This is a genomic window from Methylobacterium oryzae (assembly GCF_036441375.1).
Classification (GTDB): Bacteria; Pseudomonadota; Alphaproteobacteria; order Rhizobiales; family Beijerinckiaceae; genus Methylobacterium; species Methylobacterium oryzae_A.
Window position 1 is genome coordinate 407916 of record NZ_MLCA01000001.1, and the last position, 55088, is coordinate 463003.

The 55088-nt window shown below is 72.7% G+C and carries 51 protein-coding genes and 1 pseudogene (1 of these 52 only partly in view); 23 read left to right on the top strand and 29 right to left on the bottom strand.

Going from position 1 to position 55088, the window contains the following annotated elements; translation table 11 throughout:
* The first annotated feature begins 289 nt into the window (after positions 1-289).
* The 9 genes from MOTC310_RS01825 (at position 290) to MOTC310_RS01865 (ending at position 11048) form a co-directional block, all read left to right on the top strand.
* Positions 290-1549, top strand: a complete 1260-nt coding sequence (locus MOTC310_RS01825; protein WP_331300595.1) for an ABC transporter substrate-binding protein — start codon at positions 290-292, stop codon at positions 1547-1549.
* Between the two features lie 18 nt (positions 1550-1567).
* Positions 1568-2443, top strand: coding sequence for a branched-chain amino acid ABC transporter permease (locus MOTC310_RS01830; RefSeq protein WP_043386828.1), 876 nt, complete (start codon positions 1568-1570; stop codon positions 2441-2443).
* Between the two features lie 205 nt (positions 2444-2648).
* The gene (locus MOTC310_RS01835) at positions 2649-3569 is read left to right on the top strand and encodes a branched-chain amino acid ABC transporter permease (RefSeq protein WP_331300596.1); all 921 of its coding nucleotides are present in this window, start codon (positions 2649-2651) and stop codon (positions 3567-3569) included.
* On the top strand, positions 3566-5083 hold the full coding sequence (locus tag MOTC310_RS01840; RefSeq protein WP_331300597.1) for an ATP-binding cassette domain-containing protein: 1518 nt from the start codon (positions 3566-3568) through the stop codon (positions 5081-5083). The genes MOTC310_RS01835 and MOTC310_RS01840 overlap by 4 nt, the downstream gene beginning before the upstream one ends.
* 174 nt (positions 5084-5257) lie before the next feature.
* On the top strand, positions 5258-6511 hold the full coding sequence (locus tag MOTC310_RS01845) for an acyl-CoA dehydrogenase family protein (RefSeq protein WP_331300598.1): 1254 nt from the start codon (positions 5258-5260) through the stop codon (positions 6509-6511).
* Entirely contained in the window at positions 6508-7566 is a 1059-nt protein-coding gene (locus tag MOTC310_RS01850; RefSeq protein WP_331300599.1) for a phosphotransferase family protein, read from the top strand. The genes MOTC310_RS01845 and MOTC310_RS01850 overlap by 4 nt, the downstream gene beginning before the upstream one ends.
* Positions 7567-7568: 2 nt before the next feature.
* The gene (locus MOTC310_RS01855) at positions 7569-8345 is read left to right on the top strand and encodes an SDR family NAD(P)-dependent oxidoreductase (protein ID WP_331301447.1); all 777 of its coding nucleotides are present in this window, start codon (positions 7569-7571) and stop codon (positions 8343-8345) included.
* Positions 8346-8493: 148 nt separating this feature from the next.
* Positions 8494-9264 carry an SDR family NAD(P)-dependent oxidoreductase gene (locus MOTC310_RS01860; protein WP_331300600.1) on the top strand — a complete coding sequence of 257 codons (771 nt, stop codon included), beginning with the start codon at positions 8494-8496 and terminating at the stop codon, positions 9262-9264.
* Positions 9261-11048: a class I adenylate-forming enzyme family protein gene (locus MOTC310_RS01865; RefSeq protein WP_331300601.1), complete on the top strand. Its 1788-nt coding sequence runs from the start codon at positions 9261-9263 to the stop codon at positions 11046-11048. Before MOTC310_RS01860 ends, MOTC310_RS01865 begins: the two co-directional genes overlap by 4 nt.
* Here MOTC310_RS01865 and MOTC310_RS01870 read toward each other — a convergent pair.
* Positions 11015-11284, bottom strand: a complete 270-nt coding sequence (locus tag MOTC310_RS01870) for a hypothetical protein (protein ID WP_331300602.1) — start codon at positions 11282-11284, stop codon at positions 11015-11017. The genes MOTC310_RS01865 and MOTC310_RS01870 overlap by 34 nt on opposite strands.
* A gap of 56 nt (positions 11285-11340) precedes the next feature.
* Here MOTC310_RS01870 and MOTC310_RS01875 point away from each other — a divergent pair, with 56 nt between their 5' ends.
* The 3 genes from MOTC310_RS01875 to MOTC310_RS01885 all read left to right on the top strand — a co-directional run bounded on the left by MOTC310_RS01875 (position 11341) and on the right by MOTC310_RS01885 (position 14216).
* A complete protein-coding gene (locus MOTC310_RS01875; RefSeq protein ID WP_331300603.1) occupies positions 11341-11586 on the top strand; it encodes a ferredoxin in 246 nt (81 codons plus the stop codon).
* Positions 11586-12857 carry an NAD(P)/FAD-dependent oxidoreductase gene (locus MOTC310_RS01880; protein ID WP_331300604.1) on the top strand — a complete coding sequence of 424 codons (1272 nt, stop codon included), beginning with the start codon at positions 11586-11588 and terminating at the stop codon, positions 12855-12857. Before MOTC310_RS01875 ends, MOTC310_RS01880 begins: the two co-directional genes overlap by 1 nt.
* A gap of 105 nt (positions 12858-12962) precedes the next feature.
* On the top strand, positions 12963-14216 hold the full coding sequence (locus tag MOTC310_RS01885) for a cytochrome P450 (protein ID WP_331300605.1): 1254 nt from the start codon (positions 12963-12965) through the stop codon (positions 14214-14216).
* A 155-nt stretch (positions 14217-14371) separates the two neighbouring features.
* Here MOTC310_RS01885 and MOTC310_RS01890 read toward each other — a convergent pair whose 3' ends face one another.
* The 5 genes from MOTC310_RS01890 to bchO all read right to left on the bottom strand — a co-directional run bounded on the left by MOTC310_RS01890 (position 14372) and on the right by bchO (position 19832).
* Complete coding sequence (locus MOTC310_RS01890) at positions 14372-16111, bottom strand: methyl-accepting chemotaxis protein (RefSeq protein WP_331300606.1); 1740 nt, start codon at positions 16109-16111, stop codon at positions 14372-14374.
* A gap of 205 nt (positions 16112-16316) precedes the next feature.
* On the bottom strand, positions 16317-16913 hold the full coding sequence (locus MOTC310_RS01895; protein WP_331294052.1) for an urea carboxylase-associated family protein: 597 nt from the start codon (positions 16911-16913) through the stop codon (positions 16317-16319).
* 44 nt (positions 16914-16957) lie between these two features.
* Entirely contained in the window at positions 16958-17710 is a 753-nt protein-coding gene (gene gntA, locus MOTC310_RS01900; RefSeq protein WP_331300607.1) for a guanitoxin biosynthesis heme-dependent pre-guanitoxin N-hydroxylase GntA, read from the bottom strand.
* Positions 17711-18035: 325 nt separating this feature from the next.
* The gene (locus tag MOTC310_RS01905; RefSeq protein ID WP_331294031.1) at positions 18036-18821 is read right to left on the bottom strand and encodes a gamma-glutamyl-gamma-aminobutyrate hydrolase family protein; all 786 of its coding nucleotides are present in this window, start codon (positions 18819-18821) and stop codon (positions 18036-18038) included.
* A 102-nt stretch (positions 18822-18923) separates the two neighbouring features.
* Complete coding sequence (gene bchO, locus MOTC310_RS01910; RefSeq protein ID WP_331300608.1) at positions 18924-19832, bottom strand: alpha/beta fold hydrolase BchO; 909 nt, start codon at positions 19830-19832, stop codon at positions 18924-18926.
* A 210-nt stretch (positions 19833-20042) separates the two neighbouring features.
* Here bchO and MOTC310_RS01915 point away from each other — a divergent pair, with 210 nt between their 5' ends.
* Positions 20043-20189 carry a hypothetical protein gene (locus tag MOTC310_RS01915; RefSeq protein WP_012318814.1) on the top strand — a complete coding sequence of 49 codons (147 nt, stop codon included), beginning with the start codon at positions 20043-20045 and terminating at the stop codon, positions 20187-20189.
* Positions 20190-20220: 31 nt separating this feature from the next.
* Here MOTC310_RS01915 and bchD read toward each other — a convergent pair.
* From bchD to bchF, 16 genes and pseudogenes are all read right to left on the bottom strand, one after another.
* Positions 20221-20553 (bottom strand): annotated as a pseudogene (gene bchD / locus MOTC310_RS01920) (magnesium chelatase subunit D); the annotation flags it as partial.
* A 511-nt stretch (positions 20554-21064) separates the two neighbouring features.
* Positions 21065-22075 carry a magnesium chelatase ATPase subunit I gene (gene bchI, locus MOTC310_RS01925; RefSeq protein WP_331292596.1) on the bottom strand — a complete coding sequence of 337 codons (1011 nt, stop codon included), beginning with the start codon at positions 22073-22075 and terminating at the stop codon, positions 21065-21067.
* Between the two features lie 175 nt (positions 22076-22250).
* Complete coding sequence (gene hemA / locus MOTC310_RS01930; protein ID WP_331300609.1) at positions 22251-23468, bottom strand: 5-aminolevulinate synthase; 1218 nt, start codon at positions 23466-23468, stop codon at positions 22251-22253.
* A 289-nt stretch (positions 23469-23757) separates the two neighbouring features.
* Positions 23758-24543, bottom strand: a complete 786-nt coding sequence (gene puhE, locus MOTC310_RS01935) for a putative photosynthetic complex assembly protein PuhE (RefSeq protein ID WP_331292594.1) — start codon at positions 24541-24543, stop codon at positions 23758-23760.
* Position 24544: 1 nt separating this feature from the next.
* A complete protein-coding gene (gene acsF, locus MOTC310_RS01940) occupies positions 24545-25633 on the bottom strand; it encodes a magnesium-protoporphyrin IX monomethyl ester (oxidative) cyclase (protein WP_331292593.1) in 1089 nt (362 codons plus the stop codon).
* Entirely contained in the window at positions 25630-25926 is a 297-nt protein-coding gene (locus MOTC310_RS01945) for a hypothetical protein (protein WP_331292603.1), read from the bottom strand. Before MOTC310_RS01945 ends, acsF begins: the two co-directional genes overlap by 4 nt.
* Positions 25926-26426: a photosynthetic complex assembly protein PuhC gene (gene puhC, locus MOTC310_RS01950; protein ID WP_331300610.1), complete on the bottom strand. Its 501-nt coding sequence runs from the start codon at positions 26424-26426 to the stop codon at positions 25926-25928. The genes MOTC310_RS01945 and puhC overlap by 1 nt, the downstream gene beginning before the upstream one ends.
* An 11-nt stretch (positions 26427-26437) precedes the next feature.
* Complete coding sequence (gene puhB, locus MOTC310_RS01955; RefSeq protein ID WP_331300611.1) at positions 26438-27088, bottom strand: photosynthetic complex putative assembly protein PuhB; 651 nt, start codon at positions 27086-27088, stop codon at positions 26438-26440.
* The gene (puhA, locus tag MOTC310_RS01960; RefSeq protein WP_331300612.1) at positions 27085-27864 is read right to left on the bottom strand and encodes a photosynthetic reaction center subunit H; all 780 of its coding nucleotides are present in this window, start codon (positions 27862-27864) and stop codon (positions 27085-27087) included. The genes puhB and puhA overlap by 4 nt, the downstream gene beginning before the upstream one ends.
* An 18-nt stretch (positions 27865-27882) precedes the next feature.
* The gene (locus MOTC310_RS01965; RefSeq protein WP_331300613.1) at positions 27883-29310 is read right to left on the bottom strand and encodes a BCD family MFS transporter; all 1428 of its coding nucleotides are present in this window, start codon (positions 29308-29310) and stop codon (positions 27883-27885) included.
* The gene (bchM, locus tag MOTC310_RS01970; RefSeq protein WP_331300614.1) at positions 29307-30062 is read right to left on the bottom strand and encodes a magnesium protoporphyrin IX methyltransferase; all 756 of its coding nucleotides are present in this window, start codon (positions 30060-30062) and stop codon (positions 29307-29309) included. Before bchM ends, MOTC310_RS01965 begins: the two co-directional genes overlap by 4 nt.
* A 16-nt stretch (positions 30063-30078) precedes the next feature.
* On the bottom strand, positions 30079-30972 hold the full coding sequence (gene bchL / locus MOTC310_RS01975; RefSeq protein ID WP_331300615.1) for a ferredoxin:protochlorophyllide reductase (ATP-dependent) iron-sulfur ATP-binding protein: 894 nt from the start codon (positions 30970-30972) through the stop codon (positions 30079-30081).
* A complete protein-coding gene (locus MOTC310_RS01980; RefSeq protein ID WP_331300616.1) occupies positions 30969-34673 on the bottom strand; it encodes a magnesium chelatase subunit H in 3705 nt (1234 codons plus the stop codon). The genes bchL and MOTC310_RS01980 overlap by 4 nt, the downstream gene beginning before the upstream one ends.
* Positions 34648-36246 (bottom strand): ferredoxin:protochlorophyllide reductase (ATP-dependent) subunit B, encoded by a 1599-nt coding sequence (gene bchB, locus MOTC310_RS01985; RefSeq protein WP_331300617.1) that lies wholly within the window; start codon positions 36244-36246, stop codon positions 34648-34650. The genes MOTC310_RS01980 and bchB overlap by 26 nt, the downstream gene beginning before the upstream one ends.
* A gap of 4 nt (positions 36247-36250) precedes the next feature.
* Positions 36251-37525, bottom strand: coding sequence for a ferredoxin:protochlorophyllide reductase (ATP-dependent) subunit N (locus tag MOTC310_RS01990; RefSeq protein ID WP_331300618.1), 1275 nt, complete (start codon positions 37523-37525; stop codon positions 36251-36253).
* Complete coding sequence (bchF, locus tag MOTC310_RS01995; RefSeq protein WP_331300619.1) at positions 37522-38028, bottom strand: 2-vinyl bacteriochlorophyllide hydratase; 507 nt, start codon at positions 38026-38028, stop codon at positions 37522-37524. The genes MOTC310_RS01990 and bchF overlap by 4 nt, the downstream gene beginning before the upstream one ends.
* Positions 38029-38346: 318 nt before the next feature.
* Here bchF and MOTC310_RS02000 point away from each other — a divergent pair, with 318 nt between their 5' ends.
* The 9 genes from MOTC310_RS02000 to MOTC310_RS02040 all read left to right on the top strand — a co-directional run bounded on the left by MOTC310_RS02000 (position 38347) and on the right by MOTC310_RS02040 (position 47288).
* A complete protein-coding gene (locus MOTC310_RS02000; protein ID WP_331300620.1) occupies positions 38347-39237 on the top strand; it encodes a cobalamin B12-binding domain-containing protein in 891 nt (296 codons plus the stop codon).
* Between the two features lie 41 nt (positions 39238-39278).
* Positions 39279-40724, top strand: a complete 1446-nt coding sequence (gene ppsR, locus MOTC310_RS02005; protein WP_331300621.1) for a transcriptional regulator PpsR — start codon at positions 39279-39281, stop codon at positions 40722-40724.
* A gap of 346 nt (positions 40725-41070) precedes the next feature.
* The gene (chlG, locus tag MOTC310_RS02010; protein WP_331300622.1) at positions 41071-41955 is read left to right on the top strand and encodes a chlorophyll synthase ChlG; all 885 of its coding nucleotides are present in this window, start codon (positions 41071-41073) and stop codon (positions 41953-41955) included.
* Positions 41955-43286 (top strand): BCD family MFS transporter, encoded by a 1332-nt coding sequence (locus MOTC310_RS02015; protein ID WP_331300623.1) that lies wholly within the window; start codon positions 41955-41957, stop codon positions 43284-43286. The genes chlG and MOTC310_RS02015 overlap by 1 nt, the downstream gene beginning before the upstream one ends.
* A gap of 4 nt (positions 43287-43290) precedes the next feature.
* Complete coding sequence (locus MOTC310_RS02020) at positions 43291-44517, top strand: geranylgeranyl diphosphate reductase (protein WP_331300624.1); 1227 nt, start codon at positions 43291-43293, stop codon at positions 44515-44517.
* The gene (locus MOTC310_RS02025) at positions 44514-45014 is read left to right on the top strand and encodes a TspO/MBR family protein (RefSeq protein ID WP_419539842.1); all 501 of its coding nucleotides are present in this window, start codon (positions 44514-44516) and stop codon (positions 45012-45014) included. The genes MOTC310_RS02020 and MOTC310_RS02025 overlap by 4 nt, the downstream gene beginning before the upstream one ends.
* Entirely contained in the window at positions 45014-45373 is a 360-nt protein-coding gene (locus tag MOTC310_RS02030) for a hypothetical protein (RefSeq protein ID WP_331301449.1), read from the top strand. Before MOTC310_RS02025 ends, MOTC310_RS02030 begins: the two co-directional genes overlap by 1 nt.
* 20 nt (positions 45374-45393) lie before the next feature.
* Positions 45394-46983 carry a c-type cytochrome gene (locus tag MOTC310_RS02035; RefSeq protein ID WP_331300625.1) on the top strand — a complete coding sequence of 530 codons (1590 nt, stop codon included), beginning with the start codon at positions 45394-45396 and terminating at the stop codon, positions 46981-46983.
* A 131-nt stretch (positions 46984-47114) separates the two neighbouring features.
* Complete coding sequence (locus MOTC310_RS02040; RefSeq protein ID WP_331292599.1) at positions 47115-47288, top strand: YqaE/Pmp3 family membrane protein; 174 nt, start codon at positions 47115-47117, stop codon at positions 47286-47288.
* 4 nt (positions 47289-47292) lie between these two features.
* Here the strand turns inward: MOTC310_RS02040 and MOTC310_RS02045 are convergent, their stop codons facing one another.
* The 6 genes from MOTC310_RS02045 to MOTC310_RS02070 all read right to left on the bottom strand — a co-directional run bounded on the left by MOTC310_RS02045 (position 47293) and on the right by MOTC310_RS02070 (position 54063).
* Entirely contained in the window at positions 47293-48789 is a 1497-nt protein-coding gene (locus MOTC310_RS02045; protein ID WP_331300626.1) for a L,D-transpeptidase family protein, read from the bottom strand.
* A 214-nt stretch (positions 48790-49003) separates the two neighbouring features.
* Positions 49004-49735 (bottom strand): DUF1796 family putative cysteine peptidase, encoded by a 732-nt coding sequence (locus MOTC310_RS02050; RefSeq protein ID WP_331292585.1) that lies wholly within the window; start codon positions 49733-49735, stop codon positions 49004-49006.
* The gene (locus MOTC310_RS02055) at positions 49732-50694 is read right to left on the bottom strand and encodes an acetyl-CoA carboxylase carboxyltransferase subunit alpha (RefSeq protein WP_331300627.1); all 963 of its coding nucleotides are present in this window, start codon (positions 50692-50694) and stop codon (positions 49732-49734) included. Before MOTC310_RS02055 ends, MOTC310_RS02050 begins: the two co-directional genes overlap by 4 nt.
* A 115-nt stretch (positions 50695-50809) precedes the next feature.
* Positions 50810-52030, bottom strand: a complete 1221-nt coding sequence (locus MOTC310_RS02060) for a DUF2252 family protein (RefSeq protein ID WP_331300628.1) — start codon at positions 52028-52030, stop codon at positions 50810-50812.
* Positions 52031-52147: 117 nt separating this feature from the next.
* Complete coding sequence (locus MOTC310_RS02065; RefSeq protein WP_331292582.1) at positions 52148-53521, bottom strand: PleD family two-component system response regulator; 1374 nt, start codon at positions 53519-53521, stop codon at positions 52148-52150.
* A gap of 170 nt (positions 53522-53691) precedes the next feature.
* A complete protein-coding gene (locus tag MOTC310_RS02070) occupies positions 53692-54063 on the bottom strand; it encodes a response regulator (protein ID WP_007560977.1) in 372 nt (123 codons plus the stop codon).
* Between the two features lie 80 nt (positions 54064-54143).
* Here MOTC310_RS02070 and MOTC310_RS02075 point away from each other — a divergent pair, with 80 nt between their 5' ends.
* Positions 54144-54440 (top strand): DUF3572 domain-containing protein, encoded by a 297-nt coding sequence (locus tag MOTC310_RS02075; protein ID WP_026605257.1) that lies wholly within the window; start codon positions 54144-54146, stop codon positions 54438-54440.
* Between the two features lie 55 nt (positions 54441-54495).
* On the opposite strand, the gene MOTC310_RS02080 is transcribed toward MOTC310_RS02075, so the two are convergent.
* A protein-coding gene (locus MOTC310_RS02080; protein WP_331300629.1) for a cell envelope integrity EipB family protein crosses the window boundary here: on the bottom strand, positions 54496-55088 show its 3' portion. Its footprint extends 307 nt past the window's final position; only the last 593 of its 900 coding nucleotides appear in the window; its start codon lies beyond the right edge, outside the window — the gene reads right to left on this strand; its stop codon occupies positions 54496-54498.

The following is a 55088-nucleotide window of genomic DNA, read 5'->3' on the forward strand; positions in this document are numbered from 1 at the left end:
GGCCGCTTCCTGCGGTTCCAGGGCCGCGGTCCGGGGCGAACCCCGGCCGCGGCCGAGCGTGCGTTCCTCACCAGACCGTGCCCTTCTTCGAGGCCGCCGGGCCCGCGCTTCGCAGGGCCGCGGCGAGCCTAGGCCGCGGCGGCGCGCGGCGATACCCCGGGCGGAAAACGACTCGGTGCAAACGTCACCGGCCGGTCCCGATTGGCCCCTTGTGATCCGTCGGAGCGCGGGTACAGTTCGTGCCAAGCCCGCGAATATAAAATTCGGGCATTGGGATGAGGGAACGCCGATGTCCGAGACCGTGCGCGCCGCCGCCCGGATTGCGCCGATTCGGCGCGCTCTGCCCGCGCTGGTCGCGGCGGGGCTGGTCGCCGCCGGGCCCGTGCGGGCCGCCGATCCGATCCGGATCGGGGTGATCGCCGAGGCGCAGTCGGTGGCCGGGGCCTCGATCCCGCAGGCGGTGCAGCTCGCCGCCGACGAGATCAACGCCCAGGGCGGGATCGACGGGCGCCAGATCCAGGTCGTCACCTACGACGACAAGTCCTCCGCCTCCGACGCGGTCCGCGCCTTCCAGCGGGCGGTCTCCGAGGACAAGGTCAACCTCGTCATCGCCAGCTACATCTCGGAGGTCGTGCTGGCGCTGATGCCCTGGGCGGCCCGGCTCAAGACGCCGATGATCACGCCGGGCGCGGCCTCCAACGAGATCAGCGTCGCGGTCCACAAGGACTACGCGCGCAACAAGTACACCTTCCACGGCTACCTGACCTCGCACGCCCTGGCCCAGGCGGTCTGCGACTCGGCCAAGGATGTGCTGGTCGAGACGCTCAAGGCCAAGACCGCCGCGATCATGAGCGAGGACGCGGCCTGGACCCGGCCGCTGGACGCCGCCTACCAGGAATGCCTGCCGAAATCCGGGCTGAAGGTGGTGGAGCACGTCCGCTTCTCGCCGGACACGGGCGACTTCACGCCGATCTACAACAAGATCGAGGCGGCCAAGCCGGACCTGATCGTCACCGGCATCGCCCATGTCGGCGTGCAGCCGACCGTGCAGTGGCAGAACCAGCAGGTCCCGATCGCCATGACCGGCATCAGCGGCCAGGCGACCTCCTCGACTTTCTGGGCGAACACCAACGGCGGCACGCAGGGCGTCCTGTTCGACAGCGTGGCGCTGCCGGGCGTGGCGCTCACCGAGAAGACGAGCCCGTTCTCGGAGGCCTTCACCAAGCGCTTCGGCGGGGCGCCCTCCTACGCGGGCTTCATGGCGTACGACGCCGTCCACTACACCGCGGAGGCGATCAAGCGGGCGGGCTCCACGGAGGCCGACAAGCTCGTCGAGGCCCTGGAGAAGACCGACTACGTCGGCACGGTCGGGCACCTGAAGTTCTACGGCAAGGACGACCCGTTCACCCACTCGATCCAGTACGGGCCCGGCCTGATGACCAGCGTGCTCGGGCAGTGGCAGAACGGCAAGCAGGTGGCGATCTGGCCCGCGGGGGTGGCCAACGGGACCATGGTGCTGCCGCCCGCGGTCAAGCCGGCGGTCCAGTAGTCGGGCGGGGAGAGCGCGGTGATCGGCCTCCAGATCCTCGTCGACGGTTTCGCCATCTCGGCCCTCTACGCCCTCGGCGCGATGGGTTTCACCCTGATCTTCGGGGTCTCGGGCGTCCTCAACCTGACCCACGGCGCCCTGATGGTCATGGCCGCCGTGGCGGCCTGGGCGGCCTCGGCGCTGTTCGGGCTCGGCTCCTACGCGGGCGCGGCGATCGGCGTGCTGTGCGGGCTCGCGGGCGCCCTCGTCACCTACTTCGCGGTGGTCGCGCCGATCGAGCGCAGCCGGGCCATCCCGCGGGAGGAGAAGGAGATCTTCGTGCTCACCGGGACGCTGCTCTGGGGGATCATGATCCAGGAGCTCGTCGCCTACTTCTTCACCGACAACCCGAAGACCGTGCTGCCGCTCATCGAGGGCGTGGTCGAGATCGCGGGCGTCCGCACGCCGAAGAACGAGCTCTTCACCGCGCTGATCTGCTGGGTGGTGATCGGGCTGCTCTGGCTGTTCGTGAACCGGGCGCGGGCCGGCAAGGTCCTGCTCGCCGCCTCCATGAACCCGCGCGGCGTGACGCTGCTCGGCCACGACATGGCGAAGATCTACGTGGCGGTCTGGGCGATCTACGGCCTGCTCGCCGGCATCGCCGGGGTGCTGCTCGGGATGTTCCTCGGGGTGTCCTCGTATTCGGTGGGGCCGCTCACGGCGAGCGCCTTCTCGATCGTTGTGCTGGGGGGGCTGGGCAGCGTCACCGGCTCGCTGATCGCCGCCTACGTGGTCGGTTATCTGGAGACCGCCACCGCCTACCTGATCTCCCCGGCCTACCGGGTGATCCCGGCGCTGCTCCTGCTGGTGGCCGTCATGTACCTGCGCCCGCAGGGCCTGCTGGGGCGGCGGTGATGGTTGTTTTTGCACCCCGGGTTTCCAGCCCGCGCCCTCATCCTGAGGTGCGACGAAGCCGCCTCGAAGGAGCCCTCCAGCCAGCCGCGCGATCCCTGGAGGCCTCCTTCGAGGCCGCTGGCGCGGCACCTCAGGATGAGGGGAGTGGGTGGGAAAGGCCTCTGCGCCGAACGAGCCGGATCGCTGCCGTGTGCGAGGCCACCCCATGAAGCTCCTCACCACCCCCGGCTTCTGGATCGCGATCCTCGCCGTCCTGGCCGCCGCCACCCTGCCCTGGTGGGTCTCCGGCTACATCCTCGGCCTCCTGACCATCGCCTACTATTTCGGCGTGTTCTCGATGGCCTGGGACCTGCTCTTCGGCTTCGCCGGCGAGGTCAATTTCGGACCGACCTTCCTGATCGGGCTCGGGGCCTACGGCGCCGGCATCCTCAACAACCGCTACGAGCTGCCGATCCCCTACTGCCTCGCGGTCGGGACCGTGCTCGCCGTGGTCGGCGGGCTCGCCCTGGCGCTGCCGGCGCTGAAGGTGCGGGGCCCCTATTTCGGGCTGATCACCCTGGTGGCGGTGCTGCTCCTGCAGAACATGATCGTGGTCTTCTCCGACCTCACCGGCGGCGAGATCGGCCTGACCGTGCCCGACGTCATCTCGATCGACGCCGACACCAATTACTGGCTGGCGCTCGGCTTCATGGCGGTCTCCGGCCTGATCCTCACCGCCATCGCCCGCTCGCCCGCGGGGCTGATCCTCCAGGCCGCCGGCCAGGACCCGGTGGTGACCGGAGCGCTCGGCTTCAACGTCGCCAAGCACAAGCTCGCCGCCTTCGCGGTCAGCGCCGCCTTCTCGGGCCTCGCGGGCGGCTTGGTGGTCTTCTACATGGGCACCGCCTCGGTCGGCACGCTGATCAACACGTCGGTCGGCGTGCAGGTGATCATCGCGGCGGTGCTCGGCGGCCGCCGCACCATCGTGGGCGCGGCGCTCGGAGCCGTGTTCCTGATCGCGGCGGGCGAGATGCTGCGCCCGCTCGGCGGGCTCTCGACCTTCGTGGTCTCGGCTGTGGCGCTCCTCGTGATCCTGTTCGTGCCCTCGGGGCTGCTCGGCCTCGCCTCCTTCCGGAGCGCCCGATGACCGTCGCCGTGCGGCCCGCGCCGCTGAAGCCCGTCGCCCCGGTCGCCGCGACCGCCGAGCCCTGCCTCACCGTGCGCGGCCTGACCAAGCGCTACGGCGGCCTCGTCGCCGTCAAGGAGGTCGATCTCGACCTGCGGCCCGGCGAGATCCTCGGCCTGATCGGCCCGAACGGCTCGGGCAAGTCCACCGTGATGAAGCTGATCATGGGGCTGGAGCGGCCGAGCGCCGGCTCGATCCGCCTCGACGGCCGCGAGATCGGCGGCCTGCCGGCCCACCGGGTGGCGCGGTCCGGCATCGGCCTCGTGTTCCAGCACGCCCGGCCGCTCCAGCGGCAGACCGTGCTGGAGAATATCAGCCTCGCGCTCCTGCCCGACAGCCTGATCCGGCTGGCGGCCGATCCCCACGTGGCGCGGCGCGCGAGGGAAATCGCCGAGCGCGTCGGCCTCGGCGCCGTCGTCGACCGGCGCCCCGGCACCCTGCCCTTCGCCGACCTGCGCCGGCTGGAGCTCGCCAAGGCCATCGCCCGCGATCCCCGGGTGGTGCTGGTCGACGAGCCCTTCGCGGGCCTGACGGGCGGCGAGGTCGCGTCGTTCTCCGAGCTGATCCGGGGGTTCCGGGACGAGGGCAAGGCCGTGCTCCTCGTCGACCACAACGTGAAGAGCGTCTCGGCCCTCGTGGACCGGGTCTTCGCCATGTATCTCGGCGAGCGCATCGCCGAGGGCTCGGCCGAGTCCGTCATGGCCGACCCGACCGTGCGCCGGGTCTATCTCGGCGGCAGCATCGAGACGGCGGCCCGGCCCGAGGCGGCGTTCAAGCCCGACTCGCTGCTCACCGTCGAGGGCGTCGACGTGCTCTACGGCAAGGCGCAGGCCCTGCGCGGCGCGTCGATCCACGTCCACGAGGGCGAGTTCGTCTCGGTGGTGGGCCTGAACGGCGCCGGCAAGACCACCCTGTTCAACGCGATCTCGGGCCTCGTGCCGCACACGGGCACGATCCGGTTCGCCGGCCAGGATCTCTCCCGGATGAAGCCCGCCGCCATCGCCCGGGCCGGCATCGTCCAGGTGCCCGAGACCCGCGAGCTGTTCGGCGACCTCAGCGTGCGCGAGAATCTCGACCTCGGCGGCCAGCACTTCCCGAAGGCCGAGAGCGCCAAGCAGCGCGAGTGGCTCTACGAGCTGTTCCCGATCCTCAGGGCCCGCGAGGCGCAGAGCGCCCGCACCCTCTCGGGCGGCGAGCAGCAGATGCTGACTATCGCGCGGGCGCTGATGATGCGCCCGCGGCTCCTGATCCTCGACGAGCCGACGCTCGGCCTCGCCCCGGTGATCCTGGAGCTGCTGTCGAAGGCGCTGGAGAAGCTGCGGCAGACCACGCCGATCACGGTGCTGCTCGGCGAGCAGAACGTCACCTTCGCGCTCCCGCACGCCGACCGGGTCTACGTTCTGGAACAGGCGCGGATCGTCTGGGAGGGGCCGCCGCAGCGCTTCGCCAGCGAGATGGGATCGGCGTATCTGTGAGGAGGCTCGGGCGTCCAACCCATGTCCTCATCCTGAGGCGGCGGAGCGCAGCGTAGCCCTCGAAGGAGGCCTCCTTCGAGGCCCGCCGGCGCGGGCACCTCAGGATGAGGGTATGGATTGGATGGGCCTCATCCTCGAATTCGCGCTTGCAGCGGCCTGAGCGGAGCGGACACCGTGGACTTCACCCTCTCCCAGTCCCAGACCCACTGGCTGACCCGCGTCCGGGCCTTCATCGCCGACGCGATCCTGCCGGCCGCCGCCGCGGTGGCGGCCGAGCGCGCGGAGAGCCGCGAGCCCTCGCCCACCATGGAGCGGCTGAAGGAGAGGGCCCGGGCCGAGGGCCTGTGGAACCTGTTCCTGCCGCCCTCCCCCGAGCACGACACCGAGGACTACCGCGGCGCCGGCCTGACCAACCTCGACTACGCGCTGTGCGCCGAAGAGATGGGCCGGGTCGGGATCGCCTCGGAGGCGTTCAACTGCGCGGCGCCCGACACCGGCAACATGGAGGTGCTGCACCGCTACGGCACCGCGGCCCAGAAGGAGCGGTGGCTCAAGCCCTTGATGGCGGGGGAGATCCGCTCGGCCTTCCTGATGACCGAGCCGGAGGTCGCCTCCTCGGACGCCACCAACATCAGCACGTCGATCCGCCGGGACGGCGACCACTACGTGATCGACGGCCGCAAGTGGTGGTCGACCGGCGTCGGCGACCCGCGCTGCCGGATCGCGATCCTGATGGGCAAGACCGACCCGGAGGCCCCCCGCCACCGGCAGCAATCGCAGATCCTGGTGCCCATGGACACGCCGGGCCTGCGGATCGAGCGCCTGCTCCCGGTCTTCGGCTACGAGGACGCGCCCAAGGGCCACGGCGAGGTCGTGCTGGAGAACGTCCGCGTGCCCGCCGAGAACCTGATCCTCGGCGAGGGCCGGGGTTTCGAGATCGCGCAGGGGCGGCTCGGGCCCGGCCGCATCCACCACTGCATGCGCACCGTCGGGGCGGCCGAGGTGGCGCTGGAGGCCATGGCGCGTCGGCTGGTCTCCCGCGTCGCCTTCGGCAAGCGGATCAGCGAGCAGTCGGTCTGGGAGCAGCGGGTCGCCGAGGCGCGGATCGACATCGAGATGACCCGCCTCCTCTGCCTGAAGGCCGCCGACATGATGGACAAGGTCGGCAACAAGGGCGCCAAGCTCGAGATCGCCATGATCAAGGTCGCGGCGCCGCGGGTGGCGCTGAAGGTGATCGACGACGCCATCCAGGCCCATGGCGGGGCGGGCGTCTCGGAGGATTTCGGGCTCGCCAAGATGTACGCCCATATCCGCACCCTGCGGCTCGCCGACGGGCCGGACGAGGTCCACAACCGCTCGATCGCCCGGCTGGAATTCGGGCGCTACACCAATGCCCGGCCAGGAGCCCCGGAAGCGGAGCGGGCATGAGCGACGCCGAGATCTTCTCCGGCGTGAAGCCGGTCGAGCCGCGCCACCGGATCGACGAGGCGAAACTCGCCGCCTGGATGGAAGGACACGTCCGCGGCTACGCCGGCCCGCTCACCGTCCAGCAGTTCCGCGGCGGCCAGTCGAACCCGACCTACCGGCTCGACACGCCCGCCCAGGCCTACGTGCTGCGCCGGAAACCCTTCGGCCCGCTCCTGCCCTCCGCGCACGCCGTGGACCGTGAGTTCCGGGTGATCGGCGCCCTCTACGGCGAGGGCTTCCCGGTGCCGCGCCCCTTCGCGCTCTGCGAGGACCCCGACATCATCGGCGCGGCCTTCTACGTGATGGAGGCGGTCGACGGTGCCGTGCACTGGGACGGCGCCCTGCCCGGCCTCGAGCCGCACGCCCGCCACCGGCACTACGCGGGCATGATCGCCACGCTGGCGCGCCTCCACGCGATCGACCCGGAGGCGGCCGGGCTCGCCGATTACGGCCGGCCCGGCAACTACTTCGCCCGGCAGGTCGACCGCTGGACCCGCCAGTACCGCGCCGCCGAGGACGGGCGCCTGGCGGATGTCGAGCGCCTGATCGCGTGGCTGCCCCGGACCGTGCCCGAGCAGCAGGGCGCCTGCGTGGTCCACGGCGATTACCGCCTCGACAACCTGATCTTCTCCCGGGACGGCGGCGTCAGCGCCGTCCTCGACTGGGAGCTGTCGACGCTCGGCGATCCGCTGGCCGATTTCAGCTACCTGCTGATGCAGTGGGAATTGCCGGCCGACGGGCGCAGCGGCCTCGGCGGCCTCGACCTGCCGGCTCTGGGCATCCCCACAAGGGACGAGGCGGTGGCGCTCTACTGCCGGGCGGCCGATCGGACAAACCTGCCCGACCTCGACTGGTACTTCGCCTACAACCTGTTCCGGCTGGTCGGCATCCTCCAGGGGGTGGCAGCCCGCGCCAAGGCGGGCAACGCCGCGAGCGAGCACGCCGCCGCCATGGCGGCGCGGGTGCCGAAGCTCGCCGCCGCGGCCTGGAGCTTCGCCGAGCGGGCGGGGGCGTGAGCATGGAACTCGCCGGCCGCGTCGTCGCCGTCATGGGGGCCGCACGGGGCATCGGCCGGGCGCTCGCGGTCGCGGCCGGGGCCCGGGGCGCGACGGTCGTGGCTCTCGATCGGGACGGGGCCGGGGCGGAGGCCGTGGCGGCGGAGCTCGGCGGGCGGGCCTTCGCGCTCGACGTGGGCGATGCTGAGGCGGTCAGTACGGTCCTGGCGCGCATCGAGGCCGAGATCGGGCCGGTCGCCCTCTACTGCTCCAATGCCGGCATCCTGGAGCGCGATCCCGACCCGGATCTCGCCACCTCCGCCGACCCGGAGAGCTGGGCGCGCGCCTTCGCGGTGAACGTGATGGGCCATGTCCACGCGGCGCGGGTGCTGGTCCCGCTCTGGCGCGCCCGGGGCGGGGGCGCGTTCCTCGGCACCGTCTCGGCGGCGGGGCTGCTCAGCCAGATCGGCAGCGCCACCTACTCGGCCACCAAGCACGCGGCGCTCGCCTTCCTGGAGCACCTCGCCATCGCCCATGCCGAGGACGGGATCCGGGTCGCCGCCCTGTGCCCGCAGGGCGTCGACACCGCCATGCTGGGGGACGCCAGCGCCGCGTCGCGCGACGGCGTGCTGGCGCCCGAGGCCGTGGCCGAGGCCGCCCTCGACGGGCTGGCGGCGGGGCGCTTCCTGATCCTGCCGCACCCGCAGGTGGCGGAGTACGCCCGCCGCCGGGCCGAGGATCCCGAGCGCTGGCTCGCCGGCATGGCGCGCCTGCGCCGGTCGATGCGGGCGGGGGCGTGAGGATGGGCGGTGTCCGGCGACAGCGTCCGCGGCCGGATGCGGCGCGGGTGCCCTCTCCCGCACGGGAGAGGGGGCGCGTCGCGACCTTCCTATCCTGTGGAACGAGGATCGAAGCCGTTCGCCGCTTCATCCAGCGCGGAGGCGAGCCATGTCGCTGTTCGACCTGACCGGCAAGGTCGCCCTCATCACCGGCTCGTCGCGGGGCATCGGGCGGGCGATCGCCCTGCGGATGGCCGAGCACGGCGCCCGGGTTGTGATCTCCTCGCGCAAGCGCGAGGCCTGCGACGCGGTCGTGGCCGAGATCGAGGCTGCCCACGGGGCCGGCCGCGCCGTGGCGATCCCCGCCAGCATCTCGGTCAAGGAGGAACTGGAACACCTCGTCGCCGAGACCGAGAACCGGCTCGGGCCGGTCGACGTGCTGGTCTGCAACGCCGCCAGCAATCCCTATTACGGGCCGCTCGCCGGCATCTCCGACGCGCAGTTCCGGAAGATCCTCGAGAACAACGTCCTGTCGAACCACTGGCTGATCCAGAGGGTCGCCCCCGGCATGGTGGCGCGGCGGGACGGCGCGATCGTGATCGTCTCCTCGATCGGGGCACTCAAGGGCTCGCCGGTGATCGGCGCCTACAACGTCTCGAAGGCCGCCGACCTCCAGCTCGCCCGCAACTACGCGGTGGAGTACGGGCCCGCCAACGTGCGGGTGAACTGCCTGTGCCCGGGGCTGATCCGCACCGACTTCGCCCGGGCCCTGTGGGAGGATCCCGCCATGCTGGCCGCCACCACGGACGCCGCGCCCCTCCGCCGGATCGGCGAGCCCGACGAGATCGCCGGCGCCGCCGTGTTCCTGGCCTCCGCGGCCGGCCGGTTCGTCACCGGCCAGGCGCTCGTGATCGACGGCGGCGTGACGATCGCGCGATGAGCCCCGATCCCCGCATCCCCGCCGGCTGGCCGGCCCTCCCCTTCCGCGAGGCCGAGGCGCGGCTCACCGCCTCAGGGGGGCCCTTCGCCATCGCCACGGTCGACATCCGGGGCGTGCCGACCCGGATCTGGGAGAAGGCCCCGCCGACGCTGGGCGACCTGTTCCGGATCGCGCGCGGCCACGGGGACAAGACCTTCGTGGTCTACCGCGACGAGCGCGTGACCTTCACGGGCTTCGCCCGGGCCGCCACGGCCCTGGCGCGGGCTCTGGTCGAGGCCGGATTGCGCAAGGGCGACCGGGTCGCCATCGCGCAGCGCAACCTGCCCGAATGGCCGGTGAGCTATTTCGGCGCGCTGCTCGCCGGGGCGATCGCGACGCCGCTCAACGCGTGGTGGACCGGGCCCGAGCTGGCCTACGGCCTCCGGCATTCCGGGGCGCGGGTGCTGATCGCCGACGGCGAGCGCTTCGCCCGGATCGCCCCGCACCTGCCCGAATGCCCGGCCCTGGAGCGGGTCTTCACCACCCGCATGGAGGCGGATTCCCGGGCGACGCCCCTCGCCGACCTCCTCGGCCTGGTGGCGGATTGGGCCGCCCTCCCCGACCTGCCCCTGCCCGACATCGCCCTCGACCCGGAGGACGACGCGACCCTGTTCTACACCTCGGGCACCACGGGCAAGCCCAAGGGGGCGGTCGGCACCCACCGGGCGGCCGCCACCACGGTGATGGCCTACCCCTACTCGGCGGCGCGCAGCGCCCTGCGCCGGGGCGAGGCGCCGCCGAAGCCCGACCCGGCCGCGCCGCAGCGGGCGGCGCTGCTGGTGATCCCGCTGTTCCACGTCACCGGCTGCCACGCGAGCCTGGGGGCGGCGCTCTACGGCGGGCACCGGCTGGTGATGATGCACCGCTGGGACGCCGCCGCGGCCCTCGACCTGATCGAGCGGGAGGGCTGCACCAGCGCGGGCGGCGTCCCGACCATCGCGTGGCAGCTCGCCAATGCGGCCCGGGAGGCCGGCCGGCCCCTGCCGACCCTGGAGGGCGTCACCTACGGCGGCGCCCCGGCCGCCGGCGACCTCGTGCGGGCGCTCGGCGAGGCCCTGCCCCGGGTCGTGCCCGGCACCGGCTGGGGCATGACCGAGACCTCGGCGACCTTCACCCACCACCAGGGCGAGGATTACCTCGCCCACCCGGAATCCTGCGGGCCGCCGCTGCCGGTCTGCGAGGTGCGGATCGTGGATCCCCTCGGGCAGCCGCTGCCGCCGGGCGAGGTCGGCGAGCTCTGCGTGAAGGGGCCCAACGTGGTCCGCGGCTACTGGGACGACCCGGCGGCCACCGCGGAGGTCCTCTCCGCGGGCTGGCTGCGCACCGGCGACCTCGCCCGCGCCGACGACGAGGGCTTCCTGACCATCGTCGACCGGATCAAGGACATGCTGATCCGCGGCGGCGAGAACATCTACTGCTGCGAGGTCGAGAACGCCCTCTACGAACATCCGGACGTGATCGACGCCGTGGTGCTGCCGGTGCCCCACCCGACGCTGGGCGAGGAGCCCGGCGCCATCGTGGTGCTGGCCGAGGGCGCCGAGACCGGCCCGGAGGCGATCCGCGCCTTCGCGGCCGAGCGGCTCGCGGCGTTCAAGGTGCCGGTGCGGATCGAGATCTGGGACGCGCTCCTGCCCCGCAACCCCGCCGGGAAGATCCTGCGGGCGCCCCTGCGGGCGGTGTTCGCGGAGAAGTCAGGCCCGAACGGCTCAGGTCAGAACGGCTCGCCCTCGTCGTCCGGGCGGTAGACCCGCAGGGTCCGGCCGTCGGGGAACTGCACCGTCCGGCGGTGGACGACGACGTAGCCGGCGGCCTGCGCGCTGCTCAGGCGGTCGAGGCGGTCGTCGGTGTAGCCCGGCGCGTAGCCGTAGCCGTAGCCCGGCCCGTAATTGTAGGCCCGGTAGCGGGCGTAGCCCTCCGCGGGCGGCGCGGCGGCGACGATCTGCGGCCCGGCGCGGAGCGTCCGGGCCGGCGCCGCGGCCACGCCGGCCCGCGACGAGCGCCCGCGGAACCCGCGGCGCCGCGCGCGGTTGCCCCGCCATGTCCGCCCCCGCCGATGCGTCCTCCGGTCCCCCGCCCGGCCTGCGGGTGAGCGTCGATCTCAACCTGTGCCAGGCCTACGCCCAGTGCTGCTACGCGGCGCCGCGGCACTTCCGCATCGAGGGGCACGAGGCCCTGTTCTACGATCCCGCCCCCGCCGCGCGGGACCGGGCCGACATCGAGCGGGCGCGCGTCGCCTGCCCGGTCCAGGCGATCCGGGTCGAGGATCCGGAGCGGGGCGCCTGATGGCGCAGACCTCCGAGCGTGTCCTGATCGTCGGCGCCGGCCTCGCGGCGCTGCGCGGGGCCGAGGCCCTCCGCGCGGCGGGCTTCTCCGGCCCGCTGACGATCGTCGGCGACGAGCCGCACCGGCCCTACGACCGGCCGCCGCTCTCCAAGCACGTCCTCACCGGGGTGATCCCGGCGGAGGCCACGACCCTGCCGGGGGTCGGCACCCTCGCGGCGGAGTGGCAGCTCGGCAGCGCGGCGCAGCGCCTCGACCGGCAGGCGCGCACGGTCCGCCTCGCGGACGGGCGGACCCTCCCCTACGACCGCCTGCTCATCGCCACCGGCACCCGGGCCCGCCCCTGGGCGAACCCGCACGAGGGCCGCCTCGCCGGCGTCTTCACCCTGCGCGGGCGGGACGACGCCGCCGCCCTGCGCCGGGCGCTGGCCGCCGGCCCGAAGCACGTGCTGGTCATCGGTGCCGGCTTCATCGGCTGCGAGGTCGCGAGCCTGTGCCGGCAGCTCGACCTGCCGGTCACGCTGGTCGAGCCCGGCCCGACGCCGCTGGGCCGCGTCCTCGGCAGCACCGTCGGGGCGTTCATCGGCGCGATCCACGAGGGCCACGGCGTCGCGCTGCGCTGCGGCCGCGAGGTCGAGTGGCTGGAGGGCCGGGACGGCCGGCTGGTGCGCGCCCATCTCGTCGACGGCAGCAGCCTCGCGGCCGACATCGCCGTCATCGCCCTGGGGGCCGTGCGCAACACCGAGTGGCTCGACGGGTCCGGCCTGTCGGCGGATCCGGGCGGGGTCGATTGCGACGCGCGCGGCCACGTCCTCGATTCCGACGGCGAACCCGACCCGCGCGTCGCCGCCGCCGGCGACGTGGCGCGCTTTCCCCACCCGCTCTACGACGGCCGGCGCGTCGCCCTGGAGCACTGGAGCCACGCGGTGGCGCAGGGCGTCCATGCCGGCCGGCTCCTCGCCGGCGCGGAGCCCGAGTTGCCCTACGGCGCCCTGCCGACCTTCTGGTCGATGCAGGGCGACCTCGTGGTGAAATCCGTCGGCCTGACCGAGGGCGCCGACGCGGTGGCGATCACGCAGGGCGATCCGGCCGCCGGCCGCTTCGTCGCCACCTACGGCCGCGCGGGGCGCTGCATCGCGGCGGTCTCGGTCGATTCCGCCCGCTGGCTGCCGACCCAGGCCGAGCTGGTCGCGGCCCGCGCCCCCTTCCCGCCCCGGGGTGCCGCGACCGACCGGCCCGAGGGCGTCACGGTCTTCGAGCCCGGCTTTCCGTAGCGCGCCGGGAAACGGAACCGGCGCATCGCGCGAAGCCTTTGTCGTTGCAGCATCTTTCCCGAAGGCCGGTGACCGCTTTCCGGGACGATGCGCGAAGGAGATTGCATGCCCGACGCCACGCTCCTCGACCAGGTCAAGGACTTCGCCAACCGGCCGAATCCCTATCCGGTCTACGCGAAGCTGCGGGAGAACCCGGTCTCGCGCCAGGACGACGGCACGGAGGCCGGAACCTGGGTGGCGGCGACCCACGGCACCGTCGCGCGCCTCCTGCAGGACCCGCGGGTCAGCTCCGAAACCCTGCCCCCGGCCGACCGGCCGCGCACCGGCAACCCCCTCACCGACCTGATCGTGAAGCCGCTCAAGGACTGGATGATGGACCGGCACCGGGTCTTCATCTTCCGCGACCCGCCGGCCCACGACGCCCTGCGCTCCGCGGTGATGCACCAGTTCTCCCGCGAGCGCGTCCAGGCGATGCGTGCCCGGTCCGACCGGCTGGTGGCCGACCTGCTCAACGAGAAGTGCGGCGCCCGGGAGATCGACGCGGTCGACGACCTCGCCTACCCGCTGCCCGTGACGGTGATCTGCGAGCTGTTCGGCGTGCCCCGGGAGGACGAGCCGAAGTTCCACGGCTGGGCGACGCAGCTCGCCACCGCGCTGGAGCCCGACAGCCTGTCCGACCCCGAGATCCGCGCCGCGAACAGCCGGACCTTCGACGCGATCGGCGGCTACATGGCCGACCTGATCAGGGAGAAGCGCAGGCATCCGCAGGACGACATGCTGTCGGGCCTCGCCAACCACGCCACCCCGGCCGGCGTGAAGATGGGCGATTACGACCTCATCGCCACCTCGATCCTGATGCTGGTCGCCGGGCACGAGACCACCGTGAACCTGATCACCAACGGCCTGCTGACCCTGCTGCGGCATCCGGACGAGCTGGAGCGCCTGCGGCAGGACCCGATGCGGGCCCCGCGGCTGATCGAGGAACTGCTCCGCTACGAGCCGCCGGTGCAGTTCCGGACGCGGCGGACGCTGTCGCCCATCGACATCGCCGGGGTCACGATCCCCGCGGGCGCCGACCTCGTGCTGCTGCTGGCCGCCGGCAACCGCGACCCGGACGTCTTCCCCGATCCCGACCGGTTCGACCCGGACCGCACCGGGACCCGCCATCTCGGCTTCGGCGGCGGCCTGCATTACTGCGTGGGCGCGCCGCTGGCCCGGTTCGAGGCCGAGGCGGCCCTGACCGCCCTCGCCCGCCGGCTGAAGGCGCCGCGCCTGGTCGAGGACCCGCCGCCCTACCGGCCGGGCGCCGCCCTGCGCGGTCCGGAGCACCTGCGGGTGGCGATCGACGGGATCGCGTGAGCCGGGGGCGCGAATCCGGGCGGCCGCCGGGACCGGGGGCCCGGACGACCCGCATCCGGGACGCTGCCTCGACCCGCGCCTGCCGGTCGAGACGATCGGCGCCCGGCCCGCGATCGCTCCCGGCGCCCCGCCCCGTCCGGCCCGGCGGTCCGCCCTCAGGCGGCCTTCACGGCGGCGAGGAAGGTCGCGACCTCCTGGCCGAGGCTCGTCGAGTAGCGGGCCAGTTCCTGCGCGGCGCTCAGGACCTGACCGGAGGCCGTGCCGGTCTCGCGGGCCGCCTGCCGGACGTCGGCGATGTCGGTGCTCACCGCCTGGGTGCCCTGCGCCGCCTGGGTGACGTTCCGGACGATCTCGCTCGTCGCCGCGCCCTGCTCCTCCATGGCGGCGGCCACGCTGAGCGCCACCGTGCGCATCTCGTCGATCGTGCCCCCGATCGTCCGCATCGACTCGACCGCCTGCCGCGTCTCGTTCTGGATGGCGGCGATCTGCGTCGCGATCGTCTCGGTCGCCCGGGCCGTCTGCGAGGCCAGCGCCTTCACCTCGCCGGCCACCACCGCGAAGCCCTTGCCGGCCTCGCCGGCGCGGGCGGCCTCGATGGTGGCGTTGAGCGCCAGCAGGTTGGTCTGGCCGGCGATCCCGGCGATCAGGCCCATCACCTCGCTGATCTGGTCCGTGCCGCGGGAGAGCACCTGCATCAGGGCGTTGGTCTGCGCCACGTCCGTCCCAGCCCGGTCGGCCATCGCGGAGGACTGGGCGACGCGGGACGCGATCTCGTGGATCGAGGCGGCCATCTCCTCGCTGGCCGCCGCCACGGTCTGCACGTTGCTGGAGGTCTGCTCGGAGGCCGCGGCGACGCGCACGGACTGGTCGGTGGTCCGCGCGGCCGTGCGGGTCATCTCCCGGGCCGTGGCCTCCATCTCCACCGCGGCCGCCGACAGGCCCTGCGTCAGCGCGCTGACCTGCGCGTCGAACCGGGCGGTGACCGCGTCCAGCATCTGGGCGCGGCGCATCTTGGCGTCGTTCTCCGCCACGGCGGTCGCGTCGGCCGCGCGCTTGGCGATCAGGGCGTCCTTGAACACCTGGACGGCGCGCGCCATGGCGCCGACCTCGTCGCCGCGGCGCTGGTCGGCGACCGTCACCGCGAGGTCGCCGTCGGCGAGGCCGCGCATCGCCGCGGTCAGGCGGGTGATGGGCCGCGACAGGCCGCTGCCGACGAGCAGGAGCAGCGCCAGGATCGGCAGGGCGAGGCCGGCGGACCAGAGGGCGAGGGTGATCCCCCGGTCGCGCACGGCCGCGTGGACGTCGTCCCGGTACAGGCCGGTGGCGACGATCCAGCCCCACGGCTTGAACATCTGCACGCTCGCGACCTTCTCCACCGGCACGGACCCGCCGGCGCGCGGCTTCATGTAGTCGACGAAGCCGGAGCCGTCGCGCTGAGCGGTCTCGACCATCTCGGCGAAGTAGCGCTTCCCGCCCGGGACGTCGGTCTGGTCCAGCACCTGCTTGCCGACGTTCTTGGCGTTGAACGCGTTGGCGATCAGGTGGCCCTGGTCGTCGAGGACGAAGAAGTAGTCCTCGCTGCCGAAGCGCAGGGCGGTGATCGCCGCGAGGGCCGCCTTCTGCGCCTCGGCGACGGGCATCTGCCCCGTCCGGGCCTGCGCCTCGTAGTGGACGAGTAGGCTCTGCGCGACCTCGGTCAGGCGCCGCGTCATCAGGGCGCGGTCCTCGAGCGCCGAGCCGCGCATGTCGACGAAGCTCAGGGCGCTGAGGGCGCCGATGGCCAGCAGCACCAGGGCCATCACGGCCGCGAGCTTGTGGCGGAGCTTGAGATTGGCGAGGCCTCGCCACGGCGCGACGCGGTCGGCGGGCGGGCGGCGGGTCTGCGTGGGGGTCATCCGAGCACCGGAAGAGGAGGCCTGCGGCCGGCCGGCAGGGACTCGCCGTCGGCGCGCACGGGCTCAACCTCGTGCAATCGGGTTAGGAAATCGCAAAGATCTGCGGCCGTTAGCCGGCGAATATCGGCGTCAGGTCAACCGATGCGGTCCAGTCTAGAAATTTACATGGATCAGTATCGGGGTCGGGCCGTTCGACGTCCCGCGACTACGCGCTCACGCTGTACTGGATCGGCTTGAAGCTGCCGTTGTTGGATTGCAGGGCCGAGCAGGCGGTCAGCCCGATGATCAGGTCGGTCTCGGCCACGAACACGATCCGGTCCCCCGCCCGGCTGAGGGGCGGCGCCACGGTGAGCGCCCCGGTCGTGCCGTCGACCGGCACGTTCATGAAGCAGTTGAACGCCACCGGGATCGCGTCCGGCGCGATCCCGTAGGGGGCGAGCGCCGCCGCCAGGTTGCCGAAGCAGCCGCGATGCGGGTTCGTGTCGCCGTAGATGATGCGGAACGTGTCGGCCGAGCACGGGGTCAGCAGGAAATCGTGCCGTCCCACCGTGTCCTCGACGATCCGCAGCAGGATGTTGGACCGGTTCGAGTAGAGCGGGTCGCCGGCGGTGAGATAGATCCGGCTGGCGTAGTCGAGGGTCCGGCCCGACGAGATCACCTCCCCCGTATCGTGGCGGTTGAAGGCGAGGAGGTCGGCCACCTGCTCCCCGCACGGGTCGATCACCGTGAGGCGCTGGCCCCGGTCGAGGGTGAAGGCGACGCCGGAGCGCGGCTCGATCGTCTGCACGTCCGCTTGGCACATGGTGGGTTGGCTCACTCGGTTCCGGGGTCTGCGATCCGACGGGCTCAGGCGCCGCTGCCCGGCAGCGCGCGGGCGAAGGGCGGGACCGGCGGGTGCCAGTCCCGGGCCTCGGGGGACGGCGCCGGTCGGCCCTTCATCGGGCAGCGCCAGTCCGCGTCGACCGCGCGGCCGCTGTACTGGCGCGCCTCCGAGGTCTCGCCGTGGCGCGCCAGCATCGGGTTCACGCTGCCGGCGAGGGCCTCGTCCCGCTCCAGGATCGCGGCGCGCAGCTTCTCGTAGCGCCCCTCCGCGCGCAGCCGCTCGAACTGCGCGTGCAGGTTGAAGACCAGGACCGGCGACGAGAAGCGTCGCGCCGGCCGGCTCGCCTGCGGGTGCAGGCCGACCACGAAGAACGCCTCGCCGCCGAAGCTCAGGGAGAAGTGCGGATTGTCGGGATCGTCGGCCACGCGGGCATCGTGGGGCTGGCCGAGCCAGGCATCCTTGTCGGTCAGGGATTGCGCGCGCGCCCAGAGGTTCCGCTCGAACGCTTCCTCCGAGAGGTCGCCCGGACCCTCGAACACGACCGCGAAACTCTGGAACAGGTCGGGCTGCGCGCGGTACTGCGCCACGAAGGCGAGCAGCGCCGGGTAGATCCGCATGTCGTCCCAGCCCGAGGTGATGTCCCGGGCCACCACGATCCGCATCCGCCCGCGCGACAGGGCCGACTTGGCGCCCACGCAGGGGAAGGGCGGGTTCCGGATGAAGTCGCGGAAGGCCTCGGCACGGGGGTGCTCTCGGTCGTCGCGGGGAAGATGCATGCCGGTCCTGCCCGTTCTCTGCGCAGGCGGCCTCAACCGTGAGGCGGCCGCCGTTCGGGACTCCGGCAACACCAGTGCGATGCCGCCGTTCCGTCCTGCGACAGGTCGTCCGGGGGATAAGGTGAATCTCGCGCCAAGCGGGCAAGATGTGTCCGACCGTCCGGCCAATATTCCGTGGATCAGCGCTGCCGAGTAAACATAGGTTAAGGCTAGGAAGACTCGCGGTGTCGGCGCCGCTCCGGCGCTGTGCTGCCGCGCTGGCCGCCGGGACTGCGCCGGGTCGCGGCGCGGCAGGCTCAGCCCCGGCCGGCCTGGCGCGGCAGGCTCAGCCCCGGCCGGCCGCCCGCGCCCGGTGCCGCGTCGCCGCGGCGGACCCGAAGGCCTCGAACAGGGTGCGGTTGATCGGGTTGGTCGCCGGGTCGTGCTCGGCGTGCCACTGGACGCCCAGCGCGAAGCCCGCCGCGTCGCGGACGCGGATCGCCTCGACCGTCTCGTCCTCGGCGATGCCCTCGATCGCGATCCGGGCTCCGGGCTCCAGGATGCCCTGGCCGTGCAGGGAGTTCACCCGGATCGTCTCGCGCTCCAGGAGGCGGGCGAAGGCGCCCCCGGGCGTGAGCCGGACCTCGTGACGGTCGGCGAAGATCACCTCCAGGTCCGGGTGGATCTCGCCGTTCTCGAGGCGCGGCATGCGGTGATTGAGCCGGCCCGGGAGATCGCGGATCTCCGGGTGCAGGCTGCCCCCGAAGGCGACGTTGATCTCCTGGAAGCCGCGGCAGATGCCGAACAGCGGCACGCCGCCCGCCACGCAGGCCTCGATCAGCGGAAGCGCCACGGCGTCGCGATCCTCGTCGTAGGGTTCGTGCGCCGCGCAGGGCTCGGTGTTGAAGCGCGTCGGGTGGACGTTGGCGCGGCCGCCCGTGAGGAGGACGCCGTCCACGGTGTCGAGGAGGTCGCCGAGGTCGGTGATCGCCGGCACGGCGGCGAACATCAGCGGCAGGGCGCCGGCCACCGCGGCGACCGCCCGCATGTTGTTCTCGCCGACGATCTGCGCCGGGAAGCGGCTATCGATCAGGCGCGCGTTGCCGATGACGCCGATCACGGGTCTCGCCATCGTCCCGGCTGCTCCTCGATCCTGTCCTGGCCGCGCGGCGGGCCGCCGCACGCCGCGGCAGGCTCTACGACCCACGCAAGGCCGGCGCCAGTCCCGTCCGGCTCAGGGCGGCGACAGAACACCCGCTTCCGAAGCCTCGGCGCGGAGAACCTCGGCCACGCGCTCGGGCGCCTCCTCGTGGGCGAGGTGGCCGAGGCCGCGGATCAGGCGGACGCGGGCGTCGGGCAGGCGGTCGCGCAGCGCGAAGGCGGTGTCCGGCAGGATGGCCTTGTCGTCGCCGCCGACGACCAGCAGGGTCCGGGTCGCGAGGCCGGGCAGCGCCCGGTGCAGGCCGGCGAGATCCCAGTTCGCCATCATCCCCAGCGCGCCGCGGACATGGCCGGCCCGGGCGAAGAGCCGCCGGTAGAGGTCGACCCCCTCCGGGTCGAGGCGCGAGCCGGTCCCCTCGATGAGCCGCCGGGCCGCCGACCGGTCCGCCGTCCAGGCGAAGATCCGCGGGGTGAACGGGTTGAGGAACAGCAGCCGCGCCATGCTGGGGAACAGCAGGTTGGCCGCCCCCGGCAGCGGCGCCAGGGCGCCGTTGAAGGCCGTCAGAAGCCGCGGTGCGATGCTCCCGTCGAGGCACATCCGCGCCAGCACGGCCGCGCCGGCCGAGTGGCCCGCGGCCAGGACCGGCGGCCGGCCGAGCGCCGCCACGAGGCCCGCCACGGCCCGGGCCATGCCGGGCAGGGACAGATCGGCGTCGGGCAGCGGATCCGTGAAGCCGTGTCCCGGCAGGTCCGGTGCGATCACGAAGAAGTCCCGGGCGAGGAGCGGGGCCAGACCGCGCCAGGAATGCGTGGCCGCGCCGGTCCCGTGCAGGAGCAGCAGCGTCGGGGCATCCGGAGATCCGAATTCCTGGACGTGCCAGCGCAGCCCGGCCGCCTCCACGAAGCGGCTGGCCGCCCGGTGGGGCCAGTCCCGACCCTCCACGGCCCAGTCGGGCCTGTCCGCGTCGAGGCCGGTCAGCATGCGCCCGTCTCCCGCATTGCGGCATGTCCGGCCGGTCCGAGGGGGGCGGCGGTGCTATCGTTCATGGCCGGAAGTATTTCGTAACACTGAACAATCCTATGCGGCGGCCGCATGCCACCGGTGAGCGGAGGTCGATTGCTGCGCTGCAACAGCGGCGGCATATCACGGGCGAGCAAGAACAAGACGCGTCCGCCGACTTCGGAGAAGGCCATGATCCTCTTCACCTCCTCGACCCAGAACATCGCCGCCCCGGTCTCCGGCGGCTGGAGCCTCAAGGCCATCGTTCGCGAGATGCTGAACTCCTGGCTCGCCCATCACCAGCGCCTCGCCGACAGCGGCATCGGCGGCGACCTCTGACACCCCGTCCCAGGCTCGAAGGGCGCGGCGCTCAGAGCGCCGCCCTCACCGCCGCGCTGAGCTGACCGGCCTCGGCCCGCGGCAGTTTCAGGTAGCGGGCGCCCATCGCGTCCGCGATTGAACGGGCCTCGTCGCCCCTTGTGCCGGTATCGACCACGAGTGCCGGTAGCCCGGCCGCACGCAGGGCGCGGGCCGCCTGCAGGGCCTCCGCGCCCGCGCGCGCCCGTCCCCCCTCCCCCGACCGCGCGACGTTGGCGCGCCCGTCAGTCAGCAGCACGATCGCCGGCCGGCTGCCGCCGCGGCGCACGCCCAGCGCCACCGCGACCGCCGCGTCGATCCCCGCCGCGAGGNGGCAGGCGCCGCCAGGGTGTTCCGGGAGGCAGCGCCGCCCGCAGGATGTCGAGCCAGCGCTCGCGCACCGGCCCGGCGGGGGCCCGCAGCACCGCGCCGCCGAACCCGTGCGGGTCGGCGGCGAGCAGACGCGCGGCCAGACCGGCCTCGGCCCAGGAGCAGGCCGGTGTCCCTTCCCGCTCCGCGGGATTGCGCTGGTCAAGCATCGGTTCGAGCGGGGCGCGACGGCTTCCCGCTCCCGAGCGGAGGACGAGGATCAGACCTGTCGATCGGACCGCACCGCAGGCGACGGAGCGCGACCGGCCCCCTCTCCCGAGCGGGAGAGGGTTGGGGTGAGGGATGCGGAGTTCCAGACCTGAGCACGCCCGCGAAGCGCGTTCGGGTCGAGCCTCGTCCGGACGGTTCTCGTCCCTCACCCTGTCCCGCTCCCGCCCCGGAGAGGGGACCCGCGCGCCTTTCAGAGCCGACTCGGCCAGAGCCGCGCGATGAACGCCCTCGCGCTTTCGGGGGGCGCAGCGGCGCCGTCACGCGAACACCTCCGCCAGCGCCCGCTCCACCCGGGCGGTGGATCCGGATTCGTCGAGCGGGTTGCGGCGCAGGCGGTGGCGCAGGGACGCCGGGGCGATGCGGCGGATATGGTCGTCGGTGACCGCCACGGCGCCGTCGAGGGCGGCGAGCGCCCGGGCGGTGCGCATCAGGGTCAGCTCGCCGCGCAGCCCGTCGGTGCCGAGCGCGAGGCAGAGCCGCGCCGCGCGCTCCAGGGCGGCATCCGGCACGGTCACGGACGGCAGGCGCTCCCGCGCCAGCAGGATTCGTTTTTGTATTTTCCGCTCCTCGCCGGCGCGCGCGGCGCAGAAGCCTTCCGGGTCGCGCTCGTAGGCGTCGCGGGCGCGCACGACCGCGATGCGGGTCGGGATGTCCCTCGGGGTCACGACCTCGCAGGCGAGCCCGAACCGGTCGAGGAGCTGCGGGCGCAGCTCGCCCTCCTCCGGGTTGCCGGACCCGACCAGCACGAACCGCGCCGGGTGGCGCAGGGACAGGCCCTCGCGCTCGACGGTGTTGACCCCCGAGGCGGCCACGTCGAGCAGCAGGTCGACGAGGTGGTCCTCGAGGAGATTCACCTCGTCGATATACAGGAAGCCGCGGTTGGCCCGGGCGAGCAACCCCGGCTCGAAGGCCTTCACGCCGGCACCGAGCGCCCGCTCGAGGTCGAGGGTGCCGACCACCCGGTCCTCGGTGGCGCCGAGGGGCAGGTCCACGACCGGCACCGGCGTCTTGTGGCTCTTGCGCGGGCCGCCCGCGGCGCAGTGCGGGCAGGATTCCGCCGGGCTGTCGGGGTCGCAGTTGTACGGGCAGGCGACCACCGCCCGCATCGGCGGCAGCAGGGCGGCCAGCGCCCGGATCGCCGTGGACTTGCCGGTGCCGCGGTCGCCGAAGACCAGCACGCCGCCGACCGCCGGGTCCACCGCCGCGATCAGCAGCGCCTGGCGCATCTCGTCCTGGCCGACGATGGCCGAGAAGGGGAAAGTGGGCACGCGTTGACTCGAGCTTGCGGGGGCATCCGACCCACCCCCTCATCCTGGGGTGCCGAAGCGCGGCGGAGGCCCCGAAGGCGATCTCCAGGGTTCGCGCGGCCGGCTGGAGCCCTCCTTCGAGGCCCGCTCACGCGGGCGACTCAGGATGAGGGTGCGGGTGGGGGAAAGGGAAGCCCTACTCCGCCGCCTTCTGCCGGAGCCCGATCCGCCCCCAGATCGTGGTGAGCGCCTCGACCAGATGGGCGATGTCGGCGTCGGTGTGCAGCGGCGACGGGGTGATCCGCAGGCGCTCGGTGCCGCGGGCCACGGTCGGGTAGTTGATCGGCTGCACGTAGATGCCGAACTCGTCGAGCAGGGTGTCGGAGATCCCCTTGCACAGTACGGGGTCACAGACCATCACCGGCACGATGTGGCTGTCGTTGGGCATGGTCGGGATGTCGGCGGCCTCCAGGGCCTGCCGGACCTTCGCCACGCGCTCCTGATGCCGGGCGCGCTCGGCGCCGCTCTCCTTGAGGTGGCGGATGCTCGCCGCCGCGCCCGCCGCCACGGCCGGGGGCAGCGAGGTCGTGAAGATGAAGCCCGAGGCGAAGCTGCGCACGAAGTCGCAGAGCTTCTCGGAGGCCGTGATGTAGCCGCCGTGCACCGCGAAGGCCTTGCCGAGCGTGCCCTCGATGACGTCGAGCCGGTGGGCGACGCCGTCCCGCTCCGAGATGCCGCCGCCGCGGGCGCCGTAGAGGCCGACCGCGTGGACCTCGTCCAGGTAGGTGAGCGCCCCGTGGGCCTCGGCCACGTCGCAGATCTCGGCGATCGGCGCGATGTCGCCGTCCATCGAGTAGACCGACTCGAAGGCCACCAGCTTCGGCCGGGCCGGGTCGACCAGCGCGAGCTTCCGGTTCAGGTCTTCGGGGTCGTTGTGGCGGAAGATGTGGCGCTCGGCGCGGGAGAACCGGATGCCCTCGATCATCGAGGCGTGGTTCTCGGAATCGGAGAAGACCGCGCAGTTCGGCAGGCGCGACGCCAGGGTCCCGAGCGCCGCCCAGTTCGATACGTAGCCGGAGGTGAACAGCAGGGCCGCCTCCTTGCCGTGGAGGTCGGCGAGCTCGCGCTCCAGGAGCACGTGGTAGTGGTTGGTGCCCGAGATGTTGCGGGTGCCGCCGGCGCCCGCGCCGCAGCGGTCGATCGCCGCGTGCATCGCCCCGGTGACGGTCGGGTGCTGGCCCATGCCGAGATAGTCGTTGGAGCACCAGACCGTGACCGGCCGGGTGCCGCCGGCATGGTGGTGCGTGGCGTGCGGGAAGTTGCCCGCGTGGCGCTCGAGGTCGGTGAAGACCCGGTAGCGGCCCTCCCGGTGGAGCCCGGCGATCTCGCCTTCGAAGAAGGTCTCGTAATCCATGTCGCCTCTCCCCGAACTGGTCTGCGGGTTGATCCCGCCTGTGAACCCGGATTTCGCTTTGGACGAATTCCAGATGGATGTGCGTAGCAATCCCGGATGTAGCGGTCCGGGCGATCGGCCTTCGACACCGTGCCCGGGACGCGGGTCCGGGACCGGGCTCCAAGTTCTCGTTATGGCGGACGGATCACGAAGAACTGGTTCTCGTGCGTCCGCGCCGTGCCCGATATCCTGATCCCCTTCGGCGGCCACGTCCTTGAGGACCGGACGCGCACGCCGCATTGATCTAGATCTAGTCCCGCCGCGCCGCCTCCTCCGCGCCCCGCGCCGGCAGGCTCCAGCGCCACAGCTCGGCCGAGGGCAGCGGCAGCATCAGGAACCAGTGCTCCAGGGTGGCGAGCGCGGTCAGCGTCGCCAGGACCGTGAAGCCGATCAGCTCGTGCTCCAGCAGGTCGGCGCCGAGCGCCGCCCGGCCGAGCAGCGCCGCCGCGATGGTCCCGAGGCTCACCGAGACCGGGAACAGCAGGTTCATCGGCTTCCGCGAGAGGTAGCAGGCGAGGTAGCCGAGATGGTCCGGCAGGAACTCGGCGTGGAGGTTGCGCACCCCGAGGAACAGGTTGAGCCGCGCCGAGAGGTTCATCACCACCAGGGTGCCGTAGGTCCACAGGGCGAAGCGGTTGGGGCTGCCCCAGACCAGGGCCAGGATCGCGAGGCCGCCGACCACGATGGCGAATTCGTGCCACAGGCTGGTGGCGAGCGCGGCGAGGAACCGGTCGAGTCCCCGCACGCTCGGCGCGCAGGCCACGGGCCGCGGACCGGACAGGAAGCCCATGTAGTAGCTCATCTCCTGCCAGCCCCAGACGACGAGCGCCGCCGTGAAGGCCGTGTAGGCCCCCGTGGCGCTCGTGTCGGCGGCGCTGGACCGGATCGCCACCAGAGCGCCCGCGAGCAGCAGGGTCGCCCCGGCCATGCTCCACGGATGCGTCCGCCGCGGGGCGTGGTCGAGCAGCAGGATCAGACCGGTGGAGAACCACCAGAGCAGGACCGCGTACAGCACCGGGGCGGCGTAGGTGGCCATGCTACCAGACCGGCTGGAGGCGGATGTCGGCCGGCAGGGCGTTGGCCTTGACGGGGAGGAGATACAGCCGCGCGAAGGTCGCGGCCGCACGGGCGGCGTGGAATCCCTGCAGGACCTTGCCGGCGAGGCCGCCCCGCGCCTTGGCGTCGGCGATCGCCCCGGAGCAGGCGAGCAGCCGGTCGAGCCCCGCCTTGAACTTCGGGTTGTCGAGGTCGAGCTCCAGCGGGAAGGTCTGGCGGGAGATCTCCGAGGTGATCCGGAAGACCTTGAAGTCGTAATCGGTCGGATCGACCCCCAGCGCCTTGTGGAAGGCCGGGCGGTGATGGTCGCGCACGTACATGGTGGCGAAGACGGCGAGCAGGAAGAACCGGATCCAGTAGCGGTTCACGCCGCTCGTCAGCTTCGGGTTGGCGCGCATCAGCAGCGCGAAGGCCTCGCCGTGCCGGAACTCGTCGTTGCACCACAGCTCGAACCACTTGAAGATCGGGTGGATGCGCCGCTCCGGGTGCCGCTCCAGCTCGCGGAAGATCGTGATGTAGCGGGCGTAGCCGATCTTCTCCGAGAGGTAGGTGGCGTAGAAGATGAATTTCGGCCGGAAGAACGTGTACTTCTTGGACTTGGTGAGGAAGCCCAGGTCCACGCCGATGCCGAAATCCTTCAGCGTGTCGTTGATGAAGCCGGCGTGGCGCGCCTCGTCGCGGCTCATGAAGCCGAACAGCTCCTTGATGTCCTTGTTCTTGGCCCGCTTCCTCATCTCGGCGTAGAGCACGCAGCCCGAGAACTCGGCGGTGATCGACGACACGAGGAAGTCCAGAAACTCCTTCCGCAGCTCGGGCTCCATCCGCGACAGGTCGCAGTCGAACTCCTCGTTGCGGGTGAAGTGGCGCTTGTTCGGGTCGGCGCGCAGCTCGGCGATGAGCAGGTCCCAGTCGCGCCGCACCGGCTCGACGTCCGTGCGATCGAGCTCGTCGAAATCGGTCGTGTAGAAGCGCGGGCTGAGGAAGGTCGTCTCCTGGGCGGCCCGGGTCGATTCGTTGACCGGAATCTTCGGAACCGGCTGGCCGGAGGGCGGCGGGACGGGTGCGTTCACAGCTTCCTCCTCTCGGAGAAGCTGACCTCGTAGAGTTCGGTCAGCTCCAGATGGGCGATGAGCTTGGTCCAGGCCCGCTCCAGCGGGCCGGCCCGGGTGACGGTGGCGGTGCGCCGCACGGTGAGGCGCTCGCCGTAGGGCACCGAGGTCGGCGCGTCGTGGACCTGGACCTCGTCGCCGGGCTCGATCTCGAAACCGGCATCGAGGGTCACGTGCGCGTGCAGACTCTCGGGCGTCTGCTCGATCTCCACCGTGCAGGGCACGGTGACGGTGCGGCTGCCGAACAGGCCCATCACCGCGTCTCCGTGGCGGGGGCGCCCGGCGCGGGCATCAGCCGGGCGAAGGCCCCGGCATTGGTCGGCCCGAAGGCTTCGAGCGGCACCTGGCGGCCGGTGGCCTCGTCGGCCAGCGCGAGTCGGCCGTCGTCGTAGCGGGTCAGGCTGAAGGGCTTCCCGGGGCCGAGGCCCTCCCGCTGGCGGGCCTGGGCGAGGCCCCGCAGGGTCCCCCGCAGGAAGCCGTCCTCGCCGGGGCGGATCCAGGCGACGATGTGCCGGTCGGCGACGTCGCGCAGGGCGATCGAGCCGTCGACCTGATCCTCGGCGCGGAACTCCAGGCGCGCCACCGCCTTGGCGGGCGGGAGGGCGACGAGGCCGACCTTCTCGCTCCGGCCGATCAGGACCGCCAGCATGGTGAAGCCCATCAGCGCGCCGGCACCGATCATCAGCAGCGCCGGTGCCGGTCCCGCGACCGCCGGTGGCATGGCCCGGCCGGCGCCCTCCGCCCGCTCGCCCATCGTGCCCCTCCCTATTCGGCCGCGACGAGGCGACCGGGATTCTCGTCCGCTCGGCCGAGACGCGCCACCCGAACCGGCGGCGCGGTGCCGTCGGCATGGGCCTCGAGGGCGCGTGCCAGCAGCGCCGCCGCGGCGTCCGCGTCCGGTACGGAGCGCAGCATGGGCTCGGTCCGGGCGAGATGCCAGGGCCGGACATGCGGCCAGATGTGAAGGTAGGCGATCCGGAGGCCCGGCCGCAACCGCAGGGGCAGGTCGCCGCTGCCATCCGTGAAGGCGCGCAGGGCCGCACTCTCGATCTGCGCGAAGGGCAGGTTGTGGGTCACCGGCAGGGCGATGCCGGCCTGCAGCACGACGCGACGGTTGGTCACCGTGTAGAGCGTCGTCCGGTGGGTCAGCCAGGCGAGCAGCCAGAGCAGCGCGACGGCACCGGCACCGACCGCCAGGGTCGGTCCCACGACCTTCAGCGCCGCGGCGGGCGAGCCCGCAGCGAGGCCGAAGGCCAGGGCGCAGACCGAGAACCACGCGATCACCAAGCGGGCGTGGAACACCCGGACCAGCAGGCCGATCGTGGTCGGTGCACCCTGCCACAGGATGTGCTCGCCCGCCGGCAGCGGGCCGGGCAGACCCCGGGGAGTGCCCTCGGGCAGGAAGTCGCCGCTCATATCAGGGGCTCCGCCCGGGCCGGCGTCGCGTAGAGCGTGCCGGCGCCGAAATAGGACATGATCCGCTCCTCCTCGAGGAAGGTGACGCTGTCGGGATCGCGGGTCGCCGGGATGTCGGCGAACTGGCTGGCGAGCAGCGCCTCGGTCGTCACTGTCTTGGTGAAGCCACCGGCGCGGCAGAAGGTGGTCGGCATCAGCCGGCGGCCGCCCGTCGGGAGCTCGACCTCGTAGTAGCGGATCAGCGACTCGCCGCGGTCGACCCAGACGTCGCTGATCACGCCCGCCACGGCGTCGTCGGTGCCGAATACCGTCATGCCGATCGGATTCGGGCCGTCCTCGTGGATGACGAAGTTCTTCGCCACCCGCAGGGGCACGATGCGGATCTCGTCGTCCCAGGTCCGGTCGTGCACGTCGTGACGGAGCACCCAGGAGCCCGGACCGACGCCGGCCTGGAGCGACGCCTCCGTGCGCTCGTAGGGAGCCCCCGGCCAGGGCTCGACCTTGCGGGCCGGGATGCCGGTCTCGATGTCGTCCCGGCCATGGACCGCCTGCGGCGCGTAGGTCGTCTCGCCGCCCGGCAGATGGAACGCCTTGGACCGCGGGATCAGGATCGGATCATCCGCCTTGCGGCGTCCGACCGCCTCGTTCTCCAGGGGATAGCCCTCCCGCCGGTCCTCGCGGCGCAGCCAGAAGACCAGCCCCGCGAAGAACAGGAAGAAGGCGTAGAGCACGACCTGGGCGACGTCGACGTAACCCGTAAGTGCGCCGGTTGGCATGGTTGACCTCCCCGTGTCTCAGGCCGTCCGGCCGGCAAGATCGCCGCCGAGCCGGTGTTGCGCCTCTGCCCGCGCGTCCTCCCGCACCAGCGGCCCGAGCGCGAGGAGCGCGGCGAACAGCAGGGCGATCTCGATGTGGTAGACGATGAGGTAGCCGATGGCGGGCTCGTTCATGCCCTCGCCGAGCACCCCCGACTGGGCGATGGCGCCGCCGACGTCGCGCACGAGGCCGCTCGCCGCGATCGAGAGGCCGGCCGCGGTCGCCTGCACGGCGCCCCAGGCGCCGAGCGCGAGCCCGGTATCCTCGGGGCCGGCGCGGTTCATCGACGCCGTGAGCGTGCCGTGGGCGAACAGGCCGCCGCCGAGCCCGATCAGGCTCACGCCCGCCGCGAACAGGTCGGCCGAGGCGAGCGGGGCGGCGAAGACCACCGCCGAGAAGGCCAGGATCCCGATCCCGACGCCCACGGCGGAGACGCGGAACGGGTCGCCGCCGCGGCCGAGCCAGCGCGCCGCGACCAGCAGGCCGAGCCCGCCGCCGGCGGCGAGCAGCGCGGTCAGCGCCGTGGTCGCCCCCACCGAGAGGTGCAGGATCTGGCCGCCGTAGGGTTCGAGCAGGATGTCCTGCATGGAGAAGCCCGCCGTGCCGAGCCCGATCGCCACGAGGCGGCGCCGGGCGGTACCCTGCCCGGCATAGGCCCGCCAGGAGGACCGGAAGTCCCGCTCCGGCGCCGTCCGCGTCCGGTTCGGATCGCGCGGCTCCTGCTTCCAGAGGGCGAAGCCGTTGAGGATGATGGTGACCAGCGCCGCGCCCTGGATCACCTGGATGAGCCGGACGGGCGAGAAATGAGCCAGGAACAGGCCGAACAGCACCGCGCTCGCCATCATGCCGAACAGCAGCGCCGCGCAGAGCAGCGCCACCACCTTCGGGCGCGCGTGCGCGGGGGCGAGGTCGGTGGCGAGCGCCAGCCCGACCGTCTGGGTCGTGTGCAGGCCCGCCCCGACCAGCAGGAAGGCCAGGGCCGCCGCGAGGTCGCCGACCCAGAGCGGCCCGGTCGTGTCGCCCGACAGGATCAGCAGGGCGAACGGCATGATCGCCAGGCCGCCGAACTGGAGCAGCGTGCCGAACCAGATGTAGGGCACGCGCCGCCAGCCCAGCACCGAGCGGTGCGTGTCCGAGCGGAAGCCGACCAGCGCCCGCAGGGGGGCGAAGACCAGCGGCAGCGCCAGCATCATCGCGACGATCCAGGCCGGGACGCCGAGCTCGACGATCATCACCCGGTTGAGGGTGCCGATCAGCAGCACCGCGGCCATGCCGACGGTGACCTGGAACAGGGCGAGGCGGAGCAGCCGCCCCAGCGGCAGCTCTGCGGTGGCGGCGTCCGCGAAGGGAAGCACGGCCGGGCCGAGGCGCATCAGGGCGTTGGTGAGCTTCCGGGCGGGGGTCATGGTCGCACCCCGGGTACAGCCGGGCTCCCTGTCCCATCCGCGGGGGGAGGCAGGGTGCGCGTCAGCGCGACCGCGTTCGACAGGTAGAACCCGCTGTTGATCCGGTGGCTCTGCGTCCAGGCGAAGGGGTCGAGGGCCTTCTCCGAGGCGATCCGCCGCCGCAGCCCGCCCTCGGTCACCGGCACGATCGCCGGCGACCGGTCGCCGCGGGGGAAGAACTTTCCGACCGCGTGCATCACGGTGAGCAGGGCCGTGCGCGGCGCCACGGTGAACAGCACCGAGCCGTCCGTGCGCGCGCCCAGAACCGCCAGCGCCCGGGCGATGTCGGCGGCGCGGTAGTGGATCAGCGAATCCATCGCCACCACGTGGTCGAACCGCCCGAGCCCGGGATCGAGCATGTCGCCCACCCGGAAGTCGATGCGCCCCGCGCCGGCGATCGCCGGCAGCCGCTCCTGCGCCAGCCCGATCAGCGTCGGCGAGACGTCGATCGCCACCACCTCGGCGCCACGGCGGGCCGCCTCGACGCTGAGCGCCCCGGTGCCGCAACCGGCATCGAGCAGGCGCAGGCCGGTCATGTCGGCCGGCAGCCAGGAGAGCAGCGTCGCCCGCATGGCGTCGCGCCCGGCCCGCACGGTGGCGCGGATCCGGCTCACGGGCGCGTCCGAGGTCAGGCGCGACCACGCCTCGACCGCGGTGCGGTCGAAGTAGGTGGTCAGCTCGCCCCGGCGGGCGTCGTAGCTGGCGCTGGCCATCGGTCGAACTCCAGACTCAATCGAAACCGAGGAACTCGAACAGGTCGCGGTCCTTCATGGGCTGCGCCTCGCAGGGCTCGGCGCCGGCCCAGAGCGTCTCGGCGAGCCGCATGTACTCGGCGGTCACGGCGTCGAGCTCCGGAGAGGAATCCATCTCGAACAGGGTCGACTTCTTGAGCCGCGAGCGGCGGACCACGTCGAGGTCGGGGAAGTGGGCGAGGCGCTTCAGCCCGACCGCGTCGTTGAACCGGTCGATCTCGTCGGTCTTGGCCGAGCGGTTGGCGATGACCCCGCCGAGCCGCACGCCGTAGTTCTTCGACTTGGCGTGGATCGCCGCGACGATCCGGTTCATGGCGAAGATCGAGTCGAAGTCGTTGGCGGTGACGATCAGAGCCCGGTCCGCGTGCTGGAGCGGCGAGGCGAAGCCGCCGCAGACCACGTCGCCGAGCACGTCGAAGACGACGACGTCGGTGTCCTCGAGGAGGTGGTGCTCCTTGAGGAGCTTCACGGTCTGGCCGACCACGTAGCCGCCGCAGCCGGTCCCGGCGGGTGGGCCGCCCGCCTCGACGCACATCACGCCGTTGTAGCCCTCGACCACGAAATCCTCGACGCGCAGCTCCTCCGAGTGGAAGTTCACCGCCTCCAGGGCGTCGATCACCGTGGGGGCGAGGCGCTTGGTCAGCGTGAAGGTCGAGTCGTGCTTCGGGTCGCAGCCGATCTGGAGCACCCGCTTGCCGAGCTTCGAGAAGGCCACCGACAGGTTCGACGAGGTGGTCGACTTGCCGATCCCGCCCTTGCCGTAGACCGCGAAGACCTTGGCGGTCTCGATGCGGATGTCCGGATCGAGGGAGACCTGGACGCTCCCCTCCTCCTTCCGGGCCACGACGGGGTTGCGGATCGCGATGTTCATGCGGCCACTCCTGCGGTGACGCCTTCCAGGCGGTCCTCCAGCTCCTCCTCGGCCCGGTCGAGGGCGTCGCGCATCGCTGCGTCGGGGGTCCAGAAGCCGCGGCGGTGCGCCTCGATCAGCCTTTGGGCGACCTTGGCGGAGGCGGTGGGGTTCAAGGCGGCCATGCGCTCGCGCATGGCGGGGTCGAGGACGTAGGTCTCGGTGATCCGCTCGTAGATCCAGGGCTGGACCGCGTTGGCGGTGGCCGACCAGCCGACCGTGTTGGTCAGGTGGGTCTCGATCTGGCGGACGCCCTCGTAGCCGTGGCCGAGCAGGCCCTCGTACCATTTCGGGTTGAGCATCCGGGTGCGCGTCTCCAGCGCCACCTGCTCCTCCAGGGAGCGGACGCGCCCCTCCCCGCGGGTCTGGTCGCTGATGTAGATCGGCACCGACTCGCCCTTGGCCCGGGCGACCGCCCGGCCCATGCCGCCGAGCCCGTCGAAGTAGTGGTCGACCGAGGTGACGCCGACCTCGACCGAGTCGAGGTTCTGGTAGGCCATGTCGACGGAGGCGAGCACCGCCTGCATCAGGGCGCGCTGCGGCGCCGGGCGGCCGGTGCGGCCATACGCGAAGCTCTTGCGGCGCGCGAAGGTCTCGCAGAGTTCCGCGTCGTCGTCCCAGTTTCCCGAATCGACCAAGTGGTTGACGTTGGCCCCGTAGGCACCCTCGGCGTTGGAGAAGACGCGGAGTGCGGCCGTCTCCAGGTCGCAGCCCTGCTCGGCCTGGATGGCGAGGGCGTGCCTGCGGACGTAGTTCTGGTCCAGCGGCTCGTCCGCGGTCGCGGCGAGGAAGGAGGCTTCCGCCAGGAGCTTGGTCTGGAGCGGCAGAAGATCCCGGAAGATTCCGGACAGGGTGACCACCGCGTCGATGCGCGGGCGGCCGAGGGTCTCCAGCGGGATCAGCTCGGCGCCGCTCAGGCGCCCGTAGCCGTCGAAGCGGGGCGCGGCGCCGATCAGCGCCAGCGCCTGGGCGATCGGGCCGCCCTCGCTCTTGAGGTTGTCGGTGCCCCACAGGACCAGGGCGACGCTCTCCGGGCAAGGCTTTCCGTCCGCGGCGAAGCGTTCGAGGATGCGGGCCACCTGCCGGGCGCCGTCGGCCACCGCGAAGGCGGAGGGCAGGCGGTAGGGGTCGAAGCCGTGGAGGTTGCGGCCGGTCGGCAGGATCGCGGGGTTGCGCAGCAGGTCGCCCCCGGCCACCGGCGGAACGAAGCGGCCGTCGAGCGCCCGCAGCAGCGCCGGAACTTCATGGTCGCGGGACAGCAGCCGGTCGGTCTCGGCGAGGTTCTTGAGTGTCTCGCGGTTGGCCTCGTCGGCGGAGAGGCCGGAGGCCTTGTGCGCCGCCTCGATCCCCTGCCCGGCCACCAGGGCCTCGATCCCGGCCCGCTCCGGCTTCACGCCATGCGCCGACTCGGCGAGCGCCAGGAGCAGATCGACCCGCTCCTCTTCCGGCGTCCCCTGCCCGACCACGTGCAAACCGTGCGGGATCAGGGTCTGCTCCAGCTCCTGCAGCGCGGTCCAGAGGCCGGAGACCCGCGCCTCCAGATCGCCGGTCCAGGCCGGCTCGGCCGCCGCGAGGTCGACCGCCGCGCCCTGGTCCTGGATCAGCCGGGCCAGCGTCTCGCGCTCACCCGCCGCCTCGGGGCCGAGGCCGCGCCAGCGCTCGATCGAGCTCTTGAGGTCGATCAGCCCGCGGTAGAGCCCGGCCGCCGCGAGGCTCGGGGTCAGGTAGCTCACGAGCGTCGCGGCCGAGCGGCGCTTGGCCAGCGTCCCCTCCGAGGGGTTGTTGGCCGCGTAGAGGTAGACGTTGGGCAGCGCCCCGATCAGCCGCTCCGGCCAGCAGGATTCGGACAGGCCGGTCTGCTTGCCGGGCATGAATTCGAGCGCCCCGTGGGTGCCGAAATGCAGCACGGCGTCGGCGGAGAAGTCCTCGCGCAGGTAGCGGTAGAAGGCGCTGAAGGCGTGGGTCGGCGCGAAGCCGCGCTCGAACAGCAGCCGCATCGGGTCGCCCTCGTAGCCGAAGGCCGGCTGCACGCCGACGAAGACGTTGCCGAACTGCGCGCCCAGCACGAAGATCTCGGCGCCGTTGGTCTGGTGGCGGCCCGGCGCCGGGCCCCACTGGGCCTCGATCTCGGCGAGGTAGGGCTCGCGGCGCAGGTGGTCCTCGGCCGGGACGCGGGCGTGGACGTTGGCCTGGGTGCCGTAGCGCTTGGCATTGCCGTCCAGGATCGCCGCGCGCAGGGCATCGACGCTCTCGGGGATCTCCACCGTGTAGCCGTCCGCCGCCAGACCCTTCAGGGTGTTGAGGAGCGAGGCGTAGACCGACAGGAACGCCGCCGTGCCGGTGGCGCCGGCATTGGGCGGGAAGTTGAACAGCACCACCGCGAGCTTCCGCTCGGCCTTGGCGGTCCGGCGGAGGGAGACCAGCCGCGCGACCCGCTCGGCGAGGCGGGCGGCGCGCTCGGGATGGACCCGCATGTCGCGGGCGTTGTCGGCGCCGGAATTGGCGGAGCGGCCGCCGAACACCATCGGGGCGGTGGCGCCGTCGAGTTCGGGGATCGCGACCATCATGGTCGCCTCGACCGGTGACAGGCCGCGGTCACCCGCCTCCCACTGCTCCAGGGTCTGGAACTCGAGCGCCTGGGCGGCGAGGTACGGCACGTCGAGCCGGGCCAGCATCGCCTCGGCGGCGGCGGCGTCGTTGTAGGCGGGGCCGCCGACCAGCGAGAAGCCGGTGAGCGAGACCAGCGCGTCGATGCGGGCGCGCCCGTCGCGCATGAAGAAGGCGTCGACCGCCGGGCGGTTGTCGAGGCCGCTGGCGAAGGCCGGCACCACGTCGAGGCCCCGCGCTTCCAGGGCCGCGATGACGCCGTCGTAGTGGGCGGTGTTGCCGGCGAGCACGTAGCTGCGCATCACCAGCAGGCCGACGCGGCCCTTGGCGCCCGCGAGGCGCGGCAGCCGCGACGGGTCGGCGCCGATCCGGCCGGGCAGGCGCGGGTGGTAGAGGCCGGTCTCGGGGTAGTCGAGGGGCGCCGGGGCCGCCGGTCCCTCGCGCCAGGCGGCGCGCGCGCCGGCCGCGTAGCGGTGCACGAGGAAGCGCACCAGCGCGGCGACGTTCTCGTCCGAGCCCGCCAGCCAGTATTGCAGGGTCAGGAAGTAGGCGCGCACGTCCTGGGCCGAGCCCGGGATGAAGCGCAGGATCTTCGGCAGCTTGCGCACGAGCGCCATCTGCCGGCCGGCATTGCCCTGCTGGCCGGGCTTGCCGCGCAGCTTCTTGAGGAAGTCGAGGGCGCTGCGCTTGGTGCCGCTCATGTCGAAGCGGCCCAGCCGCGTCGTCTTCACCACCTCGCCGGCCGAGAGGCAGCCGATCATCGCGTCGCAGGCTTCGCGCCGCGCCGCGAGCGCCGGCAGGATCGCCCGGACGTGCTCGTCCATGAACAGCATGGCCGAGAGCACGATGTCGGCCTGCGCGATGTCGGCCCGGCAGGCCTCGAGGGTCGCGGGATCGGTCTCCCACTCGGCCGCCGCGTGGAAGCCCAGCACCAGCCCGGGCATCTCGGTGCGCAGGCGCAGGCGCGCCCGTTCCACCGCGCTCGCCAAGTGATTGTCGAGCGTGACGATGACGACGCGGATCGGCGGCCTAGCGGCCGTAATGCGCTTTGGCATCGTAGAGGGTCTCGATCGTGATGAGCGGCAGGTGCCGCTCCCGGGCGAAGGTCTCGGTGTTGGTGCGCGCCTTCCCGCGCACGAAGAACGGGATCTTCCTCAGCTCCTTCTCGGCCTCGGGCGACCACGCGGTCGCGGCCGGCCGCTCAAGCAGGATCGGAACGGGCGCCGGCGTCGGAGGGGTGTCGGCCGGCGCCCGGTCCGCGGCCTCGAACGCCTCGTCCGCCGGAGTCCCGAGGGACTTGCCGCCGAGATGCGAGGGGCCGACGCCGTCGTGGAATTCGGGATCCTCTCGGAACATGCCGAGGAGGTGCTCTTCGAGGCCCATCATCAGCGGGTGGACCAGGGTGTCGAACAGGACGTTGGCACCCTCGAAGCCCATCTGCGGGGCGTAGCGGGCCGGGAAGTCCTGGACGTGGACCGGCGCGGAGATCACTGCGCAGGGGATGCCGAGCCGCTTGGCGACGTGGCGCTCCATCTGGGTGCCGAGCACCAGTTCCGGCGCGGCCGCGCGGATCGCCGCCTCGACGTCGAGGTAATCGTCGGTGATCAGCGCCTCGATGCCGTGCTCGGCCGCCTCGGCGCGGACCTCGCGGGCGAATTCCCGGCCGTAGGTGCCGAGTCCGACGAGTGTGAAGCCGAGTTCCTTCGCGGCGACCCGGGCGATGCCGATGGCGTGCGTGGCGTCGCCGAACACGAAGACGCGCTTGCCCGTGAGATAGGTCGAATCGACCGAGCGGGAGTACCAGGGCAGCCGCGAGCAGGGACCGTCGAGCACGGGCGCCGGGTCGATCCCGGCGAGGCCCGCCACCTCCTCGACGAACCGGCGCGTGCCGCCGACGCCGATCGGCAGAACGTGCGTGAACGCCTGCCCGAAGGACTTCTTCAGGTACTCCGCGGCCGAGCGGGCGGTTTCGGGATAGAGCACCACGTTGAAGTCGGCGTCCCGGAGGCGGCCGAGATCGGCGGGCGTGGCGCCCAGCGGCGCGACGACATTCACGGCCACGCCGAGGGTGTCGAGCAGACGGCGGATCTCGATCAGGTCGTCCCGGTGGCGGAAGCCGAGTGCCGTCGGCCCGAGGATGTTGCAGAGCGGGCGCCGCCCGGGTTCCCGCGCCGGGCGCGGGGCCGGTGCCCCGGCAAGCGTCCGCACGAGCCGGTAGAAAGTCTCCGACGCGCCCCAGTTCTCCTTCTTCTGGTAGGCCGGCAGCTCCAGCGCGATCACCGGGATCGGCAGGTCCAGCGCCTTGGCGAGGCCGCCCGGATCGTCCTGGATCAGCTCGGCGGTGCAGGAGGCGCCGACGATCATCGCCTGCGGCCGGAACCGTTCGTGAGCGGCCGAGACCGCCTCCTTGAACAGCTCGGCGGTGTCGCGGCCGAGATCCTGGGCCCGGAAGGTCGTGTAGGTGACGGGCGGGCGGGCGTCGCGCCGCTCGATCATCGTGAACAGGAGGTCGGCGTAGGTGTCGCCCTGGGGCGCGTGCAGCACGTAGTGCAGCCCGGACATCGCCGTGGCGACGCGCATCGCGCCGATATGGGGCGGGCCCTCGTAGGTCCAGAGGGTGAGCTGCATGGCGCTACACCTCCAGCAGGGCGCGGCGGCGGAGCGGGCGCACGAACAGCTCGGCGAGGTCGCCGGCCTGCTCGTAGCCCTGCACGGGCGTGAACAGCAGCTCGATCGACCACTTGGTCGAGAGCCCCTCCGCCTCGAGCGGGTTGGCCAGCCCGAGGCCGCAGATCGTGAGATCCGGCCGCGCCGCGCGGCAGCGGTCCATCTGGTCGTCGAGGCTCTGCCCTTCCGTCACCCGCGTGCCCGGGGGCAGCCACTCGATCTCGGCGGCGAGATGCCCCCGGTGCAGGTAGGGCGTCCCGACCTCCACGAGCTCCGCGCCGAGCTCCCGGGCGAGGAAGCGGGCGAGCGGCACCTCCAGTTGCGAATCGGGGAAGAAGAACACGCGCTTGCCGCCAAGTTTCTCGCGATGGGGCGCGAGGGCGGTTCCGGCGCGGGCCCGGCCCGCTGCCGTGGCCTTTTCGAACACGGCTTCGGAGATGCCGAACGCCTCGGCGGCTGCCCGCAGCCAGCCGGTCGTGCCCTCGGCGCCCAGCGGGAACGGCGCGGGCAGCCGGCGGGCGCCGCGCTCATCGAGGGCGCGGGCCGTATCGGTCAGGAAGGGCTGGGCCAGCAGGTAGCGGGTGCCGCGCCCGACCGCCGGCATCGCGCCGGCCCGGCGGGCGGGCAGGAACCTGACATCCGCGATACCCATCGCGGTGAAGAGCCGGAGAAACTGATCCTCCACCACGTCGGCCAGCGCCCCGACCACGAGGAGCGACGGCGCGGCTGCCTCGGTCTCCCGGGGCAAGTCCGGCACGAGGGCCGCGAGGCAGGCATCCTCGCCCTGCGTGAACGTCGTCTCAATGCCGGAGCCCGAGTAGTTCAGCACTCGCACCGGTGCGAGCCGCCCCGACAGGCGCTGGGCCGCCCGGGACAGGTCGAGCTTGATCACCTCCGACGGGCAGGAGCCCACCAGGAACAGGAGCTTGATGTCCGGCCGGCGCTCGATCAGCCGGGTGACGATCCGGTCGAGTTCCTCGTTGGCGTCGGCGAGGCCGGCGAGGTCGCGCTCGTCGATGATCGCGGTCGCGAAGCGCGGCTCGGCGAAGATCATCACGCCAGCGGCGGACTGGATCAGGTGCGCGCAGGTGCGCGAGCCGACCACCAGGAAGAAGGCGTCCTGGATCTTCCGGTGCAGCCAGACGATCCCGGTGAGGCCGCAGAACACGGCCCGCTGACCCTGCTCCTGGCGCAGATCGATGCCGCCGCAGGGCGGCTGGTGGATCAGGGGGGCGTTCATGGCAGCGCCTCCGCGAGACGCGGCGCGCGGCCGCCGGCACCCTCTAGGCGCGCGGCCCGAAGCTTCAGAAGGAACTGGGCCGCGTTGACCACGTAGGTCGCGTAGGCCGCCAGCGCGAGCAGCAGCAGCGCCTGCCCGCTCAGGGCGCCCGTGGCGAGGGCCGCGAGATAGGCGGTGTGGAGGGCCAGCACCAGCATGCTGACCACGTCCTCCCAGAAGAAGGCGGGGGCGAAGAGCCACCGGCCGAACACGACCTTCTCCCAGATCGAGCCGGTCACCATGATCGCGTACAGGGCCACGGTCTTCACGACGACCGAGATCTCGGCCGCCCGCAGGCCGTCATCGGTGCCCAGGGCGCGCAGAACCAGGGCGAGACTGATCAGGAAGATCGCGAACTGGAGGGGCGCCAGCACGCCCTGGACCAGGGTCCAGGGCGAGGAATCGCGCCGATGCCGTTCGGCGGGCGTGTAGAGCGGTCGTGCCGGCCGGTCCTCGGGACCCATGCATCCGCTCCCTGGTGTTCGGCGGCGCCGGACGCTCCGTCGTTGACAGAGGCTAGGGCCGCGGTCCAGGAAGTGTCAAGTGCGCTTGACGGTATCGCGGCGTGACAGGGGGAGAGATATTTTTTCTTCCAATAAGATCATTGCCAAGATCGCCAGGAAGCGTATCGTCGGTGGCGACGGCAGAGATTGTCGCCGTCTGGCTTGTCAGCTCCAGGAACTGACGGACACGAAGAATAGACGGGCGAGTAACGCCACACCGAGCGCGCGAGCGAATCTGCCGGTCCTCCCGGGCCGGGGTCGTCTCAGGGAGGGATGCCGATGGGAAACTGGAGGCATTTCGGTGACCGTCTGGACTACGGTCCGTCCGCGGCCGGCTGTGGTCCCGTGAGCGACGGTCTTCCGGTTTTGCGTGACAAGGTCCTCGGCTGGTCCGACCTGCACAGGCCGGGACCGGACGCGCTCACCCGGCTCGTCGAGGCGGAGATCCTGCCCCGCCTGATGCTCGCCCACCGCCCCGCCGCCCGCGGCCTCCCGGCGGACCGGGCGCCGAGCGCGCGGGAGATCGCCGATTTCAGCGCCCTGCTCCTGACCGCCGGCCCGGTCGACCTCGACGCCCGGGTGGACGCCCTGCGGGACGGCGGCCTGCCGCTCGCGCGCCTGCTCCTCGACCTGCTCGCCCCGGCGGCCCGGCATCTCGGCGGCCTCTGGGAGGAGGATGCCTACGACTTCCTCGCGGTGACGGAGGCCCTCGGGCGGCTCCACGCCGTCAGCCGCGGCCTCTGCGCCGAGCTGGAGAGCGAATCGGTCCCGGCCAACGGGCGCAGCGTCCTGCTGCTGCCCTGCCCGGGCGAGACCCACGTCTTCGGCCTGTCGCTCGTCGCGAGCTTCTTCCGGGAGGCCGGCTGGGACGTCACCACGGCGGTGCCCGGGCCGGGGCTCGATCCGCTGGAGCTGCTCCGCGCCGACTGGTTCGACGTGGTCGGCCTGTCGCTCTCCTGCGACGTCCTGCTGCCGGCCCTGGCGGCGACCGTGAAGGAGGTGCGCCGCGACTCCCGCAACCGGGAGGTCCGTGTCCTGGTCGGCGGTCCGTTTTTCGCGCGCCACGGCGGCGAGGCGGGGGTCGTCGGGGCGGATGCCTGCGCGTCGGATGCGTGCCTGGCGCCCGCCGCGGCGGAAGCTTTGCTGGACAGACAGGCATTGGCCTGCTGAAAGACCTGCTGACAGGGTCTTAACCCGACTATCACATTGCGGTGACCGTGACGCCTCAGCCCCGCCCCTCCACGCAGCAGCCGCCCGTGGCCCTGCAGCAGGTGGCCGGCCTCCTCCAGGGCGAGGCGGTCGGGCGAATCGTCGCGGCGTCGTCCGACCTGTCCCTGGTGATCGACGCCGATGGGGTGATTCGGGACGCCGCGGTCGGCGCCGAACTCGCGCCGGAGACCGTGGCGGGCTGGCTGGGCCGGCGCTGGATCGACACCGTCACGGTGGAGAGCCGCCCGAAGATCGACGCCCTCCTGCGGGACGCCGGGTCCGACGGCATCACGCGCTGGCGCCAGGTGAACCACCCCTCGCCCGACGGGGCCGACCTGCCGATCCGCTACGCGTCGATCCGGCCCGCCGCGGGCGGCCCGATCCTCGTGCTCGGGCGCGACATGCGGGCGGTGGCGGCCCTGCAGCGCCGGCTGATGGAGACTCAGCAGGCCCTGGAGCGGGACTACGACCGGCTCCGCGCCGCCGAGACCCGCTACCGGCTGCTGTTCCAGATCTCCGGCGAGCCGGTTCTGGTGGTCGATGCCGGCACGCGCCGGGTGGCCGAGGCCAACCCGGCGGCGGCGCGCCTGCTCGGGCGCCCCGCCAAGCGCGTCGCCGGGCAGGACGTCGTCGATCTGTTCGACGCCGCCAGCGCCCGGGCCCTGGAGGCGCAGTTCGCCGCCCTGCGGGCGACCGGGCAGGCGGGCGAGATCCGGGCGGCCCTGCCGCACGGGCGCGGGGAGGTCACGGTCTCCGCGTCGCTGTTCCGCGGCGAGGGCGGCGCGAGCGCCCTGCTCCAGCTGGTCGCCGACCCGGCGGCCGCGGCGGCCGGCCCCGACCAGGAGGCGCCCACCGCCGCCGTGATCGAGGCGATGCCCGAGGGATTCGTGGTCACCGACACGGCGCGGCGGGTCCTCATGGCCAACGCCGCCTTCCTGGAACTGGCGCAGCTCGCCACCGCGGGCCAGGCCCGCGGGCGCACCCTCGACCACTGGCTCGGCCGCGACGAGACCGAGGCGCAGGCGCTGTTCGCGACCCTCGTCGACCACGGCGCCGTGCGCCGCTTCGCCACCGTCGTCCGCGGCGCCTACGGCGGCGTGGAGGATGTGGAGGTCGCCGCCGTGTCGGTGGCCGGCCCCCGCCCCTGCCTCGGCTTCGCGATCCGGTCCGGCCCGCGGCGGCTCGCCGAGGGGCGCCCCGGAATCGGCCGGGAGGTGCCCCGCTCGGTGGAGCAGATGACCGAGCTGGTGGGCCGGGTCTCGATGAAGACGCTCGTGCGCGAGACGACCGACCTGATCGAGAAGCTCTGCATCGAGGCGGCCCTGCGCATCACCCGCGACAACCGGGCCTCGGCGGCCGAGATGCTCGGCCTGAGCCGGCAGGGCCTCTACGCCAAGATGCGCCGCTACGGCGTCGGCGACCTGGACGGTCCGGTCGAGGACGTCTGAGGCCGCGGCGGGCCGGGGCGGGGTCCCGCCCCGATCGGCCGCGCGGCCCGCTCCATCGATCCCGTCCCTCCCATCCGTTCGCGCGCGCGGCGCGCCGGACCCGCTCGAGCGCGGCGCCGATTCACGCGCGCGATCGGACGACCGGAGGCTCCGGGGGGCACGATCGGGGGCGGCGGATCCCGGTCCGGGGCACGGGAATGTGTCTTGACTCGCGGCGCGCCCCGCCGGTCTGCCGGATAATGTATTTTTGTCGAGCCGCTGTATTCGCCCGACAAACGCCGCGCACACGCTGCCGCACGGTGTAAATCTATCTTGACACTCCGGCGGGTCCCGGTAGCCTCCCACCATGACCGCTACGCCCGCCCCGAGCGCAGTCATCGAGCTGCTGAAGCCGCTCACGTGGTTCGCGCCGATGTGGGCCTTCGCCTGCGGGGTGATCTCCTCGGGCCAGCCGGCCAGCGGCCAGTGGCCGGTGATCGCCGCCGGCATCCTGCTGGCCGGCCCGCTGGTCTGCGCCACCAGCCAGGCCGCCAACGACTGGTTCGACCGCCACGTCGACGCGATCAACGAGCCGAACCGGCCGATTCCCTCCGGGCGGATCCCGGGCCGCTGGGGGCTCTACCTCGCCCTCGGCTGGACGGCGCTGTCGCTGGCGGTGGCGGCCGCCCTCGGGCCCTGGATCCTCGGGGCCGCCCTGTTCGGGCTCGTCCTGGCCTGGATCTACTCGGCGCCGCCGGTGCGGCTGAAGCGGAACGGCTGGTGGGGCAACGCCGCGGTGGCGCTCTGCTACGAGGGTCTGCCCTGGTTCACCGGCGCCGCCGTCATGGCCGCCGCCCTGCCCGACCGGCGGGTGCTCCTGGTGGCGCTGCTCTACGCGGCCGGCGCCCACGGCATCATGACCCTCAACGACTTCAAGTCCGTGGAGGGCGACCGGCGGATGGGGCTGCTGTCGCTGCCGGTGCAGATGGGCTCCGAGCGCGCCGCGCGCTTCGCCTGCCTGGTCATGGCCCTGCCGCAGGTCGCGGTGATCGCGCTCCTCGTCGGCTGGGAGCGCTACTGGCACGCCGGCCTCGTCGCGGCGCTGCTCGCCGGCCAGTTCGCCCTGATGGCGCGGTTCCTCGAGAATCCCCGGGAGCGGGCGATCTGGTACAACGGCACCGGCACCACCCTCTACGTCCTCGGCATGCTGGTCGCGGCCTTCGCGCTGCGCCCGCTGGTGGGAGGGGCGTGATGGCACCGGACCCGAACGCGGGCCTCGGCTGGCCCCAGATCGTCCGCCTCGGCCTGGTCCAGTCCGCGCTGGGCAGCGTCGTCGTGCTGATGACCGCCACCCTCAACCGGGTGATGGTGGTGGAGCTGGCGCTCCCCGCCCTCGTGCCGGGCCTGCTGGTCGCCCTGCACTACGCCGTGCAGGTCCTGCGCCCGCGCTGGGGCTACGGGTCCGACCGCAGCGGCCGGCGCACCCCCTGGATCGTCGGCGGCATGGCGGCCCTCTGCCTCGGCGGGTTCGGCGCCGCCTGCGGCACCGCGCTGGCCGCCGAGAACCTCGCCCTGGGGCTGGCGCTCGCCGCCCTCTCGTTCCTGTGCGTCGGCATGGGCGTCGGCGCGGCCGGGACCTCCCTCCTCGTCCTGCTGTCGGGCGGCGTCGCGCCGGCCCGGCGGGGCGCGGCCGCCACCGTCGTCTGGGTGATGATGATCGTCGGCTTCGCCGTCACGGCGCCGCTCGCCGGGCACTTCCTCGACCCGTTCTCCGGCCTGCGGCTCGTGGCGGTCTCGGGCACGGTCTCGCTGGTCGCCTTCGGCGTGGCGGCGCTCGCGGTCGCCGGCGTCGAGCGCCGCTTGCCGCTCCGCGCCCCCGAGGCCGCGGAGGCGCGCCGGCCGTTCCTCACCGTGCTGGGCCAGGTGCTGGCCGACCCGGTAGCCCGGACCTTCACGGTCTTCGTCTTCGTCTCGATGCTGGCCTACAGCGCCCAGGAGCTGATCCTGGAGCCCTATGCCGGCCTCGTCTTCGCGATGAGCCCCGGCGCCACCACCAAGCTCGCCGGCCTCCAGCACGGCGGCGTGCTCGCCGGCATGCTGCTCGTGGCGGCGGTGACGCTCGCCGCCCGCGGCACCGCCCTCGCCTCCCTGCGGCTCTGGATCGGGATCGGCTGCGCCGGCTCGGCCGCCGCCCTCTTCGCCCTGGCGAGCGGCGCGGCGTCGGGATCGGACTTCCCCCTGCGCGCGACGGTCTTCGCCCTGGGCGTCGCCAACGGCGCCTACGCGGTCGCCGCCATCGGCTCGATGATGGCGCTGGCCGGCCGCGGCGACGCGCGGGAGCGCGGCACCCGCATGGGCGTCTGGGGGGCCGCGCAGGGCGTCGCCTTCGGGGCCGGCGGCTTCCTCGGGGCGGTGGCGGTCGACGCCGTCCGGCTCGTCACCGCCGAACCCGTCCAGGCCTACGCGGCGGTCTTCGCCGCGGAGGGCGTGCTGTTCCTCGTCGCGGTCGTCCTGGCGGCCCGGCTCGATTCCGCCCCGGCACCGGGCTCGGTGCCGCTCGATCCTGCCTTCAGCGCGAGGTGAGGCCATGGCCCGGTTGGACGATGGCGGCTCCGGCCGCGACAGCTACGACGTCGTCGTGGTCGGCGGCGGGCCGGCCGGCGCCACGGCGGCGACCGACCTCGCCCGGGCCGGCCACGCGGTCCTGCTCCTCGACAAGCCCGGCCGGATCAAGCCCTGCGGCGGCGCGATCCCGCCGCGGCTGATCCGCGACTTCGCGATCCCCGATTCGCTGCTCGTCGCGAAGATCCGCTCGGCCCGGATGGTGGCGCCGAGCGGCAAGGCCGTCGACATGCCGGTGGGCGAGGGCTTCGTCGGCATGGTCGACCGCGAGCATTTCGATCCCTGGCTGCGCGCCCGGGCCGCGGAGGCCGGCGCCGACCTGCTGGGGGCGGCCTACGAGACGATCACACGGCCCGATGGCGGGCCGCCGCTTGTCCATTTCACCACCGGCGCCGGCGAGTCCCTCGCCCGCCACGCCGTCCGGGCCCGCCTCGTCATCGGCGCCGACGGCGCCTGCTCGCCGGTCGGCCGGGCGGAGGTGCCGGGCCACGCCAAGATGCGGCAGGTCTTCGCCTATCACGAGATCCTGCGGGTGCCGGGGGCCGGCGCCCCCGGGGCCGAATCGGTCGAGGCCACCCGCTGCGACGTCTACTACCAGGGCCGCCACTCGCCGGATTTCTACAGCTGGATCTTCCCCCATGGCGAGACGCTGAGCATCGGCACCGGCAGCGCCCGGAAGGGCTTCTCGCTGCGCTCCTCGATCCGGGCCCTGCGCGCCGCCACCGGCCTCGACCACGCCGAGACCGTCCGCCGCGAGGGGGCGCCCCTGCCGCTGAAGCCCCTGAAGCGCTGGGACAACGGCCGGGACGTGCTGCTCGCGGGCGACGCCGCGGGCGTCGTGGCGCCGGCCTCCGGCGAGGGGATCTACTACGCGATGCTGGGCGGCCGGCTCTCGGCCGAGGCCGCCGCCGCCTTCCTGAGAACCGGCGATGCCCGGGCGCTCGCGGGCGCGCGGAGACGGTTCATGAAGCTGCACGGCCGCGTGTTCTGGATCCTCGGGATGATGCAGTGGGTCTGGTACCGCAGCGACGGGCTGCGGGAGCGCTTCGTCTCGATCTGCCGGGACAAGGACGTCCAGCAACTCACCTGGGACAGCTACATGAACAAGGAGCTGGTCCGGGCGAAGCCCGCCGCCCACGCGCGGATCTTCTTCAAGGACCTCGCCCACCTGTTCCGCTGGGTCTCGCCGTGACCGTCCTGGCCGGCGCCGGCTGGGGGCCGCCCGCGGTCGCGGCCGCGGCCGCCGTGCTGGTGGCGATTGCCGGCGCCGCCGCGACCACCACGGACGGCTGGTACCGGGGCCTGCGCGTGCCGGCCTGGAAGCCGCCGGACTGGGCCTTCGGGCCGGTCTGGACCGTGATCTTCGCGCTCACCGCCACCTCCGGGGTGCTCGCCTGGACCGGCGATTCCGACCCGATCGCCCGCGGCGTGCTGCTCGCCGCCTTCGGGGCGAACGGGGCGCTCAACATCGCCTGGAGCGTGCTGTTCTTCCGGTTCCGCCGGCCCGACTGGGCGCTCGCCGAGGTGGCGGCCCTGTGGCTGTCGATCGTCGCGCTGGTGCTGGTCACCGGCCGGGTCTCCGGCGCGGCGGGGCTGATGAACCTGCCCTACCTCGCCTGGGTCAGCACCGCGGCCTGCCTGAACCTGCGCATCGTGCGCCTCAACGCCCCCTTCGGGGAGCCGGCGTGATGGAGGCCCCGCTCGCCGCCGCCTTCGCCTCGGGCCGGATCGTCGACGGGATCCTCCTGCTCGTCGCCTGCGAGGCGCTGGTCCTGGCATGGATCGGCCGACGGCGCGGGCTGCCCTTGCCGTCCCTGCTGGCAAATCTCGCCTCGGGCGCCGCGCTGATGCTGGCCCTGCGGGCGGCCCTGGTGGGGGCCGGCTGGGCCGCGGTCGCCGGGTGGATGCTGGCGGGGCTCCTCGCCCACCTGGCCGATCTCGGCCTGCGGTTCCGGGCGGCCACGGCACAACGCCGCAGCCCGGCGCCGGCCGGAACAACGCCGCGAACGGCCGCGTTCACGCGCGTCGCCCCATTGAAAAAACTCTAAAGTTGCCACGGGAGGTTGCCATGAAGCGCACGAACGCCCTCCCGTCCGGCTGGGCCTCCGCCCCGATCCTGGCGAGCCTGTTCCTGGCCGCCCCGGCCCTGGCCCAGGACGGGTCGGCCGACCAGATCGAGCGCGGCAAGTACCTCGTGACGATGGGCGACTGCGCGGCCTGCCACACGGCGCCGGGCGGCAAGTACCTCGCCGGCAACTACGCGCTGAACATGCCCTTCGGCGTGATCATGACCCCCAACCTCACCCCCGACAAGGATACCGGGCTCGGCAACTGGAGCTACGACGACTTCGATAAGGCGTTCCGGCACGGCTACAGCAAGAATGTCGGCTACCTGTACCCGGCCTTCCCGTTCGGCTGGTTCACCAAGGTCACCGACGACGACACCCAGGCGATCTGGGCCTACCTGCGATCGATCCCGGCCGTGAAAGAGAAGCGGCAGGAGAGCCAGATCCCGTTCCCGTTCAGCGTCCGCACCGCGCTGGTGACGTGGCGGACCGCCTTCTTCACCGACGAGCGCTTCAAGCCCGACCCGAAGGCCAGCGCCGAGGTGAACCGCGGCGCTTACCTGGTGGAGGGGCTCGGCCACTGCGCCATGTGCCACAACGAGAACAAGCTCGTCGGCAATTCGAGCTTCGCGGGCCGGTTCGGCGGCGGCGTGATCGACGGCTGGTACGCCCCCAACATCACGCCCGACGGCCACCAGGGCATCGGCGCCTGGACCGACGAGCAGGTGGTGACCTACCTCAAGACCGGCACCGCGCCGGGCGACCGGCCGGGCGTCGCCGCCGGCCCGATGCGCCAGACCATCATGGAATCCCTCTCCAAGGTGAAGGAGGAGGATCTCAAGGCCATGGTCGCGTATCTCCGCACCGTGCCGGCCAAGCAGACCTACAAGCCGAAGGACCTCACGGCCTTCGACACGCCCGACGCGCCGGGCGCCTCCACCTACCTGACCTACTGCTCCTCCTGCCACCAGCCCGACGGCAAGGGCATCGAGGGCGCGGTCCCGGCGCTGGCCGGCAACACCTCGGTCCAGTCCGAGGGGCCCGAGACGGTGCTGCGGGTGATCTACGGCGGCCTCGCCGCCCAGAGCGGTCTCGCCCCGATGGTGGCGATCGGCCAGCAGATGACCGACGTCGAGGTGAGGAACGTCACCGACTACATCCGCAATTCCTGGGGCAACAAGGCGCCGGTCGTGACCGGCGACAAGGCCTCCGAGGCCCGCGCCGCCACCAAGACCATGCTGGCCGGCACCGCCCCCTGCGCCGAGATCGAGCAGGACAAGCTCAAGGCCGCCTTCGACAGGCTCGGCATCCAGGCGAGCCTGAAGGGGCTGAAGCAGCAGGACTTCGTCCCGACCCTCGCCCGTCTGGTGCAGCAGGTGAAGGCGGAGCCCACCGGCGTGACCGACGACGACGTCGTCAACGGCCTGACCACGGCCTTCTGCAAGGTCGGCCGCGACGACCCGCAATACGGCCAGCCGAGCTGGCCCGCGGTGATCGGCACCTTCGCCAACGTCGCCTACAGCCAGGTGAAGCACCCGGAGAAGCAGGCGGCCAACGTCCCCTCCGCCACCACGCCGCCGGCGAAGAACTGAGGCGCCGCCGGCCGGCCCGCGACGCGCCGCGCGGTCCCGGACTGGCGGGGATGTCCCGGCCGGACCGGGGGAACGGATAAAAGCGTGTCTCGTTGGAGCGGGGACCTGCTCAGCCCAAGCCCGGAGTCCCCGTGTCCAGCCTCGTCCGCATCCTGCTCGCGATCTTCTTCCCGCCGGTCGCCGTGCTCGTCACCACGGGCTTCGGCCTGCAGTTCCTGCTGAACATCCTGCTGTGGATCCTCGGCTGGCTGCCCGGCACGGTCCACGCCCTGTGGCTGATGAACCGCGACCGGCCGCTGGTCTGAGCCCTCAGGGCTTCCGGCCCTCGGGCTCGCCCTTCCGGAGGGCGGGCTTCTCCGCCTTCGCGTCGCCCTTCGCGTCGCCCTTGCCCTCGGCCTTGGCGGTCTTCACCGCGTGGGCCTTGGCGGCCTTCGGCGCGACCTTCTCGGCGGCGCGGGCGAGCTTGACCGGCTCCGGCACGACCGCGGCGTCGACCGCCGGGGTCGGGGGCGCCGCCGGGGCCGGCTTGTCCTTGGCGAAGAGCTGGCCGAACAGCTTCTGGTAGCTGCTCGGGTCGCCGTCCGCGTCCGCGACCGCGATCCGGGCGGGCTTCTCGGGCAGGGCCGCCGTGGTCTCGACCTGCGCGTCGGGGTCGGCGCGGTTCGCCATGAGCGTGGTGGCCGGCGCGGGCTCGCGCCCGCGCCCCTTGCCGCCGGCCTTCGCGGCCCGGGCGGGCGCCGCCGGCTCGGCGCCGGCCAGCATCACGGGCTGACCCTTCGGGCCGACCTCGATCTCCTGCGGGCCCGCCGCGAGGGTCTCGGGCCGGCTGACGTCGCCGAGATTGTGCCGGCCGTACTCCTTGGCGTCGTAGGGCAGCACCGTCTCGGTGCCGCCGAGGCTCGCGAAGGCGCTGGCGTTCTGCGGGCGGAAGACCGGGTTCTGGCCGCCGTCCTGGTAGACGACCCGCACCGCCGGCGTGCCCTTGGCGACGAGGTCGGCGACCGCGCGGGCGTCGTGCGCGCTCTTCTCGGCCACCAGCGGGTCGACATGCGGCTTGCACGCGCCGGCGGCCGCGTCGGCCCCGCCGAACACGTACTTGGTCCCGCACTGGCCGACCTTCGGCTCCTCGCGCAGGGCCTCGAAATAGTCGGACCCCTCCTTGAGGTTCTGCCAGAAGGCGATGTTCGGGTCGTTGCGGAACTTGGCCATGTTCTCGGCCGTCATCCGGAACGGGTAGGACTGGAACTGGAAGCTGCGCTGGCCGCCGATGAACGCGTCGCGGGCGACGGCGTAGATCTCCGCGATGGTGGCGTCGGTCATGGCGAAGCAGCCCGCCGACGAGCAGGTGCCGTGCACCATCAGGTACTTGCCGGTGCGCCCGTTGGCCCGGTCGACGGCGTTCGGGAAGCCCGTGTCGAACGAGAGGTAGTACGACGAGTTCGGGTTCATCAGGCCCGGGGTGATCGTGTAGAAGCCCTCCGGCGCCTGCCGGTCGCCCTCGCGGGTCTTCGGCCCGAGCTGGCCGGACCAGCGGCAGATCGGGTAGGTCTTCAGCAGGGCGTAGCGGCCGTCGCTCCCCCGCTTCCAGATCTCCATCTCCGCCTCCTTCTTGAAGGTGCGGATCAGGATCGGGTCGGAGGGCTGCATCCCCTTGGACTGCATCAACGCGACGGTCTGGGGGGCGATCGGCGCGAGGCTGCGCGCGCTCGGGCCGTTGATCCCGGAACCGTCCTGGCAGGCGGCGAGCGACAGGGCCAGCAGGGACGCCGCCGCCAGCAGTCGCGCGGTCGCGAGACGCGCCGTCATGGGGAACCTCGATCGTCTTACGCGCGCCCGCGGGCCTTGCTGGCCGCGTCGGGTGCCACTCCCCAACCCAATAGGCTCGTTAAGCTTGCGCCTTCCTTACCGCAAGGACCCGGCTGCAACACTGGATTGTTCTCCGGTGTGGAGAGCTCGCGGATGCGCCCTATCCACAGCGCGCCGCGGCGGAGGTTCGACGAGGCCTCCTCGGCCCGCCCGCTCAGGCGAACAGGACCGGCCGCCGCGCCGCCTCGGCGCGGATGATCGCCACCAGCGCCGAATCGTCGGCCGGGTCGGCGAGCCGCAGGCCGACCGGCTCCGAGGGCGTGTGCACGGTGAGCCAGCGCAGGGTCGGCCGCAGGTCGACCGCCTCGGCAACCGCCATGCGCGGGTGCCCGGTCTCGAGCTGCACGAAGGTCAGGTGGTTGCGGCTGGCGCGCTGCCCGAGCAGGTCGTCGATCGCCTCGACCACGTCCCGGGGCGTGTGGAGATGGGTCATCATCCAGAGGCGGTTGTCGGTGCCCGGCGTGTCGAGGGCCCGGCGCAGCCGGCGCACGCCCTCGGTGAGGAAGGCGTAGTCCGCCTCGCTCGTCGCCGGGTCGTGGTGGTTGAACACGCATTCGAGGCCGTGCCGCTCCCGGTAGAGGCGGTGGCGCCCCCGCCAGATGCCGGGGCCGCGCCGCTCGGCCTCCGGGATGCTCTCCAGCTGGCCCCGGTCGACGAGCGCGGCGAAATCGTCGGCGAGGCAGTCCCGGGCCATGCCGGGCATGGAGAAGATCCAGTCGAGGGGCCCCGACCACTGGCGCAGGTCGAGCGTCTTGAGGACGTGCGCCATCTGGCAGTTGCAGCCGAGGGAGACGTGGTTGTGCCGGCCCGGCTCCCGGGCGTCGCGCCGGCCGAGCAGCCGGCCGAGCGCGCCGAACAGGCCCCCCGGCGCCCCGGGCTCGCTCACAGGGTCCGGCCGATCGCCAGGAATTTCTCCGCGCGCCGGTCGCGGATCTCGACGGGCGAGAGGCCGTCGAACTGGGCGAGGGCGTCGGCGACCGCGTCGCCCGCGGCCCGGATCGCCGCCTCGCGGTCGCGGTGCGCCCCGCCGGTCGCCTCCGGGATGATCCCGTCGATGACGCCGAGCCGCAGCAGGTCCTGGGCGGTGATCTTCATGGCGGTGGCGGCGTCGGAGGCGCGGCCCTGGTCGCGCCACAGGATCGAGGCGGCGCCCTCCGGCGAGATCACCCCGTAGATCGCGTGTTCCAGCATGAGGACCCGGTTGGCGGTGGCGAGCGCGATGGCGCCGCCCGATCCGCCCTCCCCGATCACCACGGCGACGTTGGGCACGCCCAGCGAGAGGCAAGCCTCGGTCGAGCGGGCGATGGCCTCGGCCTGGCCGCGCTCCTCCGCCTCGATGCCCGGATAGGCGCCGGCCGTGTCCACGAAGGCGAGGACCGGCAGACCGAACCGGTCGGCGGTTTCCATGAGCCGGACCGCCTTGCGGTAGCCCTCGGGCCGGGCCATCCCGAAATTGTGGCGCAGCCGCGCCTCGGTGGTGGCGCCCTTCTCCTGGCCGAGCACCAGGACCGGCCGGCCGCGGAACCGGCCGAACCCGCCCAGGATCGCCTCGTCCTCGCCGAAGCTGCGGTCGCCGGCGAGCGGCGTGAACTCGGTGATGAGCCCGTCGCAATAGTCCACGAAGTGGGGCCGCTGCGGGTGGCGGGCGACCTGGGTCTTCTGCCAGGGCGTGAGATTCGCGTAGATCTCGGCGAGCGCCTGGCCGGCCTTGGCCTCGAGCCGGCCGACCTCCTCGGCGATCGAGACCGCGCCGTCGCGCGCGCTCACGGCGCGCAGTTCCTCGAGCTTGGCCTCCAGCTCGGCCACCGGCTTCTCGAAGTCGAGGTAGGTGCGCGTCACCGCCATCGTATCACAGGTCTTCCCGGAATCCGCCGCGGGGGGCGGCGGGCGCGAGGTGTTGGCGATGGCGGGGATGGTGTCAACCGGCGTCGTGGCGGGAGCGCCCCGCGCCGGGGGCGGCTCAGGCCGCGTCCAGCGCCTCCCGGGCGATGCGGCGGCAATGCTCCAGGTAGCCGCGCTGGTGCGCGCCCATCAGGTCGGTGACCGCGGACCAGAGCCAGCCGGGGGCGTCGGGGCCCGGCCCCGGCGCCCGCACGGCGTCGATCCAGGCCCGGCGGTCGGCCTCGCCCATCTGGCGGCCGTGGGCCCGGCCCAGGATGGCGGCGAGGTGGCGGGAGACCCGGACCGCCTCGCCGCGGGAGAACTGCTCGGCGTCGATCTTGAGATCCTGCGGCAGCAGCTCGCGGACCGTGACGGGCGTGCCGCCGGCGCGGTCGCCCACATGGCCGGCGACCATCCGGTCTCCGAGGTTGGGCGACAGCGCCCGGGCGCCCGCGACGACGCGTTCGGCGTGGTCGGACGGCACCGCGATCCCGGCGGCGGCCGGCGCGAGGTGCGGCACGGCCTCCTTGACGTCGAGGAGGGCGAGCTGCGGGCGGTCGCCGCCCAGCACCTCCACCAGGACGGCGTAGCGCAGGCGCCCGAGGGAGCTGCAGCCCTTGATCCAGTAGGCGGCGTCGAGCAGCCGGATCTCGGCGTCGTCGGCCGCGCTGCCGAGCGCCAGGACGAGGCGGCGGATCTCCGGGGCGCCGATCAGCGCCGTCAGCGATGCCTGCTCGTCCGCGTCGAGGTCGAAGAACCGGCTGCCCCGCGGGAGCCGGGCGGCCTTGCCCTTCAGGCGCTCGCGCGAGAGGTGGCGCCAGCGCCGGCCGAGCGCCCGCCGCTTCGTCGTGACGACGATCTCGGACGGTTCGACGCCCCGTTCGGCCCCCTCGGGATCGGCGATCCCGTCGGCGTAGCCGTCCGCCATGGCGTCCATCATCCGGGCGGTGACGATGCCGGGCAGCGTCGCGTTGAGCGCCGCGGTGACCAGGGAGAGCGCCAGCCGGACGAGGTCGAAGGCCGGGTTCGCCACCACGGTCTGGTCGAGGTCGCGGATCTGGATGTCGATCCGGCCGTCCGGGGCCGCGAGGGCGCCGAGATTGCCGAGATGCGCGTCGCCGCAGATCCAGACCGGCGGCCCCTCGGGCAGGGTGCCGGCCGGCATCCCGGCGATCAGCTCGTAGAAGCGCGCCGTGCTGCCGCGGACATAGGCGTGCGGCGAGGAGGCGATCTTGCACAGGCGGCGCTGGTTCAGCACGCTCGCGTCGCGGCCGGATCGTGCCGGCACCTGCATGTCCATGGGCCCCGTCCGATCCCGCGCTCCGCCGGCCTCGCCGGGCCGGCCGAATCCGATAACACGGCGAGGCCGGCAAGTTCATCCGCGGGCGCGGGCGCGCGTATTGACGCGGGCCGCCCGTCAGGCCGCCTGCGACTCGACCCGGTTCCGCCCCGCCGCCTTGGCCCGGTAGAGGGCGAGGTCGGCGCGCCGGAGCATGTCGGCGGGGCCGTGATCGTCGACGCGCCGCACGGCGACGCCGATCGAGACGGTCACCGACACCGTCCGGGTGGCCCGCAGCACCGTGAACGGCACGGCCTCGACGCGCTCGCGGATGCGCTCGGCGATGCCCTGCGCCTCGACGAGACCCGCCTCCGGCAGGATCACCACCACCTCCTCGCCGCCGTAGCGCGCCACGATGTCGATGGGCCGCGTGTGCTGCCGGACCCGCTCGGCGAAGCCGCGCAGCACCTCGTCGCCGGCCTCGTGGCCGAAGCTGTCGTTGATGCCCTTGAAGTGGTCGATGTCGAGGATCAGCGCGGCGAGGTTCGACCGGCGGGCGGCCTCGTCGCCGAACAGCGTGCCGAGATGGTTGTCGAGGTAGCGGCGGTTGTGCAGGCCGGTGAGCGCGTCGGTGACGGCCATCTGCAGAGAGGCCTGCATCGCCCCCCGGAGCGCGTCGGTGAAGCGCTTGCGCTTCACTTGGGTGCGGACCCGGGCCATCAGCTCGTTGCGGTCGACCGGCCGCATCAGGAAGTCGTGCACGCCGAAATCGAGGCCGCGGACCACCCGGGCGCGGTCGTACGCCTCGGCGAGCATGATCAGCGGCATCGCCCGGGTCCGGTCCAGGGACCGGAGCTGGCTGCACAGGCGCAGGCCGTCGAAACCGGTCAGGTCGAGGCTCACCAGGGCGAGGTCGAAGGGCTCCTCGGCGGCGCGGCGCAGCGCCTCCTGCGGGTCGGGCTCGACCGTGACGACGTGGTGCTGGCGCAGCGCCCCGGCGAGGCGCTCGGCCGATCCGGGGCGGTCCTCGATCAGCAGGATCCGGGCGTCGAGGCCGGTCTCGGCGGTGGCGAGCGCAAGGGGATCGCCGATGCCGAACTCGCGCGAGGCGAGCGCCCGCTGGCGCAGCTCGTCCGTCACGGCCTTGAGACGCACGAGGCTGCGCACCCGCGTGAACAGGGCGGTGTCGTCCACCGGCTTGGTCAGGAAGTCGTCGGCACCGGCATCGAGGCCGCGCAGGCGGTCCGCGGGCTGGTCGAGGGCCGTGACCATCACCACCGGGATATGGGCCGTGAGCGGGTTGTTCTTGAGGTGCCGGCAGACCTCGAACCCGTCCATGCCGGGCATCATCACGTCGAGCAGGACGAGGTCGCAGAGGCCCTTCTCGCAGATCGCGATCGCGTCCCGGCCGTTCATGGCCGCGAGCGTGTCGAAATATTCCAGGCCGAGCTTCGTCTCCAGAAGCCTGACATTCGGGAACAGATCGTCGACGATCAGGACACGGGCCGACATGCTTCCTCGTCAGGGCTCGGGTGAGCGGCCCGGACCGGGCGCCGTGTGCCGTTTGGAGCGCGCCGCCGGGCGGCCGCGGGGGCCGGGACGGACACGACGGGACGGACGGTTGAACCGGTTCCCGGCCCGGCGCGGCCGGGGGACCGGTTCAACGGCACGGCTCGCCGGCGTCAACGCGGTTCAAGATAGGCCCGAACCGTTGCCAAAAACTTCGCGACCGAGATCGGCTTCGACAGGTAGGCCTCGCAGCCGCCCTCGCGGATCCGCTCCTCGTCGCCCTTCATGGCGAAGGCCGTGATGGCGATGACCGGAATGCTCTTGAGGTCGTCGTCCTCCTTGAGCCATTTCGTCACCTCGAGGCCGGAGACCTCGGGGAGCTGGATGTCCATGAGGATCAGGTCGGGGTGATGGGCGCGCGCCAGCTCGATCGCCTCGATGCCGTGGGCGGTCTTGAGCGTCGCGTAGCCGTTCGCCTCCAGGAGATCGTTGAACAGCTTCATGTTCAACTCGTTGTCCTCGACGATCAGCACCGTCTTCTTCATGATCCGTTGTCCCGGTGCGCGCCGATCATGATTAGCGGGCCGTGAAGCCCCTCCGTCACCTTTGTAGCGTTCACATGTTGATGAATGGCAAACCTCTTCAAGGGCATGAGTCGGCCGAACGGCTCGCCCTGGACGTTCTGTTGTGGATCGCTGGGGACGACGACCGTCTCCTGCCCTTCCTGGCGGCGAGCGGCCTGAGCCCCGACACGCTCCGCGCGAGCGCCCGGGAGCCCGCCTTCCTGGTGGGCGTCCTCGACCACGTGATGGGCGACGAAAACGTCCTCGTCGCCTGCGCGAACGGCCTCGGCATCAAGCCGGAGCGGATCGCCGCGGCCTGGCAGGCGCTGTCGCCGCGGCCGGACGACGCGTGGGCGTGAGGCGGGCGCGTTACGGGCGGACGGATCGCGGTCCGGGAGCCGGCCGGGCGCGCCTTCAGGGCGTGCAGCCCTTCCCCGCCTCCCGGTCGGCCCGCCCCGCCTTGGCGTCGATGTCGAGGGCGGTCATGTCGCCCAGGATGGCGAAGTCGCCGTAATCGAGCTTGAGCGCGCCGCTGACGCCGTTCTCGTACAGGTCGAAGCCGAGGGTGTAGATCGGCGTGCGCTCCCCGGCCCCCTCGGTGTAGTAGCTGAGGCGGACCGGCCAGTGCGGCATGGTGGCCAGCGACCCGGCGCGCAGGGGCTTGTCGCGGGTCGAGTCGGCGGCCGGGGCCGGGCCGGTCTCGGTGTGGCCGATCACCGCGAAGGTGTCGTAGACCTTCCTGCCGTCGTCCGAGCCGTCGAAGACCTTGACCGCGAGGGTCGACTGGCCGGCCCGGGCCGCCTCGATCAGGCGGCGCATGTGCTCGCTTGGGAACAGGACCGGCCCCTCGACGGTGAACGGCTTGGGGCCGCCCTTCAGCTTCACCGTGAGGGCGTCGCCCTGCTCGGAGGCGGTCCCGTCCACGGGGGCTGCGGGCTTGTTGTTGGTGAGCGTCGTCGTCTTGAACCGGAACTCGCGCCCCTGCCCGCCCTCGAAGGTGGTGCTGC

What these genes read in the sequence shown, in the direction of transcription:
- MOTC310_RS01825 (WP_331300595.1), top strand. Translation starts at nt 290, where the DNA reads ATGTCCGAGACCGTGCGCGCCGCCGCCCGGATTGCGCCGATTCGGCGC.
- MOTC310_RS01835 (WP_331300596.1), top strand. Translation starts at nt 2,649, where the DNA reads ATGAAGCTCCTCACCACCCCCGGCTTCTGGATCGCGATCCTCGCCGTC.
- MOTC310_RS01840 (WP_331300597.1), top strand. Translation starts at nt 3,566, where the DNA reads ATGACCGTCGCCGTGCGGCCCGCGCCGCTGAAGCCCGTCGCCCCGGTC.
- MOTC310_RS01850 (WP_331300599.1), top strand. Translation starts at nt 6,508, where the DNA reads ATGAGCGACGCCGAGATCTTCTCCGGCGTGAAGCCGGTCGAGCCGCGC.
- MOTC310_RS01855 (WP_331301447.1), top strand. Translation starts at nt 7,569, where the DNA reads ATGGAACTCGCCGGCCGCGTCGTCGCCGTCATGGGGGCCGCACGGGGC.
- MOTC310_RS01860 (WP_331300600.1), top strand. Translation starts at nt 8,494, where the DNA reads ATGTCGCTGTTCGACCTGACCGGCAAGGTCGCCCTCATCACCGGCTCG.
- MOTC310_RS01865 (WP_331300601.1), top strand. Translation starts at nt 9,261, where the DNA reads ATGAGCCCCGATCCCCGCATCCCCGCCGGCTGGCCGGCCCTCCCCTTC.
- MOTC310_RS01875 (WP_331300603.1), top strand. Translation starts at nt 11,341, where the DNA reads ATGTCCGCCCCCGCCGATGCGTCCTCCGGTCCCCCGCCCGGCCTGCGG.
- MOTC310_RS01880 (WP_331300604.1), top strand. Translation starts at nt 11,586, where the DNA reads ATGGCGCAGACCTCCGAGCGTGTCCTGATCGTCGGCGCCGGCCTCGCG.
- MOTC310_RS01885 (WP_331300605.1), top strand. Translation starts at nt 12,963, where the DNA reads ATGCCCGACGCCACGCTCCTCGACCAGGTCAAGGACTTCGCCAACCGG.
- MOTC310_RS01890 (WP_331300606.1), bottom strand. Translation starts at nt 16,111, where the DNA reads ATGACCCCCACGCAGACCCGCCGCCCGCCCGCCGACCGCGTCGCGCCG.
- MOTC310_RS01895 (WP_331294052.1), bottom strand. Translation starts at nt 16,913, where the DNA reads ATGTGCCAAGCGGACGTGCAGACGATCGAGCCGCGCTCCGGCGTCGCC.
- gntA (WP_331300607.1), bottom strand. Translation starts at nt 17,710, where the DNA reads ATGCATCTTCCCCGCGACGACCGAGAGCACCCCCGTGCCGAGGCCTTC.
- MOTC310_RS01905 (WP_331294031.1), bottom strand. Translation starts at nt 18,821, where the DNA reads ATGGCGAGACCCGTGATCGGCGTCATCGGCAACGCGCGCCTGATCGAT.
- bchO (WP_331300608.1), bottom strand. Translation starts at nt 19,832, where the DNA reads ATGCTGACCGGCCTCGACGCGGACAGGCCCGACTGGGCCGTGGAGGGT.
- MOTC310_RS01915 (WP_012318814.1), top strand. Translation starts at nt 20,043, where the DNA reads ATGATCCTCTTCACCTCCTCGACCCAGAACATCGCCGCCCCGGTCTCC.
- hemA (WP_331300609.1), bottom strand. Translation starts at nt 23,468, where the DNA reads ATGGATTACGAGACCTTCTTCGAAGGCGAGATCGCCGGGCTCCACCGG.
- puhE (WP_331292594.1), bottom strand. Translation starts at nt 24,543, where the DNA reads ATGGCCACCTACGCCGCCCCGGTGCTGTACGCGGTCCTGCTCTGGTGG.
- MOTC310_RS01945 (WP_331292603.1), bottom strand. Translation starts at nt 25,926, where the DNA reads ATGGGCCTGTTCGGCAGCCGCACCGTCACCGTGCCCTGCACGGTGGAG.
- puhC (WP_331300610.1), bottom strand. Translation starts at nt 26,426, where the DNA reads ATGGGCGAGCGGGCGGAGGGCGCCGGCCGGGCCATGCCACCGGCGGTC.
- puhB (WP_331300611.1), bottom strand. Translation starts at nt 27,088, where the DNA reads ATGAGCGGCGACTTCCTGCCCGAGGGCACTCCCCGGGGTCTGCCCGGC.
- puhA (WP_331300612.1), bottom strand. Translation starts at nt 27,864, where the DNA reads ATGCCAACCGGCGCACTTACGGGTTACGTCGACGTCGCCCAGGTCGTG.
- MOTC310_RS01965 (WP_331300613.1), bottom strand. Translation starts at nt 29,310, where the DNA reads ATGACCCCCGCCCGGAAGCTCACCAACGCCCTGATGCGCCTCGGCCCG.
- bchM (WP_331300614.1), bottom strand. Translation starts at nt 30,062, where the DNA reads ATGGCCAGCGCCAGCTACGACGCCCGCCGGGGCGAGCTGACCACCTAC.
- bchL (WP_331300615.1), bottom strand. Translation starts at nt 30,972, where the DNA reads ATGAACATCGCGATCCGCAACCCCGTCGTGGCCCGGAAGGAGGAGGGG.
- MOTC310_RS01980 (WP_331300616.1), bottom strand. Translation starts at nt 34,673, where the DNA reads ATGCCAAAGCGCATTACGGCCGCTAGGCCGCCGATCCGCGTCGTCATC.
- bchB (WP_331300617.1), bottom strand. Translation starts at nt 36,246, where the DNA reads ATGCAGCTCACCCTCTGGACCTACGAGGGCCCGCCCCATATCGGCGCG.
- MOTC310_RS01990 (WP_331300618.1), bottom strand. Translation starts at nt 37,525, where the DNA reads ATGAACGCCCCCCTGATCCACCAGCCGCCCTGCGGCGGCATCGATCTG.
- bchF (WP_331300619.1), bottom strand. Translation starts at nt 38,028, where the DNA reads ATGGGTCCCGAGGACCGGCCGGCACGACCGCTCTACACGCCCGCCGAA.
- MOTC310_RS02000 (WP_331300620.1), top strand. Translation starts at nt 38,347, where the DNA reads ATGGGAAACTGGAGGCATTTCGGTGACCGTCTGGACTACGGTCCGTCC.
- chlG (WP_331300622.1), top strand. Translation starts at nt 41,071, where the DNA reads ATGACCGCTACGCCCGCCCCGAGCGCAGTCATCGAGCTGCTGAAGCCG.
- MOTC310_RS02015 (WP_331300623.1), top strand. Translation starts at nt 41,955, where the DNA reads ATGGCACCGGACCCGAACGCGGGCCTCGGCTGGCCCCAGATCGTCCGC.
- MOTC310_RS02020 (WP_331300624.1), top strand. Translation starts at nt 43,291, where the DNA reads ATGGCCCGGTTGGACGATGGCGGCTCCGGCCGCGACAGCTACGACGTC.
- MOTC310_RS02030 (WP_331301449.1), top strand. Translation starts at nt 45,014, where the DNA reads ATGGAGGCCCCGCTCGCCGCCGCCTTCGCCTCGGGCCGGATCGTCGAC.
- MOTC310_RS02035 (WP_331300625.1), top strand. Translation starts at nt 45,394, where the DNA reads ATGAAGCGCACGAACGCCCTCCCGTCCGGCTGGGCCTCCGCCCCGATC.
- MOTC310_RS02045 (WP_331300626.1), bottom strand. Translation starts at nt 48,789, where the DNA reads ATGACGGCGCGTCTCGCGACCGCGCGACTGCTGGCGGCGGCGTCCCTG.
- MOTC310_RS02055 (WP_331300627.1), bottom strand. Translation starts at nt 50,694, where the DNA reads ATGGCGGTGACGCGCACCTACCTCGACTTCGAGAAGCCGGTGGCCGAG.
- MOTC310_RS02060 (WP_331300628.1), bottom strand. Translation starts at nt 52,030, where the DNA reads ATGGACATGCAGGTGCCGGCACGATCCGGCCGCGACGCGAGCGTGCTG.
- MOTC310_RS02065 (WP_331292582.1), bottom strand. Translation starts at nt 53,521, where the DNA reads ATGTCGGCCCGTGTCCTGATCGTCGACGATCTGTTCCCGAATGTCAGG.
- MOTC310_RS02070 (WP_007560977.1), bottom strand. Translation starts at nt 54,063, where the DNA reads ATGAAGAAGACGGTGCTGATCGTCGAGGACAACGAGTTGAACATGAAG.
- MOTC310_RS02075 (WP_026605257.1), top strand. Translation starts at nt 54,144, where the DNA reads ATGAATGGCAAACCTCTTCAAGGGCATGAGTCGGCCGAACGGCTCGCC.